General features: G+C 56.2%; 51 protein-coding genes and 1 riboswitch (1 of these 52 running past the window's edge). Of the genes, 27 read left to right on the top strand and 24 right to left on the bottom strand.

Annotated elements, in window-relative coordinates; translation table 11 throughout:
• From IIA05_08590 to IIA05_08605, 4 genes are all read left to right on the top strand, one after another.
• Nucleotides 1–706: hypothetical protein (locus IIA05_08590; GenBank protein ID MCH9027155.1), on the top strand; the 706-nt coding region annotated here is incomplete at its 5' end.
• 120 nt (nt 707–826) lie between these two features.
• Entirely contained in the window at nt 827–1,264 is a 438-nt protein-coding gene (locus IIA05_08595) for a hypothetical protein (protein ID MCH9027156.1), read from the top strand.
• 145 nt (nt 1,265–1,409) lie between these two features.
• Nucleotides 1,410–1,495, top strand: a riboswitch (cyclic di-GMP riboswitch).
• 166 nt (nt 1,496–1,661) lie between these two features.
• A complete protein-coding gene (gene cfa, locus IIA05_08600) occupies nt 1,662–2,789 on the top strand; it encodes a cyclopropane fatty acyl phospholipid synthase (GenBank protein ID MCH9027157.1) in 1,128 nt (375 codons plus the stop codon).
• A gap of 285 nt (nt 2,790–3,074) precedes the next feature.
• Nucleotides 3,075–3,917 carry a hypothetical protein gene (locus IIA05_08605; GenBank protein ID MCH9027158.1) on the top strand — a complete coding sequence of 281 codons (843 nt, stop codon included), beginning with the start codon at nt 3,075–3,077 and terminating at the stop codon, nt 3,915–3,917.
• 248 nt (nt 3,918–4,165) lie between these two features.
• Here the strand turns inward: IIA05_08605 and IIA05_08610 are convergent, their stop codons facing one another.
• From IIA05_08610 to IIA05_08620, 3 genes are read right to left on the bottom strand one after another with little or no spacing between them, the layout of a single operon-like run.
• The gene (locus IIA05_08610) at nt 4,166–4,444 is read right to left on the bottom strand and encodes an inorganic diphosphatase (protein MCH9027159.1); all 279 of its coding nucleotides are present in this window, start codon (nt 4,442–4,444) and stop codon (nt 4,166–4,168) included.
• A 44-nt stretch (nt 4,445–4,488) separates the two neighbouring features.
• Nucleotides 4,489–5,790, bottom strand: a complete 1,302-nt coding sequence (locus IIA05_08615) for an amidohydrolase family protein (GenBank protein ID MCH9027160.1) — start codon at nt 5,788–5,790, stop codon at nt 4,489–4,491.
• Nucleotides 5,787–7,181, bottom strand: coding sequence for an amidohydrolase (locus tag IIA05_08620; GenBank protein ID MCH9027161.1), 1,395 nt, complete (start codon nt 7,179–7,181; stop codon nt 5,787–5,789). Before IIA05_08620 ends, IIA05_08615 begins: the two co-directional genes overlap by 4 nt.
• Before the next feature lie 184 nt (nt 7,182–7,365).
• On the opposite strand from IIA05_08620, the gene IIA05_08625 reads away from it, so the two are divergent.
• The gene (locus tag IIA05_08625) at nt 7,366–7,626 is read left to right on the top strand and encodes an NAD-dependent epimerase/dehydratase family protein (GenBank protein MCH9027162.1); all 261 of its coding nucleotides are present in this window, start codon (nt 7,366–7,368) and stop codon (nt 7,624–7,626) included.
• A gap of 7 nt (nt 7,627–7,633) precedes the next feature.
• Here IIA05_08625 and IIA05_08630 read toward each other — a convergent pair whose 3' ends face one another.
• From IIA05_08630 to IIA05_08665, 8 genes are all read right to left on the bottom strand, one after another.
• Nucleotides 7,634–10,705 carry an efflux RND transporter permease subunit gene (locus tag IIA05_08630; GenBank protein MCH9027163.1) on the bottom strand — a complete coding sequence of 1,024 codons (3,072 nt, stop codon included), beginning with the start codon at nt 10,703–10,705 and terminating at the stop codon, nt 7,634–7,636.
• Nucleotides 10,705–11,790, bottom strand: coding sequence for an efflux RND transporter periplasmic adaptor subunit (locus IIA05_08635; protein ID MCH9027164.1), 1,086 nt, complete (start codon nt 11,788–11,790; stop codon nt 10,705–10,707). Before IIA05_08635 ends, IIA05_08630 begins: the two co-directional genes overlap by 1 nt.
• Nucleotides 11,791–11,851: 61 nt before the next feature.
• Entirely contained in the window at nt 11,852–14,227 is a 2,376-nt protein-coding gene (locus IIA05_08640) for a TolC family protein (protein ID MCH9027165.1), read from the bottom strand.
• Between the two features lie 149 nt (nt 14,228–14,376).
• Nucleotides 14,377–15,570 carry a DUF4097 family beta strand repeat protein gene (locus IIA05_08645; GenBank protein ID MCH9027166.1) on the bottom strand — a complete coding sequence of 398 codons (1,194 nt, stop codon included), beginning with the start codon at nt 15,568–15,570 and terminating at the stop codon, nt 14,377–14,379.
• Between the two features lie 112 nt (nt 15,571–15,682).
• On the bottom strand, nt 15,683–16,567 hold the full coding sequence (locus IIA05_08650) for an ABC-2 transporter permease (protein ID MCH9027167.1): 885 nt from the start codon (nt 16,565–16,567) through the stop codon (nt 15,683–15,685).
• 62 nt (nt 16,568–16,629) lie between these two features.
• Nucleotides 16,630–17,487: an ABC transporter ATP-binding protein gene (locus tag IIA05_08655; GenBank protein MCH9027168.1), complete on the bottom strand. Its 858-nt coding sequence runs from the start codon at nt 17,485–17,487 to the stop codon at nt 16,630–16,632.
• Nucleotides 17,484–17,876, bottom strand: coding sequence for a GntR family transcriptional regulator (locus IIA05_08660; GenBank protein ID MCH9027169.1), 393 nt, complete (start codon nt 17,874–17,876; stop codon nt 17,484–17,486). Before IIA05_08660 ends, IIA05_08655 begins: the two co-directional genes overlap by 4 nt.
• A gap of 101 nt (nt 17,877–17,977) precedes the next feature.
• On the bottom strand, nt 17,978–18,232 hold the full coding sequence (locus IIA05_08665) for a hypothetical protein (GenBank protein ID MCH9027170.1): 255 nt from the start codon (nt 18,230–18,232) through the stop codon (nt 17,978–17,980).
• A 443-nt stretch (nt 18,233–18,675) separates the two neighbouring features.
• On the opposite strand from IIA05_08665, the gene IIA05_08670 reads away from it, so the two are divergent.
• The 7 genes from IIA05_08670 (at nt 18,676) to IIA05_08700 (ending at nt 26,223) form a co-directional block, all read left to right on the top strand.
• A complete protein-coding gene (locus IIA05_08670; GenBank protein MCH9027171.1) occupies nt 18,676–19,656 on the top strand; it encodes a malate dehydrogenase in 981 nt (326 codons plus the stop codon).
• A gap of 103 nt (nt 19,657–19,759) precedes the next feature.
• Nucleotides 19,760–22,237 carry an acyl-CoA dehydrogenase gene (locus IIA05_08675; protein MCH9027172.1) on the top strand — a complete coding sequence of 826 codons (2,478 nt, stop codon included), beginning with the start codon at nt 19,760–19,762 and terminating at the stop codon, nt 22,235–22,237.
• A gap of 28 nt (nt 22,238–22,265) precedes the next feature.
• Nucleotides 22,266–23,840 (top strand): DUF4286 family protein, encoded by a 1,575-nt coding sequence (locus IIA05_08680; GenBank protein MCH9027173.1) that lies wholly within the window; start codon nt 22,266–22,268, stop codon nt 23,838–23,840.
• Nucleotides 23,841–23,877: 37 nt separating this feature from the next.
• A complete protein-coding gene (locus tag IIA05_08685) occupies nt 23,878–24,300 on the top strand; it encodes a DUF4399 domain-containing protein (GenBank protein MCH9027174.1) in 423 nt (140 codons plus the stop codon).
• 180 nt (nt 24,301–24,480) lie between these two features.
• Nucleotides 24,481–24,705: a helix-turn-helix transcriptional regulator gene (locus IIA05_08690; protein MCH9027175.1), complete on the top strand. Its 225-nt coding sequence runs from the start codon at nt 24,481–24,483 to the stop codon at nt 24,703–24,705.
• Nucleotides 24,706–24,708: 3 nt separating this feature from the next.
• The gene (locus tag IIA05_08695) at nt 24,709–25,947 is read left to right on the top strand and encodes a type II toxin-antitoxin system HipA family toxin (GenBank protein MCH9027176.1); all 1,239 of its coding nucleotides are present in this window, start codon (nt 24,709–24,711) and stop codon (nt 25,945–25,947) included.
• Nucleotides 25,948–26,070: 123 nt separating this feature from the next.
• Nucleotides 26,071–26,223, top strand: a complete 153-nt coding sequence (locus IIA05_08700) for a hypothetical protein (GenBank protein MCH9027177.1) — start codon at nt 26,071–26,073, stop codon at nt 26,221–26,223.
• 204 nt (nt 26,224–26,427) lie between these two features.
• Here the strand turns inward: IIA05_08700 and IIA05_08705 are convergent, their stop codons facing one another.
• Both IIA05_08705 and IIA05_08710 read right to left on the bottom strand, forming a co-directional pair.
• Nucleotides 26,428–28,704, bottom strand: coding sequence for a tetratricopeptide repeat protein (locus IIA05_08705; protein ID MCH9027178.1), 2,277 nt, complete (start codon nt 28,702–28,704; stop codon nt 26,428–26,430).
• A 414-nt stretch (nt 28,705–29,118) separates the two neighbouring features.
• Nucleotides 29,119–30,075, bottom strand: a complete 957-nt coding sequence (locus IIA05_08710) for a transposase (protein MCH9027179.1) — start codon at nt 30,073–30,075, stop codon at nt 29,119–29,121.
• Nucleotides 30,076–30,987: 912 nt separating this feature from the next.
• On the opposite strand from IIA05_08710, the gene dinB reads away from it, so the two are divergent.
• The 4 genes from dinB (at nt 30,988) to IIA05_08730 (ending at nt 36,567) form a co-directional block, all read left to right on the top strand.
• On the top strand, nt 30,988–32,211 hold the full coding sequence (gene dinB, locus IIA05_08715) for a DNA polymerase IV (GenBank protein ID MCH9027180.1): 1,224 nt from the start codon (nt 30,988–30,990) through the stop codon (nt 32,209–32,211).
• Nucleotides 32,212–32,300: 89 nt separating this feature from the next.
• Complete coding sequence (locus IIA05_08720) at nt 32,301–33,929, top strand: AAA family ATPase (GenBank protein ID MCH9027181.1); 1,629 nt, start codon at nt 32,301–32,303, stop codon at nt 33,927–33,929.
• Nucleotides 33,930–33,932: 3 nt separating this feature from the next.
• Nucleotides 33,933–34,673 (top strand): general secretion pathway protein GspB, encoded by a 741-nt coding sequence (locus tag IIA05_08725; protein MCH9027182.1) that lies wholly within the window; start codon nt 33,933–33,935, stop codon nt 34,671–34,673.
• A 4-nt stretch (nt 34,674–34,677) separates the two neighbouring features.
• Complete coding sequence (locus IIA05_08730) at nt 34,678–36,567, top strand: DegV family EDD domain-containing protein (GenBank protein ID MCH9027183.1); 1,890 nt, start codon at nt 34,678–34,680, stop codon at nt 36,565–36,567.
• Between the two features lie 51 nt (nt 36,568–36,618).
• On the opposite strand, the gene IIA05_08735 is transcribed toward IIA05_08730, so the two are convergent.
• From IIA05_08735 to IIA05_08750, 4 genes are read right to left on the bottom strand one after another with little or no spacing between them, the layout of a single operon-like run.
• A complete protein-coding gene (locus tag IIA05_08735; protein MCH9027184.1) occupies nt 36,619–37,746 on the bottom strand; it encodes an aminotransferase class V-fold PLP-dependent enzyme in 1,128 nt (375 codons plus the stop codon).
• Nucleotides 37,743–38,426, bottom strand: coding sequence for an SOS response-associated peptidase (locus IIA05_08740; GenBank protein ID MCH9027185.1), 684 nt, complete (start codon nt 38,424–38,426; stop codon nt 37,743–37,745). Before IIA05_08740 ends, IIA05_08735 begins: the two co-directional genes overlap by 4 nt.
• A gap of 4 nt (nt 38,427–38,430) precedes the next feature.
• On the bottom strand, nt 38,431–39,204 hold the full coding sequence (locus IIA05_08745; protein MCH9027186.1) for an ABC transporter permease: 774 nt from the start codon (nt 39,202–39,204) through the stop codon (nt 38,431–38,433).
• Nucleotides 39,201–40,154, bottom strand: a complete 954-nt coding sequence (locus IIA05_08750; protein ID MCH9027187.1) for an ABC transporter ATP-binding protein — start codon at nt 40,152–40,154, stop codon at nt 39,201–39,203. Before IIA05_08750 ends, IIA05_08745 begins: the two co-directional genes overlap by 4 nt.
• 67 nt (nt 40,155–40,221) lie before the next feature.
• Between IIA05_08750 and IIA05_08755 the strand changes: the two genes are divergently transcribed.
• Nucleotides 40,222–40,851 (top strand): DNA-3-methyladenine glycosylase 2 family protein, encoded by a 630-nt coding sequence (locus IIA05_08755; protein ID MCH9027188.1) that lies wholly within the window; start codon nt 40,222–40,224, stop codon nt 40,849–40,851.
• A gap of 4 nt (nt 40,852–40,855) precedes the next feature.
• Complete coding sequence (locus IIA05_08760; protein ID MCH9027189.1) at nt 40,856–41,347, top strand: DUF1648 domain-containing protein; 492 nt, start codon at nt 40,856–40,858, stop codon at nt 41,345–41,347.
• A 288-nt stretch (nt 41,348–41,635) separates the two neighbouring features.
• Here the strand turns inward: IIA05_08760 and IIA05_08765 are convergent, their stop codons facing one another.
• Nucleotides 41,636–42,238 carry a hypothetical protein gene (locus IIA05_08765; GenBank protein ID MCH9027190.1) on the bottom strand — a complete coding sequence of 201 codons (603 nt, stop codon included), beginning with the start codon at nt 42,236–42,238 and terminating at the stop codon, nt 41,636–41,638.
• Nucleotides 42,239–42,340: 102 nt separating this feature from the next.
• Between IIA05_08765 and IIA05_08770 the strand changes: the two genes are divergently transcribed.
• From IIA05_08770 to IIA05_08785, 4 genes are all read left to right on the top strand, one after another.
• Nucleotides 42,341–42,886 (top strand): hypothetical protein, encoded by a 546-nt coding sequence (locus tag IIA05_08770; protein ID MCH9027191.1) that lies wholly within the window; start codon nt 42,341–42,343, stop codon nt 42,884–42,886.
• Between the two features lie 76 nt (nt 42,887–42,962).
• Nucleotides 42,963–43,109: a hypothetical protein gene (locus IIA05_08775; GenBank protein MCH9027192.1), complete on the top strand. Its 147-nt coding sequence runs from the start codon at nt 42,963–42,965 to the stop codon at nt 43,107–43,109.
• 15 nt (nt 43,110–43,124) lie between these two features.
• Nucleotides 43,125–43,889, top strand: coding sequence for an NRDE family protein (locus IIA05_08780; protein ID MCH9027193.1), 765 nt, complete (start codon nt 43,125–43,127; stop codon nt 43,887–43,889).
• 12 nt (nt 43,890–43,901) lie between these two features.
• Entirely contained in the window at nt 43,902–45,842 is a 1,941-nt protein-coding gene (locus tag IIA05_08785) for a S9 family peptidase (GenBank protein ID MCH9027194.1), read from the top strand.
• A gap of 1 nt (nt 45,843) precedes the next feature.
• On the opposite strand, the gene IIA05_08790 is transcribed toward IIA05_08785, so the two are convergent.
• Nucleotides 45,844–46,512 (bottom strand): alpha/beta hydrolase fold domain-containing protein, encoded by a 669-nt coding sequence (locus IIA05_08790; GenBank protein MCH9027195.1) that lies wholly within the window; start codon nt 46,510–46,512, stop codon nt 45,844–45,846.
• Between the two features lie 151 nt (nt 46,513–46,663).
• Here IIA05_08790 and IIA05_08795 point away from each other — a divergent pair, with 151 nt between their 5' ends.
• Nucleotides 46,664–46,852: a lipoprotein gene (locus tag IIA05_08795; GenBank protein ID MCH9027196.1), complete on the top strand. Its 189-nt coding sequence runs from the start codon at nt 46,664–46,666 to the stop codon at nt 46,850–46,852.
• Between the two features lie 2 nt (nt 46,853–46,854).
• Nucleotides 46,855–49,551: a DNA polymerase I gene (gene polA / locus IIA05_08800; protein MCH9027197.1), complete on the top strand. Its 2,697-nt coding sequence runs from the start codon at nt 46,855–46,857 to the stop codon at nt 49,549–49,551.
• 173 nt (nt 49,552–49,724) lie between these two features.
• Here polA and IIA05_08805 read toward each other — a convergent pair whose 3' ends face one another.
• Complete coding sequence (locus tag IIA05_08805; protein ID MCH9027198.1) at nt 49,725–50,354, bottom strand: YihA family ribosome biogenesis GTP-binding protein; 630 nt, start codon at nt 50,352–50,354, stop codon at nt 49,725–49,727.
• Nucleotides 50,355–50,467: 113 nt separating this feature from the next.
• Between IIA05_08805 and IIA05_08810 the strand changes: the two genes are divergently transcribed.
• The gene (locus IIA05_08810) at nt 50,468–51,073 is read left to right on the top strand and encodes a cytochrome c4 (protein ID MCH9027199.1); all 606 of its coding nucleotides are present in this window, start codon (nt 50,468–50,470) and stop codon (nt 51,071–51,073) included.
• Between the two features lie 37 nt (nt 51,074–51,110).
• Nucleotides 51,111–51,965 carry a thiol:disulfide interchange protein DsbA/DsbL gene (locus IIA05_08815; protein ID MCH9027200.1) on the top strand — a complete coding sequence of 285 codons (855 nt, stop codon included), beginning with the start codon at nt 51,111–51,113 and terminating at the stop codon, nt 51,963–51,965.
• Between the two features lie 99 nt (nt 51,966–52,064).
• Here IIA05_08815 and IIA05_08820 read toward each other — a convergent pair whose 3' ends face one another.
• The 4 genes from IIA05_08820 to IIA05_08835 form a co-directional block, all read right to left on the bottom strand.
• Nucleotides 52,065–53,867 carry a hypothetical protein gene (locus tag IIA05_08820; protein MCH9027201.1) on the bottom strand — a complete coding sequence of 601 codons (1,803 nt, stop codon included), beginning with the start codon at nt 53,865–53,867 and terminating at the stop codon, nt 52,065–52,067.
• A 107-nt stretch (nt 53,868–53,974) separates the two neighbouring features.
• Nucleotides 53,975–54,574, bottom strand: coding sequence for a hypothetical protein (locus tag IIA05_08825; protein ID MCH9027202.1), 600 nt, complete (start codon nt 54,572–54,574; stop codon nt 53,975–53,977).
• A 9-nt stretch (nt 54,575–54,583) separates the two neighbouring features.
• On the bottom strand, nt 54,584–55,300 hold the full coding sequence (locus IIA05_08830) for a hypothetical protein (protein MCH9027203.1): 717 nt from the start codon (nt 55,298–55,300) through the stop codon (nt 54,584–54,586).
• A gap of 56 nt (nt 55,301–55,356) precedes the next feature.
• On the bottom strand, nt 55,357–55,773 hold the full coding sequence (locus IIA05_08835; GenBank protein MCH9027204.1) for an MAPEG family protein: 417 nt from the start codon (nt 55,771–55,773) through the stop codon (nt 55,357–55,359).
• 265 nt (nt 55,774–56,038) lie between these two features.
• Here IIA05_08835 and IIA05_08840 point away from each other — a divergent pair, with 265 nt between their 5' ends.
• Nucleotides 56,039–57,671, top strand: partial view of a TonB-dependent receptor gene (locus IIA05_08840; GenBank protein MCH9027205.1) — the 5' portion only. Its footprint extends 1,202 nt past the window's final position; 1,633 of the gene's 2,835 nt are visible here — the first part of the coding sequence; it begins with the start codon at nt 56,039–56,041; its stop codon lies off the right edge, out of view.

Here is a 57,671-nt window from a genome sequence, read left to right on the forward strand (position 1 = left end):
TTGCACAGGCAAACTTGAGCCCCATGAGAGGGACAAGTTTATTGATGACCAGCGCGCCGGTCTCGATGAGCGGTTTGCGGACGCCAAAGAGAAAGCCGAGAAACGCGCATCCTACAGTATCGCTAAGTGGGGCAAAATTATTGCTCAGGCCGGGGGGCAAGTGTCGCACGAGGTTGCTCTAGGCGTATTTCCCGATCCGCCCGCAAAAGAGAAAAAAATCTCGCTTAGCTACGCACTTTCGGCTGATAACGCGCAGGAAGTAGAGAATGCGAAATTCGGATTCAGTTTCAGAGAGAAATGGTGGGCATCGCCGACAACCAACTCAAAATTCTCGACCGCGCTCGCTGTTGATCTTTCCTGGAAAGAAGTAGATACGAATGCGGCTTCAACTGTTACAAGAGCCGCCGACTTCCTACCACTGTCGTTTTCAATTGCCCCGATCGAGCCTTTGAAAATTAGCGCGTCTGCTGGAATCGCCTATCTTGAAACAGAAGAGTTGGATATTGTCAGCGGCATCAAAGACTCCAGAGACGATGTTGCCCATGTCTATAAGATTGGCGTTTCCTATCAAACGTCAATGCCATGTTTGGCGCTCGGTGTCGAATACAAGATACGCACGGATAAAGTGTTTAGCGAGCGTTTGTCCTATGAGTGGCTGCCTACAATGACGTTCGATTTGTTAAAAACCTGCTCTCTAAACAAATAGGAGTAGTGCGACTGGGGCCGCGACATGCATCGCAAGAAGAAACAACGCCGATGGGATTCTCGCGGTGTAGATCGTGAATGAGCTATTATGTTCCTATCCAGCGAATAATTAGGGGTAGATATGCGACAAGCTGCGTACCTTCTAATCGGGTTTGGTCTAATCCTGGCTATCATTGGCGTATACCTTTTTTCTAGAGAGGGAACGAAGGGTAGAAATACGATTAAGGCGCTTGGATTCGAATTCCAATTTGCTGGATCTTCGCTCGTGATATTTCTGGTGGGTTGTGGATTTGTTCTTTTCCCGTTCTTGTATCCAGATGCATTCATCATTCGTTCGTGTAAAACGGACCCAGATATCGCCTTTGCTCTTACGGGCTATAGAGATTCAATTAGGGAAAGTGACTTCCTCATAGCCGAAATAGCCTTAGCGGAGTTTCGAGAAAAGATAACGATAGCATTGTCAGAAAAAGGTTATCCGCATCGTAAGCTTCAGCAAATGAGCACAGAGGCACTTATCGTTGCGGGGGAAAAAGAGTGCTTAGTTCCTTTGGAACAATAGGGATGTGTGGCATAGCGTCTGGAATTTGTGAGAAAAGGAAAAGCCTTGCTAACGACCTTAAGCGGTCACCATTGGAACTTGGATTTTGCCAGATTGAGTTAACCGTCCAGCAGAGTTTTCAACTTGTACTACACTTAAATTAAAATCACGATAAAGCCAAACCTGCCGAAAGGCGGGGACGGATAGTCATGGATCCTCACTTGCTCCGAGAAGCGAGGGAAGACTCCCCGAAGAAGCCAGAAGCCGATGAGTAACGCTGCGCGGGAGACTGAAAATGACTTCAAAACCGAAGGAGCAGTCGTGACAAAATCCCCGAAACCGACCGATACTGCTGTGGTTCTTCAGTCACGCGGCCTGCGATCGATGGTACGTATCTCGCAGCGGCCGCTTCAATATTATGTCTTCGCGTAGTCAGAAACTGCTTGAACCGATGCTCCGCGAGGTGGGCATACGGATAAACGGTCCTGAACCGTGGGATATGACCATTCATGATGCGCGCTTTTTTGACCGCTTCATAAGAGACGGCACGCTGGGTGCGGGCGAGAGTTACGTGGATGGCTGGTGGGACTGCGAGCGCCTCGATGAGCTTACTGTGCGCGTACTCAGTTCTAAACTTTCGGACCTATTTGCCAGAAACTGGAAACTCCGGCTGCATCATTTGCAAAAGGTACTCCTCGATCGGCAAAGAGGACACCGCAGCATGGCCGTCGCGGAACAGCATTACGATCTCGGCAATGAATTCTTTGCCCGAATGCTTGGTCCGACCATGGTGTACTCCTGCGCTTACTGGCACGACGCCGACAATCTCGATGAGGCTCAGCGGAACAAGATGGACCTGTGCTGCCGCAAGCTCGAGCTCAAAGAAGGTGACAGGCTGCTCGACGTCGGATGTGGCTGGGGATCGATGATGAAGTACGCGGCGGAAAACTACGGCTGTGAGGTTATCGGCATCACAATCTCGGAGCAGCAGTGCGAATATGCTGAACGTATCACCAAAGATCTACCGGTCGAAGTGCGGCTTCTGAATTATCGCGATGCTCGACCGGATGACCTTGGTACATTCGACAAAGTCGTTTCGATAGGCATGTTCGAGCATGTCGGAAAACGTAATTACCGGAGTTTCATGCAATTTATCGACCGGGTTCTGGCGCCCGGTGGTCTGTTTCTTCTGCACACCATCGGCAGAATTGCCGACGTGCAAGATCGATGGTTTGAACGGTATATCTTTCCCAACAGTTGTCTGCCCGAGCTTAAGGACCTGGCGGATGCAATCGCTAAAATTTTCGTCCTGGAAGACGTGCAGAACATCGGTCCGCATTACGATAAGACCACGCTCGCCTGGCATCGGAACTTCGAACAGTTTGCCAAGGAAGGTCTTGCTGAAGAAAACCCGAAGTTCTACCGCATGTGGCGCTATTACCTGCTGACGGGGGCCGGTAATTTTCGTATGCGCGACAGGGGCGCCGTTTGGCAGATGGTGTTATCCAAAGGTGGCGTCCCGGTGGGCTACGTTGCCCCCCGCTAATTCAGTTGCCCCCAGAACTTGAGGAAATCACGGCGGTCTTCTTCTGACCGTAAGCGGGCACTAAGACGCAGGAAGCCACTAATTCTGGCAGAAGGTCGCTTTACGACCCAAAGCGGTCTTTGACCGGCACGCAGGTCGTAGCTATCAATTCTAGGTCGCCCATTTGGCGACTCAGTAAACACCGAGGGAATATCCATGCGTCGTCCAGCGCTTATCCTATTTCTTTGCTGTCTTTTTGTGACCGTAACCGCACATAGCGAGATCTGCGCGGAGCGAGGATTGTCCATGGGATCCGGCAGCTACGTGATTGACGGTGGTGCAGGTCGAAACGACAAATGTATCGAGGTTTATTACCATGTGCCGCAAGGACTCACAAATGAGTCACCAGTTGTCATTGTGGTCCCGGGCGCAGGTCGGAACGGTTGGGACTATCGTGATTCGTGGATTGAAGCATCGGAGAAATACAACGTGCTGGTACTTTCTCCCAGTTTCTCGGAAGAACATTACCCGAGATTTTGGAATTACAACCTAGCAGGAATGATCTCTGACGTTGAAATTGGCGGAAATCCGCGGCGTATCGCTGGGTACAACATCAGCACCAATCCCAAAGAGTGGATACTCAGTGACTTGGACCGCATATTCAGCAACGCTACGAAACAACTCGACATGACTGCGTCGTTCTATGATGCTTTCGGACATTCGGCAGGTGGTCAGTTTTTGCATCGCATGGCGATGTTTCACGTTGGGCATAAAGCCCGTCGAATTCTAGCGGCCAATTCCGGTTGGTATACAGTACCGGTATTCGACGTCCGGTTTCCCTACGGACTAGACGGAAGCATCGCAACGCGCGAATTGCTTGTTCAATCATTCAAGGCTCCTCTGGTTGTTTTTCTTGGCGAGCGTGATGATAAAGACGAGACGCGAGGAGATTTAGCCAGCTCCCCCGAAATCGATATCCAAGGTCCTGGCCGTATCGAGCGGGGCCAATACTTTTATTCGAACGCCATGAAGACAGCGGTGGAAATCGACGTGGACATCGAGTGGAACATGGTTGTCGTGCCCGACGTTGGTCACGACTATCGGCGTATGAGCAGAGCCGCAGCAGAGTATCTATACGCGCCAAAATAGATACATAACAGACCGTTCCGGCCCAAGCTCGCTTCACCTGTTCGACCGCTTGTGGCCGTTTGCTGCCCGTCGCGTCCTGCACCAGATTTTTTTTGAACGACCGCTTTTGACGGAACCGGACAGTTTCTCGGTTGGTTAAACGGTTGGTTAAACCAAAAACGGGCTAGCCAAAAACCTGCTAACCCGTTGATTTAATTGGTACTCCCTAGGGGATTCGAACCCCTGTTACCGCCGTGAGAGGGCGGTTGTTACTCCCCTGCCAGCGCATCCTCGAGTAATGACTCGAGCCGGGAGAATCGCTTGCTGTAATCGTTGCACCAGGTCTGCGGGATCAAACCATACATCGTCGGGCAGACGTTGGAATAGGCCTGCGGCCGATCCACTTTCAAATGGCCGGTCGACTCGTCCAGTTCGTACTTGATGGTGTCACCGGGAACGACCTCGATATAGGCATTGACCAACTCCGGAAATTCATCGCCAATCGGTATGCCATGCCAGGGGTAAGCCTTGAAAAGATAGCCGAGCAAATTCCAAAGCGTTTCTTTTTTTCAGCCATTGCCCACTCGTACGGTCAATTTGTATAGGCCGGGGGCAGCGGTCTATCGAGATCCTTGTAGCGCTCGAACAGCAACGTCGACCGGCTTACCATCGGAATTGTTTTGCCACGAATCATTACGAAATCGGCGAAGGTACTCACTTCCAGCGGGTCACCGCTCCAGATCACGAGATCGGCCTCCGCGCCGACGGAAACCGTGCCATAGCTTGCCTGCACACCAAAAATTTTCGCTGGATTAATGGTCAAAGCCCGCAAAGCGGTCTCGTAGGACAACCCGTTCGCTACGGCTACGCCAGCCGCCTGCTTCATATTTCGCGAATTGTGCGAATTGCCGGAGGAAAAAGCCACCATCACGCCGGCCGCGTCCAGCCTGGCGGCATTCTCCAAAGTAGAGCCGAGCGCTGCAAAACTGCTCGGCAGATTCTGCAGCGGATCGAGGATCACCGGCACATTGGCATCAGCCAGTTTGTCGGCGACGATCCACGCCTCGGCGCCGCTGTTTATTACCAGGCGTATACCAAACTCGTTGGCCAGACGCAGTGCGGATTCGATGTCGCTCGCGCGATCGACCGTCGCCACGATCGGGCGCTGGCCATTGAGCACTTCCACCAGGGAGTCCAGGTCCAGCCTGTTTAGCCGGTAGGCTCGTCGCCGGCCCTGCGCATACGCATCATGATTGGCGGCATAGTCGCGGGCATCCTGCAGCGCCTCGCGGAGCAGCAACAGCGCATTGGCCCGCGACCCGCCGGCAAGTCTCGCACCGGTTTCGCCAAGCATGACAAACAGGGCGCTGTTTCGGGCGACAATAAAGTTCTCGGTCGAGCCAAGGTGAATAACACTGCCAAGACCGAGTATCGGCGAGTTATTGATTTCCTGGTAGAACCCGGCCCGCGGAGCAACCATCGCCCGGGTCACTCCCTCGATACGATTGATCGGAATCAACGTGGACCGCGGGTTGATAACATCGGCAAGCTCAAACGCAGCGGTATACCTTTCATCGGTTTGAATAACATCGACTGTCTCCTGGACGAGGTCGATCTCCACAACGCCAAAATAACTGTAAGCATCGAAAAAACCCGGCGTGACGATACGGCCGTTCGCTTCAATTTCCTCGGCGCCATCCGGGATTGCAATGCCACTGCCAACTGCAACGATATGGCCATTTTCCACCAGCACAGTCGCATCATTAAGCGTGCCTTGCTCGGTCATCGTGTAAACCGTGGCGCCCGTAATGGCAATTACCTCCGCCGCCAAAACGCCCGGTACGAACACCAGGGATACAAAAACTGCCCACAAATATTTACCCTGATGATTCATTTGATTTCTCCATCGATCTCGATAATACCGAGCATGAAATCGGACTTGGGCTGTTTTGCCGGATCATTGCGGTCATAAACCAGCGCCCCGTCGATAAAAACGTTTTCGGCGTGACTGTATACACTGAACGGGTTGCCGTCCCAGATCACCAGGTCGGCATCCTTGCCAACGGCCAGCGTCCCCGTTTGGTCGATGATGCCGAGCGCCTTGGCCGGATTCTCGGTCAGCCATCGCATGGCGTGTTCTTCAGTCACCGGAATTCCGCCCCGGTTTGCCGCCGCAATCACCTTGGCAGCCTCCTGGTTCAGCCTCTGGATTCCCTTCGATGAATCCGAATGAACGATCGCGCAGGCGCCGGCTTTATCAACCAATGCAATATTCTCGCGGACACCGTCATAAGCCTCGATCTTGAAACCCCACCAGTCGGCCCACATCGAAGCGCAAGTGCCGCTCTCGGCGAGCAAATCAGCAATTTTATATGCCTCAATCGCGTGGTGGAACGACGTGACCTTGTAGCCAAACTCCTTCGCGATATCCAGCATCACAGCCATCTCGTCGGCGCGGTAGCAATGATTGTGGACCAGTATTTCGCCGTTCAAGACTCCAGCGAGCGTCTCCAGGCCCAGATCCCTGACCGGCTTTTCGTCGGATTCACCATCCAGGTACTCCTGCCAAAGACGGTTGTATTCTTCGGCCTCAATCCACGCGGCACGATAACCGGCCACATTCCCCATCGCGGTACTCGGCGCGACACCAACGCCTTCTCCGTACACGCGTTTGGGGTTTTCGCCACAGGCCATTTTCAGCCCATAGGGAGCGCCGGGGAATTTCATACCCTGCATGGTGCGTGACGGCACGTTTTTCAGCGTTACGCTGCGACCGCCGATCAGGTTGGCCGAACCGGGCAGGATTTGCATGCTGGTCACCCCACCGGCGAGCGCTTTGGCGAAGCCCGGGTCCTTCGGATTGACCGAGTGCTCGGCCCAGACCTCGGCGGTCACCGGGGCGGTCATTTCATTGCCATCGGATTGCGGCTTGACACCGGGCGAAGCGTAAACCCCCAGGTGGGAATGGGTATCGATGATGCCGGGCGTCAGCCATTTGCCGGATGCGTCAATCTCAGACGCCCCCGCGGGTAAAGCGAGACCCTGACCGACCTCGGCGATTTTCCCGTCGCGGACCAGGAGATCGCCATTTTCTATCTTGCCGCCGTCGCCGGTATATATGGTCGCACCCGTGATCAGCAAGGTGACCGACGGTAGCGCTTGATAGGTCGAAGGGAACGGGTCCTTGCCCGGTGCGACGCGCGCATCGGAGTCACCGCCTGGCGGGCTGCAGGCTGCCAGCATCAAAATCAGCGCCAGCGCCGGAATATTTTTGCTCATTAACATTCTCCGTAAGCGTCCCTGGAATAATCCAGAGGTCCGAAAGGCTGTGAATCGTAGCACGGATTCCGCTTGCCAAGGTCCGTAAAAAGCAGGCCGGGACCAGTCACGCGCGGTCCGTGAAAACTTGGTGTGTGCGTTGCATTAACGCATTATCCGCCTGCATCGGCTCACCCGCACAGGAGGCGTAATGACGACGATAGGCACGCCATTGACCGATCGGGCTACACGCATGATGTTGCTGGGTTCGGGTGAACTGGGCAAGGAAGTCGTTATCGAAGCACAGCGATTCGGTGTCGAAGTGATTGCCGTCGACCGCTACGCGAATGCGCCGGCGATGCTGGTTGCCAATCGCAGCCATGTCATCGACATGCTGGACCCCGCCGCATTGAGAAGCGTAATTTCGCAAGAGCAGCCAGACATTTTGGTACCCGAAGATGCAAAGCCATAACAACCGGTCAGGCGTATTCGGCAAAGTCGACTTTGAACATCAGGCTGTACAAGACCGGCACGACTATCAGCGTCAGCATGGTCGCGAAAATCAGGCCGAAAATAATGGTTATCGCCAGCGGCTCCCACATCGGTCCGCCACCCAGCCACAACGGAACCATACCGGCCACGGTCGTCGTCGTCGTCAGCAGGATGGGGCGAATTCTCCGTTGAGCCGCCTTGACAATCGCATCCTGCGGAGTGATGCCCGGCTCGGCAGCTTCCCGGCCGATCCGATCGATCAGAACGATAGCGTTATTGATCACAATGCCCGCCAGCGAAATGATGCCGAGCAAGGTAATGAAGCCGAAATAGGAGCGTGCCACCAGGAGACCAATGACAACGCCAATGATTGACAAGGGAATCGTCAAAAGAATAATCGCCGGCTTGCGCAGGGAATTGAACTGACCGACCAGCAATAACAGGATAATCAACCCGGCAATCGGCAGTTTCTCATTAATAGACTTGCTGGACTCCACGGACTTTTCCATGACGCCGCCGAATTCCCAACCAAAGCCAAAACCCCAGTCGGCTGATTCCTGGTCCAACCAGGGTTTTATTGCCTGGTTGACACCGGCGGCGGTATATCCCGGTTCCAGCAGGGACGATATGGTTACTGTCCGCAGGCGATCCCGCCTGCGAATTATTCCCGGCTCCCATAGCATCTTGGCCTCGGCAACCTGACTCAAGGGAACCGACCTGCCGGTCGCCTGCGAAAAAACGTTTATAGATTGCACCACACCCAGTTCCGCGACCTGCGGGGCCCGAGAGCGCAAGACTATCGGTATGACCATGTCTTCCTCCCGGTATTCAGCCACTTCAACGCCCGACAGGAAAGTCTGCAGGGAGATTGCAATATCCTGATGGCTGACCCCCGCGAGTTTTGCCCGGGTTTCGTCAACCTCTACAGCAATTTTCTTGATTCTCGCGCCCCAGTCGTCGGAGACCTGCCTGGTACCGGGAATCTCAGCCAACTGGCGCCGGACCTTAGCCGAGATTTCAAATAACTGATCGCTGTCCCTGCCCGATATCCTGATCTCGACCGGCGGCCATGCAGGCGGTCCCAGCGGCAATGGCCGTACCGTTGGCTTTAGCCCGGGGAAATTGTTTTCGAGAAAATCCCGGATCGGCGGGATTAGTTGCGTTTCCAGAATATCCCTGCTGCTGGCATTGACAATGACGTAGGCATACTCCGGTGTGGGCGGCTCGGGACGGTAGGAAAGAATGTACCTCGGCGCTCCTTCGCCAATAAACGCCCCCCAGTTAATGATGCCGGAACCGCCGTTTTGGTCCGCCATCAGATTGTCGAACATGAATTGTTCCAGCGCGATGACTACTTCGTTGGTGGGTTCGATAGGACTACCGACCGGCAATTCGATTTCAATCGCCAGTGTCGGTCTGTCGTTCGCCGGAAAAAAGATCTTCGGTATAATCCTGAATCCCTGTAGAGCCAGAAAAAACACGCCGCCGGCTACCAGCAGAACCAACGCCGGTCTCTTCAACGCACTGACGATGATGCTCCGGTATGCCGAATAAAAGCTGCCGGCATACTGCTCCCCGGATTGCTTTACTTTCATGAACGCGACACAAAGTATCGGAATAATAGTCAGTGTAAAAATCCATGAGCACAACAAGGTGATGGTTACGACCGTAAACAAAGAGGCGGTGTACTCGCCGGCGTTTGATTCCGCCAATCGAATCGGCAAAAAGGCCGCGGCTGTCGTCAATGAAGAAACCAGCAAGGGAACTCGCAGCTCGGTCGCCGAATCGATAGCTGCGCGCCTGGCCGGTTTACCGTCCTTCATTTGCACCATGATCGATTCCGCCATCACGATCGCGTTATCGACCAGCATTCCGAGTGAGATGATCAGGCCCGCCAGCGACATCTGGTGGAGACCGACATCCAGCAAGCCCATAAAAAAGATCGCAGCGAACATCGCCGACGGGATCAACGTCGCAACGATCAGGCCGGTTCGCAGCCCAAGAAACAGCAGCATGACCACGGCGACCACAATGATCGCCTGCAAGAGGTTTTTGGCAAAGGCATCGATTTTTCTCTCGACATCGCCGGCCTGAAATTGAATAAAGTCAAATTCCACGCCAACCGGGTAAACGCTGTTTGCTCTGCGGATCACATCCTTGACCGCCTGACCAAGCTGCAAAATGTTGCCGCCTTCGCGCATCGATATTGCCAGCCCCAGGCTGCTGTCTCCGGCGCTCCGCATCATGCTTCGCGGCGGATCAACGTAACCGCGACGAATCGTTACCAGATCCTCCAGCCGAATCAGGTCCGTTGTTCCCGGTAGATTGATGATGCTACGGCCGAGTTCGGACAGTGACTCGAAGTTGCCCGATGGCTCGAGAAAAACCCTTTCATATGGGGTCGAGAAGTTACCGCCGGGCAAAATAATATTCCTGGACTCCAGGATCTGCTTGAGCTGGGTCGGCGACAAACCGAGTTCTGCCAGGCGCGAGTTGTTGAACTCGACAAAAACCTGCTCGGCCTGGTCTCCATATATCTCGACCTTGGCGACGTTGGTAATCAGCAGAAGCTCATCCCTGACATCATCGGCAATCGTTTTCAATTCACGATAGTCAAAACCGTCCCCGGTTATCGCAACGATCGTGCCAAAAACATCGCCGAATTCGTCATCAACGATCGGGCCGATCACATCTGCTGGCAACTGGGCGCGCGTATCCTCCACTTTTCGCCTGAGCTTGTCCCAGATAGGCTGGATGTCCTTGTATTCATGTCGCAGGTTGACCTTGATAACCGAAATACCTGTTTTCGACCGGCTGCTAATGAAATCAAGTTCCGGAATTTCCTGGATCGCCTTTTCCAGCTTGTCGGTTACCAGATCCTCGATTCGTTTCGGGCTGGCGCCTGGCAATATGGTCCTCACTTGCGCGGTTCGAATCGTGAACCCCGGATCCTCGGCTCGAGGCATCTGCGTATAGGTCATCACTCCCGAAATCAACACGACAAAAAGCAGGGTCAGTGCAATGCGGTTTTTCTCGATGGCGAACTGCGTAATATTCATTACTGTCGTGCTTGATCGTCATCGAGCAGGCGAACCTGCTGGCCATCTGCGAGCCGCCTTACACCGGCGGTCGCGACTCGCTCGCCGGCGAGCAAGCCACTGGTGATTTCCATACCCGAGCGGTCGAAATCGCTGGTTTGTACCGCTCGTCTTATCGCGACATAATGATCGCCGGTTTTTTCCAGTACGAAAACATAGTTGCCCAGACGATCCTGGCCTACCGCGACCAGCGGTACGACGATTCTGCTGCGGGGATCCGCAGTGGCGATTGTTATCCGCACATCCACGGCCATGCCGGCACGCACCTGGTCACAGTTTTCGATGATAGAGACGGTCACGGGAAACGCGCTGCTCGTGCCGGATGGCGCTACGCCGACTTCCTTCACAACGCCTGCGAAAGCCTGGTCACCCAATGCGGCAATGATGATTTCGGCATTCATGCCAGTGCTTATGCTGCCGATCAAGGTCTCCGAGACCGATACCGCGGCTTCGGCGCAGATACCGCAGGTCAAGCGGAGGACTGCCTGCCCGGGAGAAACATTCTCATTTTCAATCGCAAATATTTCCGCGACACTGCAGGCTTGCGGGGCAAACAATCGCGTATACGACAACTGGAGCTGGGTTGCTTCGAGTTGCTGATTGGCCGCGCGTACCTGGGCGCTGGCAGACTCCGATGCCGCGCGCGCGGCGTCGAGGTCGGCCTTTGAAGCACTGCGATTTTCGTACAGTCCCCGCGTTCTTTCATAACTGGCTTCGGCGTTCCTGAGTTCGGCATTCGCCTGCGCCAGACCGGCCAGCGCCTCCTGTCGCAGGACCTGGTAGTCCTTGGGATCGATCCGCGAAAGCAATTGCCCCGCCTCTACTTCCTGGCCCACATCGACCAGGTTCTCGGTAATGTTGCCAGCCACGCGAAAACTCAAGGTACTGTCCAGTTCGGCGCGGGTGCTGCCCGAAAAAGAGTGAACGGAATCCGCGCCGCTGGCGGTTACGACCATCGACCTGACCGGCCGAAACTCGGCCACTGGCTCAGGCTCGGAACGATCGCAGGCCCCGGCAGCCAGAGACAAAACTGCGATTCCAGCCAATGATATCTGCTTAAGTTTCATTTGCTCCCCTCGATCCAGGTACCGCGCGACGCCGTCACGATCACCTGGCGTCCAACGGCGCAACGCCTTGCTCCCGGTAGTACTTTTCCAGCGCGTCCAGCCAGTCCTGCCAGGCCAGCGGATCCATGATCAATTCAAAATTCGACTGCGCCCGCAAGAGATTCATAAAATCAATGACAAAACTGTACAGGGAAACCGCGGCATCCAAATCTGCCGACAACGCTGCGTTTTGCGCATCAATCAGATCGGTTATGGAAACGGCTCCCCGCGAATAGGAATCGGTCACCAGGGCCAGGCTGCCGCGCGCGGCGGCGGCGGCGTCCTGAGACAACTCTATTGAGGCGTAGGTATGTCTGGCCAGTTGCAGCATCGTTCGCACCCTCGCTTCAACCGCTTCAGCCACCGCCGCCTCCTGCACCTTTAATTTTCTTGCCTCGTGCCGCGACTGCGCCAGAATCGCCTTCCTCGCGCCTCCCGAAAAAAGAGGCAGGCGCGCTTCAAGAAGAACCGTCCAGTTGTCGTCGGCCCGGGCTATACCCAGTGCGCCCGCAGGCTGGCTAGCGGAGCCGATGCCACCGCGATCGAGTACGTGGCTGGAAGTCCCGCGCAGACTGACATCCGGCACGTAGAAATCCCTTTTGTCCGCCAGGACCTGTCTTTCCTGCGCAAGCACCAGGTTTCTGGCCACCTGAAGTTCCGGTGATAACTGCAATGCGCTGTCAATGACGAATTTCTGAAACACATCCCAAACCACCGGGTTGCCGACAAAAGTCTGGAATCTTTCATCCTGCACCTGGCTCATTGCCTGGTCCAGACCAGGATCGGCGGTAATAAACCCGAAATTCTGCGGCAAATGCATGACCCGGCTGACTTCGATGGCCGCAGCGCGCCTGGCCGCTTCCGCCGCGAGCAAATCCTGCATGTCGGCCGCTATCTGGCTTTCCCAGCGCAAAACGTCGGAGCGCCCTGAAAAGCCGATCGCCGCCCTCGCCTTGGCCAGTTCCAGGTTGAGCCGGGTCACTTCGAGGTTTGATTGGCGTACCTGTTCGACGGCATTGGCGCTGAGCAACTCGAGATAACTGACCGCGCTGGCCTGCAACGTGTCCAGCGACCGGCTCTTGAAAACCAGGTCGCTCGAATCCCGCAGGTATCTTGATATGGCCAGGGCGGCGCTGGCATCGTCCGAGTAGATCAACTGAGACGCGGTAAGCGCAGCGCTGATCGTGGTTTCGGATTGAAAAAACGGGTTTGCTTGTTCTTCGTTGACCCGGACTCCCGCTGCGGAGACTGAAAGTTGCGGCAACAGAGCACCCCTGGCCGCTTTTAGCTGCTCTTCTGCCACATCGATCTCAAAGCGTGCCGCCTTCAGGTCCAGGTTGTGTTGCATCGCCCCGCGCATCGCACCCAGCAATGTCAACGGACGGGCATCGTCGTATTCGTTGTCAAAAAGTTTTTCGGCGCCGGTCAGCACCGCCCAGCGCGGCAGCACGCCGATGGCACGGGCGGTTGCCATATTGATGACCAGCCTCGACGTCCCGATATCCGGGCTGCGCGGCGCCGGATCGGCCTCGTTTAGCAGCAAGGCCTGCAATGTCAGTGCAATGCGCCGCGCCAGCCGGGTATGATCGGCGGTCAGTCCGGTTGCCGACATCATCAGACCCATCTCGACCTCTAATTTTCCCAGCAATGAAAAGCTGGGAAGCTTCCTGGCTATAAGACGTTGCGCGAGGTATTTCATTTGCTGGTCGTCAAGACGAAACAGTGGCGCCACATAAACCATGTCTGTTTCTTCGGGAATCTGACTGATCAAATCGTCGACTGAGTCCTCGACGGCAATAACGCTGACCTCAAAATACGGGTTCTGCCTTAGCCTTTCTGTCATGGCCTGGATCGCTGGCACACCTTCCAGCGTCACCCGCTGCACCAGAACAGCCAGGTGACTGAACGGCACCGCATTACGAATAAGCGTCAGGTCGTCATCGACGCTATGAAAGCTGCTCAGGTAAACGAAGTTGCTGCGCAGCGCTTCGCGTCGTTCGGCAAAACCCTGCAGCTTCGCATCAATCACAATGGGCGCGATGACCGGTTTTTTGAGCTTCCCCCACTGACCGGCCAGGTGTGATGCGACAACGCCGTTTGCGATGATCACTTCGACTTCGGGGTCATTGAGCAGCTCGTTGAGCGCCGAACGAACGCCCTCGACCGTCCAGCCGCCATTCAATTGTTTGTCCACGGGCATCCGCACATTGAATTCCGGCAGCATCAGGTCGCTGAACTCTTTTTGCAGCAGTTCAACGGGAATGACAGCACGGGATTGCAATCCGTCGCCCAACACACCAACGACAACATCGCGGGCCCATCCCGTGCTCGTGATTACAAACAGGAAACAGGCAAGGACGGCAATTCTTCCAGTCATTTTGGCTCGCGTTGTTATTCTGGCTTGCGGCGGAATAGCGATTGTAACGCTTTCTTCTTGTTCCTGTTACAAGCTGCCGGCGAAAAAAAAGGCGGTTACCGGTACTTCTGGCAACCGCCGTAAGGCTTAGGGTGTAGCTTTCGTCGTCTCTATTTCATGCTCACGCTCACGCTGCCTGAGCCGGTATCGATGATCCCCTGGCCATCGCCCTGGCCAATCCGTGCCTCGAATCGATTGTCTCTCGAACGGACTCCACTCAGATTGGGCAGATCGACGTGGATGCCGCCGGAACCGGTTTCGATTCGCAGCACCATGTTTAGCGAATGATCGGTCTTGACTCGCACGCGGCCGCTACCGGTATCCAGACGCAGACTCCTCACGGCGCCGAGATCGCCCTCAACAATGATACTGCCGCTGCCGGTATCGATATCGACAATTTTGCCTGCCGTGATATTTTTCGCACTCACGCCGCCTGAGCCCGTATCCACTTTTAGCGAACCGGTGACTTTATTCAGAATTACCCGCCCGGAACCGGTATCAACGAGTATTTCTTCTGCCTGTACATTGCTCAGTTCGACAGAACCAGATCCCGTATCGGCATTCACATTGCCTTCGACATCGGTGACGGTGACAGAGCCGGAACCGGTATCGGCGTTAACATTGCCTTCGACATCGGTGATGGTGACAGACCCGGAGCCGGTGTCGGCGTGTATGTCTCCTGCATAACCGGTAACGCTAACGCGGCCAGAACCGGTGTCGGCGCGCAAAGACCCGCGGCTCTTTTCAATACTGATCGCCCCCGAACTGGTATCGAGATCCAGATCTGCATGCACGCCGTTGCCTTTGATCGGGCCAAACCGGTTTTTTACCTGCAGGCGGCTCCCGGCCGGCACGCGGATTACCAGATCCACATGAACTTTCAGTGCATCGTTCCTGGATTTGCTATTGACCGATACTCTCTTTTTCTGATACCGGGTCCTCGCCCAATTGTTGCCCCGCCTTGCACCGTCCTTGTATGTGTATTTTCGATAATCGTCCACCGGGTACAGCACCTGGAAATGATGCTTGCCGCCTTTCTTTACTGAATAGAAGCCAATCAAATCGGCGACCTCAGACGCGGCCAGGCCTGCACTTTTGTCTGCCTTCACGGTCGCCTGGATTTCGAATTTATCGCCGGTCGCCGCTAACAGCTTTATCGAGCCGGCCAGGTTGTCGACCTCCAGGACCTGGCTATCGACGGTGAATTCCTTCTTTGTCTCAACATCCGCTGCGGATAAAGGGCCTGCAAGGGCAAAGGCCACGAACGTCAGCCAGATGGGGAGTAGTGTTTTCATTTTGTTCATTGGCTTGTCTCCGGAATACCATTGGTTAAATCTGTATGGCATTTGATGCGCGAACGAGGGCCCTGGTTTAAATCGGGGTCCGTAGTGTGGTTTTTTTGCGCTATTGCTTTCCTCAGGTCTCGTCGCGGTAACGGCGAAGGAAGATCGCGCCGGTGATGAATCCCGCGGCAACGATAATTCCGCCGTACAACCCGGGCTCTGAAAGTAGCTGTGTAAAACTGACCATCTGGCTAATAGAAGCGGGCACTGATACGTCAAGGCTCCCATGCAGGCTTCTGGAAACAATGTCTACCGAGGATGCCGTATCCCGAAACATGACGAGAAAGCCTTCTACGCGACTAGTTAGCAGGTTCCGGAAATACTCACTGTCGAACAACCAACGCTCGACAAAAACAATACTAAGCGGCGGTAGCACAGCCCAAAGAAATACCGAGCGTCGCGCCCAGACTGAGACCAGCAGCAACCAGCTGGCAATCGGCAGATACCACAACAACAGGCCGGCGCCGCTTTCTATCGCAATTGCGATACCGTGAAACAAGGTGTCCGGCTGCCACAGGACCAGCCAGCCGTTCCCGCCAAGCAGGCCGATTGTGACCGCCGCGATGAGTTGCAAAACGATCCAGCACACCACAACAGAAAACAGCGCGACAACCGGCACCAAAACGGTGGCTGTTACGAGCTTTGACAGTACGGTCTCAGTATCCGAGATTGGCAACGACTTCCAAAAAAGGATGCTGCGATTCTTGCGCTCTGCATACAAACTATCGAGCATGTAAAATATTGCGACAACCGTTCCTGCTAAAAAAATGATAATGAAAAGTAAGGACATTATGATCGGGCTGCCAACTCGTAGATAATGCGGCGCAAGCATTTCCGACGATAGATTACGTTCTACCATCCACTCGGAAAATTGACCTGCGGCCCCGAATTCACCGCCGGCCGCAACCTTGAAGAGCACAAGCAGAGTTACAACGATTAATACAGCAGCCGTAATCACCGGCCCGCGAATCAGGCCTTTGTGTTCCCAGGTCTCCCGGCGAATCAGGTATGCAAATGCGTTCATGCGGCCTCCCCTCGGACCTTCGCCACAAACAAGTCGGCAACGCTAGGCGTACGAACGTCGCCGAGCTCGCTCAGCTTATCCTTTGCAATGCCGTCGTAAAGAAAAACGGAACGGCCAAAATCCTGGTGCTGATATACGGGCCGCAAGGATTCCGCCCGTTCCCGGTTATCCGGGTGGACCGCCACTTCCACGAAATTTTCGGCCACCGCCTCCATGCTGGCGTCCAGGACGATGCGTCCCTTATTGATGAACAGCAGATCGGTGAGAATGTACTCGATCTCCTCAACCTGGTGGGTGGTGATCAGGATGGTGCGTTTTTCGTCGAAATAATCCGACAGCAGCGCCCGATAAAAATCCTTTCGATAAAGGATATCCAGTCCCAGCGTGGGCTCGTCCAGAACCAGGAGTTTCGCGTCGATGGCCATGATCAGGGCCAGGTGAAGCTGCGTGACCATGCCCTTGGACAGCTGACCGACTTTCTTGTCCAGCGAAACATCGGTGCGGGAAAGGAAATCCAGCGCCCGGGAGCGATCGAACTTCGAGTGTATCGCGTCCATGAAATCCACGGCGTTGCTGACTTTCAGCCAGCGCGGCAATACGGCGACGTCGGCGACAAAACAAACATCCTGCATCAATAAATTACGCTGGCGATAAGGATCCAGGCCAAGCACTTTCAGCTCACCTTCGAAATTGGTCAGGCCCAGGATCGCCTTGAGAGCCGTGGTCTTGCCGGCGCCATTGGGCCCGATCAGCCCGACGATTCTTCCCTCTTCGATCGAAAAATCGGCTCCGTCCAGGGCACGGGTCTTGCCATAATTTTTGGTCAGCCCCCTGGCTTCGATGATGGCGCTCATGATTCCTTGTCTCCCGCCTGTGCTTTGGCTTTTTTCTTGTCGGCTTTGTTCATCAGATCTTCCAGGCTAAGTCCGAGCCTGTCTATGCTGGCCACAACCAACGGCCATTCCTGATCCAGAAATCTTTGTCTCTCATTTTTGAGTAACTTGGTTTTTGCTCCGGCGGTCACGAACATGCCAAGGCCACGCTTTTTCTCAACCAGGTCGTCGTCAACCAGTTCCTGGTAACCTTTGAGCACAGTCAGCGGGTTGAGGCGGTATTCTGCGGCGACGTTTCTCACCGATGGCAAGGCATCGCCATCCTTGAGTACATCCTCCAAAATCATCGCCACAACTTTGTCCCGCAACTGGCGATAAATGGGCTGATTGTCGTTCCAGTTTGGATCCATGTTTTCTGCCTTGTAGTCCTTGAGACGTCCTTGCGCCTCGCCTCGGCCTATCGATTGCAACCAGAGACGAGCCTCATGGTTGCTGTATTTGCCAGCCGCACTTATGGCTTATTCCCTTCACGACGCTCCGCGACAAGCGCAGCGCCAGTAATCGTCAGCTGCTTTGCCTGCAGCAAAACATGATGCAAATCGTCCAGTTCTTCCATCGATGACTGAATCTGGACCATGACCGGCTTTATCGCAGCGCTGGCGATTTCTGCCTCGTGAATCTGGCTGCCCACGAGCGCCAGGCCCATCATCGCGAACATCACCAGGCTGGCGGGACTGCCGCGGTATCTGTTTGTCCAGGCGTTCATGCCGTTCCTCCTGTGTCGGTAGTCGCTATGCGAAAAAAGCCCCTCTTGGTGCAGGGGTGTTGTACTCCACTATAACACTACATATCCAAATTACAAGCAGCTGGCTCACTTGTTGTTAGAATTGGCTATTTATCTATATTAAACAAAGGCTTAGGTTTTCATTTTTTTTCCTCTGGGAATTTCCCCGATCCTGATCCGCAGTATTTTTCCGGTCAACTGGGGCAAAATCGACCCCTGTTTGCTGAGCTCGCCAACGGGAAGGGCCGCAGCAAATCGCAAACATTTTGAGCAATTTGGTCGCAGTTGCGACCGCACAGCTTGAAAATCGCGGGGCACCTATACATTGTGGACAAACCACCTTTTCCTGGCTGGCCAGGGTATGGGTTTGCGACATCCGGTGCTACAATCTGCGCCCGTTTTCGGCCGCAAAGAATGCAAACCAGATGAAAGATCCTGTACGAATCAGTATTACCGGCGCCGCCGGGCAAATCGGTTATCAACTGGCATTTCGCATCGCGTCGGGCCAGATGCTCGGTGTCGACCAGCCGGTCATCTTGCAACTACTGGAGATACCGCCGGCGATCGACGCTCTGAAAGGCGTGGAAATGGAGCTGCGCGATTGCGCCTTCGGGACTTTGCATGACGTGGTCTCGACAACCGACGCGGCGGTCGCTTTCAAGGAAGCCGATTACGCGGTTTTGGTCGGCGCAAAACCGCGCGGCCCGGGCATGGAGCGCAAGGACCTGTTGCTGGAAAACGCGAAAATATTTTCTGCGCAGGGAAAAGCGATTAATAATCATGCCAGCCGCGATATCAGGGTGCTGGTGGTTGGCAATCCGGCCAACACGAATGCTTTGATAGCGCAAAAAAATGCGCCCGATCTGAGCCCGGCGAATTTTACCGCGATGACACGTCTCGATCACAACAGGGCGATGACCCAGCTGGCGGCAAAGACCGGCTCACACGTCAGCCAGATTCGGAAAATGACAATCTGGGGAAACCATTCGGCGACGCAATATCCAGATATTTTTCATTGTCAGATTAACGGTGAACCGGCCAGGGAAAAAGTCGACATGGCCTGGATCAGCGATGAATTTATTCCCACTGTCCAGCAACGCGGCGCCGCCATCATCAAGGCCCGGGGATTGTCCTCGGCCGCCTCGGCGGCGTCTGCCGCCATTGACCACATGCGTGACTGGATTCTTGGCTCGCCGGATGGCGACTGGGTCAGCATGGCTGTGCCCTCCAATGGCAGCTACGGGGTTGCCGAGGGCATTATTTATTCCTTCCCGGTAACGTGCGCTGACGGTATATACCGGATCGTGGGGGGTCTCGATATCAACGACTTCAGTCGCGAGAGGATGGACCAGACCGAGGCGGAACTGCGCGAGGAGCGCGACGGCGTCAAAGACCTGTTGAGCTAGGAGTCTGACCGCAAGCGCAGCCGGATTGACCCAAAGTAAACGCCATTCCTCCCGTTTGCGGTATATTGCTTGTTAACCGTTTGTCGGATCGAGGACCACACGCATGATGGCATTCATCTGGTTTCTGCTTTTTTTCGGTATCGCCGGCCTGTTGAGTTACCGGCGAGTATCGCTGCTGCTGTCTACCGCCATTTTCGGCCTGCTGCTGACCGCATATACCTATTTGGGTAATGGGGTGCTCCTGTGGAACCTGTTGCTGTGGGCTCTGTATTCGGCATTGTTATTTCTGAACATCAAGGCGTTGCGCCGGCCGTACCTGACCCGGCCGATGCTCAAGTTCTACCGCAAACTGGTTCCCAGTATGTCGGACACCGAACGGGAGGCGCTCGAAGCCGGTACGGTCTGGTGGGAAGGCGAGCTTTTCACCGGCATGCCCGACTGGGACAAGCTGGAGAATTTGCCCGCGGCTAAACTGAGCAGGGAAGAACAGGCTTTTGTCGACGGCCCGACCGAGGAGCTCTGCCGGATGCTGGACGACTGGCACATTACCCATGAACGTGGGGACTTGCCGCCGGAGGTCTGGGAGTTCATCAAGAAAAACGGGTTTTTCGGGATGATAATCCCGAAAAAGTACGGGGGTCTCGAGTTTTCAGCTTATGGGCACTCCCAGGTCCTGATCAAGATAGGCAGCGTTTCGGCCACCGCCGTATCCACGGTGGCGGTACCGAATTCTCTGGGCCCTGCGGAGTTGCTGCTTCATTACGGTACGGATGAACAAAAAGAACGCTATCTGCCCGGCCTGGCGGCCGGCGATGAAGTTCCCTGTTTCGCCCTGACCAGCCCGCGCGCAGGATCGGATGCTGCGTCGATTCCCGATACCGGGATCATTGGCAAGGGCCAGTGGGAGGGCAAGGAAATCACCGGCATACTACTCAACTGGGACAAACGCTATATCACGCTGGCGCCGGTCGCCACCGTGCTTGGCCTCGCTTTCAAGCTTTATGATCCCGACCATATGATCGGTGAAAAAGAGGACCTCGGCATCACCGCGGCCCTGATTCCGACCGCCACCGAAGGGGTGGTTATCGGGCGCCGGCACCTGCCGCTGAATAACCCGTTTCAGAACGGGCCTACCAGCGGGAAGGACGTATTCGTGCCGCTGGACTTCATCATCGGCGGACCCGAAATGGCTGGCCAGGGCTGGCGCATGCTGATGGAACAACTGGCGGTCGGCCGCTGTATATCCTTGCCATCGAACACCACCGGCGGCGCAAAAGCCGCAGCCTATGCGACCGGAGCCTATGCCCGGATTCGCCAGCAGTTCAACCTCCCCATCGGGCGCTTTGAAGGCGTCGGCGAGGCTATCGCCAGGCTGACCGGCCTGACCTATATCATGGATGCGGGGCGCAGCGTCACGGCCGCGGCAGTGGGCGAAGGGGCAAAACCATCGGTAGCCTCCGCTATCTTGAAATATCACTGCACCGAAATGGGGCGGGTTGTTGCCAACGATGCGATGGATGTTCATGGCGGCAAGGGCGTTTGCCTCGGCCCTTCGAACTACCTGGCCAGGGGCTGGCAGTCGGTCCCTATCGCCATCACCGTGGAAGGCGCGAACATCCTGACTCGCAGCCTGATTATTTTCGGCCAGGGCGCGATTCGCTGCCACCCGTATGTACTCAAGGAACTGGAGGCGGCGCGCAATGAAGACCTGGCCGAAGGGCTGAAGCAGTTCGACGAGGCTCTGTTCAGCCATATCGGTTTCGCCCTCAGTAATGCGGTTCGCAGCATCAGCCTGGCATTGACCAATGCCCGCTACACCGCGGTACCCGCCGAGGGAGCGACCCGGCGTTATTACCAGCACATAAACCGTTACAGCTCCGCGTTCGCGCTCGCCGCCGATTGGGCCATGCTGACACTGGGCGGCGACCTCAAGAAACGCGAGCTGCTGTCCGCACGGCTCGGTGATGTACTCAGCGCGACATTTCTCGCCTCGATGGTACTCAAGCATTACGAGAACCAGGGACGCCCGGCCGACGACCTTCCTATCGTGACCTGGGCTTGTCGCCACTTGCTGTACACAGCTCAGGAACAGCTGCACAGCTTCCTGCGCAATTTCCCCAACCGTGGTGTTGCCACCATGCTGCGCTTCCTGATTTTCCCGCGCGGCCTGACATACAACGCACCCAGCGACAAGCTCGGCAACGAAGTGGCCGAACTGATGATCAGTCCCAGCATGGCCAGGGAAAGAGTTACCCATGGCATATACAAAACCGTTGAACCTGGAAATCCGCTGGGGATGCTGCAAAAGACCATGGAGATGGCGGTCGCAGCGGCGCCGGTGGAAAAGATGCTCAAGAAAGCGGTCAGGGAGGGGAAAATCAGCGCGCCGCATCCACTGGAACAAATTGAGCAAGCCGTCAGTCTTGGCGTGTTGAGCAAGGATCAGGCAAAGACACTTCGTCAACTGGATGAGGCGGTCATGGAAGTGGTGCGCGTGGATGATTTCGAGTCACACGAACTCGGCACACTCACCAGCGAACTGCAATCCGCTATGGATCGGCCAAAGGACGCTGTCGCCTGATCACCTTGGCACACCTTGGCCGACTGAATTGCAAGCTGCCGACAAACAACTGATTTACGAAGTCAGCCTGGACCTGGATCCGGACATCCAATCCGAGTACGACGCGTGGCTCGAAGATCACGTTGCCGAGATGCTGGCCATCCCCGGCTTTTTGTCGGCCGAGATATCCCGTATCGATCCGCAAGAGGATCGACCTGACGACTGGCCACGGCGCTGTGTCCGCTACCGGGTCGCCAGCCAGGAAGTTTTCGACGACTATTTGCAAAGCCACGCGCCGCGAATGCGGGCGCTCGGCGTCGAAAAATTTGGCGATCGATTCCGTGCGCACCGGAGAATCCTCCGGGACCAGGCAACCTACCAGTCAGAGGCATCAGCGGCCGAAACGCCGGATTGCCCCAACTGCGGTACGCCGTTGCATGGTCAGTACTGCTGGCAATGCGGGCAACGCTCCCGGGTCCGCCTGATCACCTTGTGGGAGCTGTTGCGGGACGCAGTGGGCGACTTGTTCGAGCTGGATTCGCGATTGTGGCGCAGCCTGAAACCCTTGCTGTTCAGACCGGGCCTCCTGACCAGCGATTATCTTGCCGGCCGGCGGGCGCGTTACATGCCGCCGTTTCGAATGTACCTGGTCCTGAGCATTATTTTCTTTCTGGTCTGGGGCCTGGACTCCGCTGGGTTCCGGGTTACCCCGGGTAACGAAGCTGCCAGTCAGGCCATCAGTGAGCGACTGAGCGTGCTCGAAGAATTGCAACAGCAGGATCCGGACCCGGCGCGACAAAAGCAAATAGCCCAGCTTAAAGCGGCGATGGCAATGTTGGACCGGGTCGATGGGGCAGATCAGCCCGTCGAGCAAGGGATGCGCATGGTACTCGATGGCGGCAGCATTGAGACCGAAACAGGAACTGCCGGCATGGATGCCGTGTCCGGTGCATCACCCTACGAGGATGCTGTGCCCGCTGCATCGCCTTCCGAGGGCGCGGTCGATGAAGCACAGACGGAATCTATCGATGCAGGCGGACCGTTCGAATCCGCAAAGCCGGCGGCGGAAGTCGCCGAGACGGATAACGAGAAAAGCAATAAGGGCTGGAAATGCGACAAGCTTGAATTCGACCTGGGCTGGGGCTGGTTGAACCAGCAGATCGGCGAACAAAAAATCCAGGCTGCCTGCAGGAAAATGGAGCAAGACGAGGGCGAGTCGTTTGGCAAGGCGATGCTCGACAACCTGCCGGCCATGATGTTTCTCTTCCTGCCCCTGCTGGCGCTTGCGTTAAAGGTGCTCTACGTCGGCAGCGGCCGTTACTACGTCGAACACCTGTTGTTCACCGTGCATTACCATGCTTTCTTTTTCCTGATCGTCACGCTGACGATTTTCGTCCACGCCAGCGAGGAACTGCTGCACCTGCCCGATTGGCTGCTCGGAATATTCACGGCCGTCGTCGTTTTGTATATCCAGCCGGTTTATCTGTACAAGGCCTTGCGCAGGGTATATCAACAAGGTCATATTGCGACTTTTATCCGCTGGGCACTGCTCAGCGTCGCCTATATCGCAGCATTTTTTACGACCATGGCGGTTACGCTAATTTATACGGCCCTGAACCTGTGAAACAATTCCGCCACCTGATCCTCGCCGGGAGATACTCGTGATTGGCAGACCACATATTCTTTTTTTCGCCCTGTTACCGTTGATTGCGATCGCAGCCGATACCCCCCTGACCCCATCGAAGGAAGGCGCGACCGTGCGCATCATCTCGCCGGCTGACGGCGAGGATCTGGCCAGCCCGGTGACGATCGTATTCGGCCTGGCCGGGATGGGTGTTGCGCCCGCCGGTGTGGACAAAGCCGGTACCGGCCATCACCATTTGCTTGTCGATGCCCCCTTGCCACCGCTGGGGCAAGCGATACCATCGAACGAGAACTACCGGCATTTCGGCGGCGGACAGACCCAGGTCACGCTGGAACTCGACCCGGGGGAACACACCTTGCAGCTATTGCTGGCCGACTATAAGCACATGCCTCATGAACCACCGGTCTACTCCGAAGTCATCAAGATCCACGTCCGCTAGCGGCGCACAGGTCGATTGACCCCGAACTGAACTGAAACACCGGTTTATTCCCGATCGGGAATAAACCTAGATGCCCAACCAATACACCGGAAAATATTACCGAACGGGAATTTCTGGTTGCCAAATGACCGGATCCGGGATAATCTTACCGAGCGGTAACATTATTGGGAAAGCCAAAGCATGTCAGTAACACCGGAGCAACTGGGCCAGATTGTCAGAAAGACGCGCAAGGAAATGGGCGTCATACAGTCCGACCTTGCCCTCACATCGGGCACGGGCTTGCGTTTTATCAGCGATCTGGAAAACGGCAAACCAACCTGCCAGATCGGCAAAGTCTTGCAGGTCTTGCAGACCCTCGGAATCCGGATTGCGCTACAAACGCCATCGGGGAAAGGAGGGCGTTAGTCGATGGCCCGGACGCTAAACGTCTATCTTGACCGTGACCTGGTCGGGCACCTGATCCAGGACGATGGCGGTCAGATGCTGTTTGAATACGCCGAATCCTGGCGCGATGACCCCGACACTATTGCCTTGTCCCGCTCCCTGCCAAAGCGGGAAGAGTCATTCAGGCAAAAGGAATGCCGGGGCTTTTTCGGCGGCATATTGCCCGAAGAAGGCAATCGAAGGACCATCGCGAAAATTCTCGGCATAAGCGCCAAAAACGATTTTGCGATGCTGGAACAAATCGGCGGAGAATGCGCGGGCGCGGTGACCTTCCTCCCCGAGGGCACTGCACCACCCGGGGACGACGATCGCTATCGCGAACTGGATGAGACAGAGCTTGCCAAAATACTGCGCGAACTGCCGCGCCGCCCGCTGATGGCCGGCGAGGATGGCATCCGGCTCTCACTGGCCGGCGCACAGGACAAAATCGCCGTTCGCCTCGATAAAGGCAAGATTTCGATTCCGCGGGGCAGCGCGCCCAGCTCCCATATCCTGAAACCGGCTATCGCGACTTTTGCGGGCGTGGTCTTCAATGAAGCCTTCTGCCTGGCGCTGGCCAGAGAAATCGGGCTCGACGCGGCCCCTGCAACTATCGCCCGCACGGAAGACATCGACTATCTTCTGGTTGAACGCTTTGACCGGCATCCAGGTGAGGAAGACAGGATTGCGCGCTTGCATCAGGAGGATTTTTGTCAGGCGCTCGGGATTCCCTCGGAAATCAAATATCAGGGCGAAGGCGGTCCCTCGCTGGCTGACTGCTTCACTTTGCTGCGCGAGACGTCGAACGCGCCGGTAGTTGATCTTCGGGCCTTGCTGGATGCCGTGCTCTTCAACCTCATCATCGGCAACCATGACGCCCATGCGAAGAATTTCTCCCTGCTTTATCTGCCGGACCGTAGCATGCGGCTTGCTCCGCTCTATGACCTGGTCTGCACAGTGTTCTATCCGGAACTCACGAAAAAGATGGCGATGAAAATCGGCGGGGAAGGAAAATCCAACCTGGTATTGCCGAAGCACGTTGCAAGATTCGCAAAAGATGCCGGGCTGGCAGTGCCGCTGACTCTTGCCCGGGTTGCCGCACTGGCAAAAGCAATCTCGGCAGCGATTCCAAATATCGAGAAACCGCACGAGATTTCTGAACAAGTCGCTGCGCTCATCGTCGAACGCGCCGAAAGCTTTGTCCACCGTTTCAAGAAAGCGTAAACCGGAACCGGACAATCTATTTGCCGGCCAAACGCTACCGCGTTGTCAGCTACCGATATGGGTATCTGCCACAGGCAGCCGTACGTTCGCCATTGCCGGCACCAAGCATGCGACCAGGTGATAGTGATTGCGCATCACTGCATAGGCACAGACATCGATCGCGAATACCTTGGCCAGGAACAGAATGCGTTGTTCGAGCTAGCCATGGCGATGTTCGACGCTCTTGCCGGTGTAGTTGTCCTTGCCGCACAGAAAGTCCCGCCGGACACAGCGTGAGACGCAGTGGTAATAGGGAGTACATTCCAGGCTGATCTGGTGCTTGCGGGCTATGGTCATCGTGCAAGTACAGCACTACCGGCATTCGGCAGACAGCGGAATATTCGTATCATTTACTCAGATAGGCTGTGGATGTCCTTTTTTCCTTTTGCCGGCCATCAACGGAATTAAATGTCTGGCCCAGGTATATAGCTCTGCTGGTTTCTAGTCGCCGAGGGTGCTTCGAATCGCTGCAAGTTCGGCACGAAAATCGTGTTCGGCATCGGCCTGTTCGACCAGGACTCGTTGTCTTTCCAATTCGACCTTGACGTCATCGAGCATGCGGGCGATACGCGGGTCAGCAATCGTTTTTGCCCACGTCGGGTCATTCACAACCCAGAGGTATTGTAACCAACCGGCCTTGATGGCAGATTGAAAAGCGTCTGCGGCAGCGTCAAAGTCACCGCGCAGGCCGAAGTTCTGTGCAAGCAGGTGGTGAAGCGGCCCATAGTCCATCTTACGCTCAACGACTAATACGTTGAGTTGTTCATGGACTCGAGTCAAAAGCACATTTGCTTCATCGTCTCGTCCAGCTTGTTGATAGGCATAGGCGAGTACGTGTGAAAACTCTAATCCCTGCCGGAAGGCTGCAGGATGCTGGAGAGTGGATAGTGACTCGAAATCAAACGTTTTCTCAAACACGTCAATGCCCACATCAAAATTTCCCACCAAAATATTGGCGGACGCATACTCGGCTGCGTAAATACCGTGCAACGCATCTATATCAGGGCCGAGTGCTATACGAAGCTTGTCGGTCTCTGCTCGTATTCCTGCCAGGTCGCCACGTATTTGAAACTGCATGGCCTTGTACCAAAACCTTTGCTCTGGCTGCGGCGTATGCGCCAATCCAACGGCCGCCCAGTAGTCCGCATCTTCGGTCAGGCCGAGGTTTTCATAACGCCACGCCAACATGATGGGTAAACCGGGTAACTCGTGGTAAGCCAGTACGACTTCCTTGGCCCAGTGCACTGCTTTGTCGAATTCGCCTGTAAGGTGGTACAGACTCATCAACCCTACGTAGGCCATCCCGGGAGTGCCGGGCAGATGGGTCAGTCGCATGAGGATTTGCTCTGCACGTTCGCGTTCACCGAGCCTTCTTAACCGGAAAGCACTATTCACAGACAATACGGGGTTCAGCGGATCGACGAGCAGGCCCTGCTCCTGCACGGCCTCCGATTCTTCGTAACGACCCTGTTGCTGCAGAGTAATAGACAGCAAGTTGTAGGCAATCGAGAGCGACGGATCGAGCTCCAGAGCCCGCCGCAACGATCGTTCGGCGCGTTCAAGTTCGTTTTGGGTATCGCCAAGCCGACTTGTATCGTTAAGCGAAATCAAGCCGAGCGCAGCGTGCCCTTCGGCCAGTTCGGGGTCCAATTCGATAGCTGTTTTGGCCGCTCGGACGGCGGACTCACGAGCAGCAACCCAGTCGTCATTACTGTGATGAAGCTCTAGCGCCACGGCCAGTCCGGCATACGGAGGAGCGTAGTTCTCATCCAGACTAATAGCTTCTTCAAAAGCCGCAACAGCTTTGCCTTGATAACCGGCCGTTCTTGCATTAAGGAAAGAGCGTCCCACCAGGTAGGCATCATAAGCCTCCATGTTCGTGGTTGTGCGGCCGGCAGGAAGTTCAGCAGGAGGAATAATCTGGCGCTCGATGCGACTGGCAACCGTACTCGCGATTTCAGATTGAATCGCAAAAATGCCTTCGAGTTTGCGATCGAAGGTTTCACTCCAGACCTGGTAGCCCGTGTCGTCGATCAGGCGCGCGGTGACGCGTACAAAGTTGTTGTCACGACGAACGCTGCCATGCAGCAAATACCTGACACCCAGTATTTCGCTAATACGCGCCGGGCCCTCGTTGCTATTACGAAGTGCAAAAGACGAGGTTCGACTCAGTATGTGCAGCGCTTTTATCGAGGACAAGCGGTGAAGAATTTCTTCAGTGACGCCATCGGAGAAATAGCCGGTGTCCGGATTGGAGTCCAGGTTGACGAACGGCAGAACAGCGACCGAGTTATCGATTTTTTCAGCCGCAGCCACCGCATCGTCCACTTCCTCGACAATTTTTTGCAGACTGCCGAACACAATGGCAGCACCGATTGCGAGTAAGGCGGCCAGGACGACGTAATCGGTGCGCTTGAGTGAGTTATCAAAAATGCCGCCAGGGTCACCTGGTTCCGTTTTGACAATGCCCGATGTGCTTATGTCGAAGGTCCAGGAAAAAATCAGCGCAATCGGGAAGCACAATATCGTGGCGATGATAAGAAAGCGCAGGGCGGTTTCCGGCAGACCCCAGGCAGGGAAAAACACATCGGCAACCTGAATGATAAGCCAGGCGCCAACAACGTAGAAGCCGACCGTCCGGTAAACGCGCCGTCTTCGCAGTTCTTGCCAGAATCCCATGCCCTGATTATGGCCTAAAGGTCTGGAGTAGAGAAGCAACAGATAACCCCGCCCCTGGCTGAACCAACGCGTCTAATGAAGCCGTCGGAGTTTTGCCGACGCGAGGTGCAATGGTTGCCCCCGGGTCAAACCTTACAACCTGAATTTAACACCGATGAAATAACGTCGCCCGAATATATCGAAAAGCTGGGGTGCGGTATTGGACTGGCGAAAAAACGAGGATGGCGAAAAAACGAGGACATCCACAGTCTTCACGAAGTGGCGAAAAAACGAGCACCGAAAAAACGAGGACATCCACAGTCTTCACGAAGGACCGTTGGTCGCCAACACTGTCATCGACAGGCATTTGAGTCGCGTGATGAAGCCGGTTAATTGTCAGCTGACGATATAGGTTTCGGTAACAAGCAGCAGCGCTCCTCCGGTAACCGGATCAGCACGATCGCAGGCAAGTTCTTACGATCCGGTGGCGACAGGCTTGGCCAGGCTCAAATGATGTTGCAGCCCCAACATCCAGCGCTGCCCAAGATGCTCACAATAAGCCTGCAATGCTTCGATTGAGCCCAAGGCACGGCCACGCCAGGAATTCATTCGTTTAAGATCCTTAAGCCAGGTCTCCTGATCCGTTTCCAAGCGCACCAGGATAAAGGGTAAATCCGAGTCGATTCGCCCGCGTTTGCCCTGGCTCCACTCCCGGCCGGTCCACTCCACCAGCGTGAGATAATCTTTCCAACAACAAGGTAAGGCAGGATGGGGGTTTTGGTCTTCGAATCCCAGCAACGATTCGCCCTTGCCATTGATGCGCGCATGCACCGAGGTATGAACCGAGGTTTCCGGCGTGGTTGCCAGTTGGGCCCGGATCGGGTTGAGATCCACATAAGCCATGCAACGTAACAAGGCGGCCTCATCCAGCAAGGCCTGGACTTTGAACCGCCCCTCCCAAAAGCGCCCGCTGCAATCGTCTTCTTTGTTAGACCGACGCGCCAAGGGCTCGTTGATGCAACGCATGAACCAGCTCAGGCTGGCAAGACGTTCTCGGTACACGCTGATCCATTCAGCCACGCCGTCAGGGGACGGGAGATGACCGTTGGACTTGGCAACGGCGGGTGGGATTTCAAACACCTGGCCCCAGCGTCGCAGCACTTCCGCTTCGTCCCAGTCCTCAGCCGTTGCCGGCGCCAGGTGTACGACCAGGTGATAGTGATTGCTCATCACCGCATAGGCACAGACATCGATCGCGAATATCTTGGCCAGAAACAGAATGCGCTGTTCGATCCAGCGACGGCGATGTTCGAAGCTCTTGCCGGTGTAGCGGTCTTTGCCACACAGAAAGGCCCGCCGGACACAGCGTGAGACGCAGTGGTAATAGCGAGTACATTCCAAACTGATCTGGTGCTTGCGGGCGATGGTCATGCTTCAAGTACAGCACTGTGGGCCTCAGGCAGACAGCTCGATATTCGGGGGGTTTACTCAGATAGGCTGTGGATGTCCTGCTATGCTTTTGCTGCTATGCTTTTGCCGAATCATCGTAGCCGTTTTCTTGTGCGTACTCAGTTCAGCGGCGGCTCCGCAATCAGTTAGCTTTTGGAAGGTTTCGAACGGCGTAGCCCACACATCAATACTGCTGCCAGAAGCGAAGAAGCCAAATACTCAAGCGACACTGACAATTGAATACTCAATTGTCGGTGGCATGTGCCGCGTAATGGTTGGAGTCGCCGTACTATCGGGCCGCGAGTATGGCACACGGCAAGGCAATCGAATAATCGATGACATTATGACGGTGACTATTTTGGGTATGCACCAATGGACCGCAAAGCCGCTTGTCGCGCTCTACTCAAATGGCTTCGAGGCAGCAATTCCCGCCTCAGACCAATTCATTAACGAGTTGAAGGCAGGATCAACGGTGCACGTGCGCTCTTTGCCAAACACACCGACTTTCGAATTCTCACTAAGAGGATCGAGCGCCGCAATTAACAAAGCGTCCTCCACGTGCAAGTAAGAGACCATTAGTTTCCGTTGGACTACGTGAGGACTCGTGCCCTTACCCCATCAGCCGCCATCCCTAACAAGCTCATCGACGCAATTACCGCTATCAAACGAAACTACTTGGCCAACGAAATAAACCAATAAACCAGGGACATCCACACCTTTTAGTGAAAATCATAGCACTGCTGATTGGCCCAACAATCAGCCACCGGGATATTCGTAGCGATTACTCAGAAAGTTTGCGGGTACCTTTGTTGTTGTCCTTGTTGTTGACGCGGAACATGGAATCCGGAGAACATACACTGTAGCTATTGCTCGCCGACTATATGCACATCCCTCATGAACCACCGATCTATTCCGAAGTCGTCAGGATCCGCGTCAGCCAGCGACGTAACGGGGCAGCGCCCCCGGTATGTGCTGCATGTCGACATGGATGCGTTCTATGCGTCGGTGGAAAAACGCGACAACCCGGAACTGGAGAACGAGCCCGTACTGGTGGGTGGCGCGGGCCCGCGCGGCGTGGTCGCGGCGGCCAGTTATGAAGCGAGAAAATACGGCGTCCACTCGGCGATGCCGATGCGCCGTGCGTTGCAGCTTTGCCCGAACGCCACGGTCGTCCGGCCGAGAATTTCCCGTTACCAGGAAGTTTCCGCGGTAATTTTCTCGATCTTCAGGGAGGTCACGCCGATCGTCGAAGGCCTCTCCCTGGACGAGGCGTTCCTGGACATCAGTGAGCGGGTTCCCGCACACGGACAACCCGTCCAGATTGCCCGGCGCATCAAGCAAAGAATCCTGACGGACACCGGGCTGACCGCGTCGGTTGGCATTGGGCCAAACAAACTGGTCGCCAAAATTGCGTCGGACCTGGAAAAGCCGGATGGCCTGTGTGAAGTCAGGCCCGGTAATGTGCGCACAGTGCTGGATCCGCTGCCGATCGAAGCCTTGTTCGGGATCGGCCCCAAGACCGCGGCGCGCTTGCACCAACTTGGGGTCAAAAGTTTTCACGATTTGCGAACCGCCGATGATGCAGTCCTGGCGCCTGTGTTCGGCCGTTATGCGCAGCGCATGCGCGATCGCGCGGCAGGCATCGATCACCGGCCGGTCGGCGAAAATTCCCAGGACAAGTCGGTGAGCGCCGAAGAAACCTTCGACCGGGATATCGGCGATCGCCAGACGCTGCACCACTGTCTGATGGACATGACGGACCGTATCTCGAAAAAAATCCGGCGTAAGGACTGGGTAGCCAGCCGGTTAAATATCAAGGTGCGCCTGGCGGATTTCACGACCTTGAGCCGGCAGAAAAGCGTCAATCCGCCGACCAACGGCTGCCGTGAACTCCAGCTGATCGCGGGTGGACTGCTCGGCGACTGGCTGGATGCCCATCCGGGTGCGGAACTCCGCCTGCTGGGGGTCGGCGTTTCAGGGTTGGGCGAGGACCGGCAACAAGACCTGTTTCCGGAGGAAAGCGGCGCAAAAAACCGCAAAGTCGACAAGCTCCTTGGCCAGGTGGCAGACCGTTTCGGCGATGCTGCGTTGCGGCGAGGACAACATAAAATGTCCTGATTCACGTCTGCACTTGTGAGCAGGCACGGCAAACGGGCATCATCGGTGGTTCCCTCGCCCGACAGATGACGCCGCAACGCGCACGAGCAATGTATAGCAGTTTTTTTGGACTCAGCGAGAAACCCTTCTCGATCACACCGGACCCGAGGTATTTGTACCTCAGCGAACGGCATGCCGATGCGTTGGCCCACCTGCTGTACGGCATTACCGAGAGCGGGGGGTTCATACAACTCACCGGCGAAGTCGGCACCGGCAAGACCACGCTGCTCAGGAGCCTGCTCGAACAATTGCCCGAGAACGTGGATATTGCCCTGATCGTCAATCCGCGCCTGGGCACAGCGGATTTTCTGGAAACCATCTGCCAGGAACTGCACGTTCCCCTGGCCAGAAAACGCAGCGAAAAGGATCTGGTCGATGCGCTCAACAAGCATCTGCTGAAAGCATATGCGGACGGGAGGCGGGTCGTGCTGATGGTGGACGAGGCACAAAACCTTTCGGCAGACGTCCTCGAACAAGTACGCCTGCTGACCAACCTGGAAACCAGCAAGCAGAAACTGCTGCAGATCATCCTCGTCGGCCAGCCCGAACTGAGAAAATTGCTGTCGAGGAACGATCTGCGGCAACTCGCGCAGCGTATTACCAGCCGCTTTCACCTTCGGCCGCTGGACCGGAAAGAGTCGGCCGCCTACCTGCAACACCGGCTGAAGATTGCCGGCGCCACCGGCGAGATCTTTTTGCCATCCGCCAGCCGGGTGATATTCAAATTGTCCGGCGGCGTGCCGCGCCTGATCAACGTAATCGCGGATCGCGCCCTGCTGGGCGCCTATACGCGTGAACTCACCACAATCAATGGTGCCCTGGTTCGCGAGGCGGCTGCCGAAGTCCAGGGCCGCCAGTACCGCCCTGCCTGGCTGAGCTGGATCGCCGGCGTACTGATGCTGGGCGCGACGGCTGCGCTGGCGATGGGAGTCGGCCACTTGATCGGGCAACGCAATGCGCCAACAACCGATATTCAGTCGGCGAGCGCGCTGCCTGCCCGGCTGCCGGACAACCCGGCCAGCGCCATGATCGATGACCCACCCGCCATGAAGACGGTGGCAAGCCTCCAGTCAATTTTGCAGGCATACGCTGCGGAAACCGGTACCGACAACGCGTTCGAAACGCTGCTTGGCCTGTGGCGCGGTGCGTACCAGCCAGGAGGAACGCCGGCTTGCCAGCAGGCAGCGGAGCAAGGCTTGCGATGCGTGTTCCAGCAGGGCAGCTGGGCGCAGCTCAGACAGCACAATCGACCGGTAATTCTCACCCTTCTCGATGAACTGGGACTGGAACACCACCTGGTTCTGCGCTCGCTGGACGCAGGAATGGCGGAGCTGCTGATCGGCGGAAATTCCTTCGATGTCACCATGGAGGCAATTGCAAGATATTGGTTTGGCGACTATCTCCTCGTGTGGCAGCCGGTTTCCGATGACAATCGTGCACTTTCCCTGGGCATGGCAGGCGCCGATGTGCGCTGGTTGCGGGAAAACCTGGATCGAGTCAATGGCTACGCCACAGCCATGCATGATTCGGACCTGTTCGACCAGGAACTCCAGCAAAAAGTGCGTGACTTCCAGCGCCGGAACCGCCTGCGTATCGACGGGATAGCCGGGGCCCAGACCTTGATCACCCTCGCCAGCGCCAACAGCCAGCCGGACACACCGGTGCTAATCAGGCCTTAGCCCATGTCCTTCATACTCGATGCACTGCAGAAATCGGAAAATCAGCGCCAGCGGCAACTCGGCCCCGGCCTTGCCACCGTGCGCCGGGGAAAAGTCCGTCAGGCTGTTCCGGTCTGGGTTCCCCTGCTGGCATTCCTGCTGGTCGTCAACATCGTAATACTGGCTTTTGTCATGTGGCCTGGTGAAGTGACAGAACAAGCTGCCGCAGCACAAAGGCAAACCGAAGCCGGCTCGGTTATCGATGATCCAGTGGTCCGGGAAACCGCGGCGCCGGAAAAGCGTGGTGAAATTCGATCCCTTTCCCGGGAAGCTATAGTGGCCGCGCCCAAAGAAAGCGGATTGGCTGTAGTAGCGAACAAGACGCGAGACCGGGGGAGCGCTGGCAGCGTGACCGTCATGACAGAACAGGAAATGGATGAATTCCTGGCCACAGACGAAGCCGCGGCAAAGGCCGATGCAGCCCCTGCCGGGTCGGTAAACGAGTTGCTGTTTGACGAAAATACGCCAGTGGAACTACTGCCGGCAATGCAGGAATTGCAGTTAAGGGGTCTGATCGTATTACCGGATTTACACCTGGATGTGCATGTTTACAGCGACACGGACGATAAGCGTTTTGTTTTTGTCAATATGAAGAAGTACCGTGAGGGAGAGCGCCTTCGCGAAGGTCCGTTGCTCGAATCCATTACTCCGCAAGGAATAATCCTGCGGCACAACGGCCAGCGTTTCATTGTGAACCAGGATTGAGCGCTTGAAGCTGTCCGCCACTGCCAACCGGCGACCGATTGTCGCTATACGCTACCTTGACGGGCACAGATTGTCCCGCGCATTACGCGCCGGCATGCTGAATGTCATCGCCGACCAGGATCGCCTGAACCGCATCAATGTTTTCCCCGTGCCCGACGGTGACACCGGGACCAACCTGACCCTGACGATGCGCACCATGATCGGCGCGCTGAAGCGCAAAAGCAGTGGCCACATTGGCAAGACCCTGATTACCGCAGCCGATGCCGCGCTTGACGGCGCGCGCGGCAATTCAGGCGCGATACTTGCGCAGTTTTTCCAGGGTCTTTGTGATTCGGCGGCCGAATACCCGATTCTGAATACCAGGCAATTCTCCACGGCCGTCGCCAGCGGTGCACAATACGCCGCACAAGCACTGCAGGAACCGGTAGAAGGCACAATCCTGACCGTGCTCAGGGATTACTCCAACGCGGTTGCAAACTGGACCGAAAAACGAGCCGGCTCTGATTTTATCGCCTTGCTTCATCATGGACTGGAACAGGCCAAACGATCACTGGCGAACACGCCGAAACAGCTCGCAGCACTACGCAAGGCAGGGGTAGTGGACGCCGGCGGCCAGGGCTTTGTCGATCTGTTGCAGGGGATACATGATTTTGTCGCTTCGGGTTCGCTGAGACCGGGCTCGGATCTGCCTGAGATCGAAGAATACGAACCCGGGCCTGGCGCCGGTGAGGTCGAAGACCTCGAGTATCGATACTGTACCGAATGCATGGTTAGCGGAACGGAAATCGACCGGCGCAAACTTCGCGAACAGATTTCCGAACTTGGCAACAGCATGGTAATCGCAGGCACCCATCGCAAAGTCAAAATTCATATCCATGTCAATCATCCGCAGGAAGTGTTCGAGCGCGCCGGGAAATTTGGCCGGGTCAGTGCAAGCAAGGCCGATGACATGCATAAACAACAGCTTTCCGCTCACGCACGCGGCAAGGTTGCGGTGATTGCCGACTCGGCGGCCGATATTCCCGACGACCAGTTCGAGAAACTCAACATACACATGGTGCCGGTGCAGCTGCATTTCGGCAATCGCACCTACCTGGACAAGGTCAGCATCACTGCAGACGAATTTCTTGCTTTGCTCGAAAGCCACCCCGAGCATCCACAGACTTCGCAGCCGGCGCCGGGAGACTTTCGGCGACAGTTCGAATTTCTGTGCAGCCACTATGCCGAAGTTATTTCGATCAGCGTGACCGGCGCGGGGAGCGGCACTTACCAGGCTGCGTTGGCAGCGGCCCGCAGGTTGCCGGGCAAGTCGATTACCTGCATCGACAGCCGCAACATATCGATCGGCGAGGGATTGGTTGCCATGTATGCGGCAGAATGTGCGCAGGCAGGCCTCGATGGCGATCGGCTGGTTCGCGCGATAGAGGAAATTATTCCAAAAACGCGCGCATACGCTTTGCTTGGCGATATCGAATACACCGTCAGGGGCGGCCGGGTATCGCGCTGGGTCAAGCAAGTGGCCGGCCTGCTGAGAATTTCACCCATTATCACTGCGGACCGCGACGGCAAAGTCACGCTGGCGGGCTTTTTACCGGGCCGCACCAGCCTGGTCCGGAAGTTTCATCGCTTCGCCTGTAGAAAAATGAAACCCGGGAAAATTTACCGCATCGTGGTCGGCCATGCCGGCTGCCCCGAGCGGGCAAACCGATTGCTGAAATCCCTGCACGAATCCCTACCTGATTTACACTCCGTTCATCTCGCGGAAGTCGGTAGTGGAATTGCCTGTCATGGCGGGCCAGGCACGCTGGCTCTTGGCATTCAGGAATACGATCACCTGCCCGGAGCAGGCAGTGCAGGCCGGCGATCGCCTGCCGATGAACCGAACTGTCTCTAAGCTGTGGTCATAATTCGCACATCGATGGGAAAACCACTGCCACCAGCTTCGTCAGACCAGGGCCTGCTCCAGATCGCCGAGCAAATCGTCTATGTTTTCAATGCCGACCGACATCCTCAGCATGTTTTCCGGCGCCAGGGTGCGCGGCCCTTCGATGGAGGCACGATGCTCGATCAGGGTTTCCACGCCGCCGAGGCTGGTTGCGCGAACCAGCAATTTCAGCCTCGCGAGGAACGCCATTGCCTGCGCGGCGTTGTCGCCGGTACAGAAACTCAGCATGGCGCCGTATCCACTCATTTGCCTGCTTGCCAGTTTGTGGCCCGGATGGCTCGCCAGACCCGGGTAATAAACCCGGGAGACCTGGTCATTGGCCAGCAGGAACTCTGCCAGGCGGGCAGCGTTGTCTGACTGGGCGCGCACTCGCAGGGGCAGGGTCGATAAGCTACGCATCAGCAACCAGCAATCAAATGCCGACGGCACCGCGCCACCTTTGACCTGAAAATCCCGTACCCAGGAAATATTTTCGTCCTCGGCCGCCGCAATCACGACCCCGCCGGTCAGATCGCTGTGACCGCCCAGGTACTTGGTTGCGCTATGAATCACCAGGTCGGCGCCCAACGCCAGCGGGTTTTGCAGTATCGGGGTGGCAAAAGTATTATCGCACGCGAGCAGCAAATTGTGGTCGCGTGCAAGTGCCGCCAGACCGGCGATATCGCACAGCCGCAACAGTGGATTGGTTGGTGTTTCGACCCACAGCAGCCGGCTGTTCGGGCCGATCGAATCTCTTACCTCCGCCAGATCCGTCGTATCGACATGGCGTACGACCACCCCCCAACGGCCGACGATATCGTCGAGCTGTTGCAAAGTGCCATGATATGAATCACGGCAGGCGAGAATCTCGTCGCCGCTTTTCAACAACGAAAACACGGCCAGGGTAGCGGCAGTACCCGAAGAGAAAGCTACCGCCGCCGTTCCCCCTTCCAGGCTTGCAAGCTTTTCTTCGAGGCGCTCGCGACTGGGATTGGCGGCGCGGGCGTAACTATAGCCGCTGGGGTAACTGCCATCCGTCTCCCGCAGGAAAGTGGTGGAAAAAGTAATCCCCGGAGCGATCGCGCCGCTGCCCGGGTCGGGCCGGTGTCCCGCATGCACTGCGCGGGTCTCGAGATGATACTTTTTCATTGTTGTTCCCCTCGCTGTCCCGGCGCTGCCTCAATCAATTCCGAACCCTGGTTCCCCGGGCTGTTCACTTTGCGATCGACCGGCCAGGCAACCATCTCGCCGGCCGGTGACGGCAACAGCATCAACCTGAGCCGATCGGCATCCAGCAACGCGCCCGACAACCAGTCCGTTTGCCGATCCGCGCTCAGGATCACCGGCATCCGATGATGTATGGGCGCAACCAGTTCATTTGCCGTCGTAGTGATAATCGTACAGGACTCCAGGATCTCGCCTCCTTTGTCCCAACTCTCCCACAGCCCGGCAAATGCCATGGGTCGTTGATCCTGCATGCAAATATAATGAGGCTGTTTTACGGCGCCGGTTTTTTGCCACTCGTAAAAGCCGTTGGCCAGCACCAGGCAACGCCTGCTCTTGAGCGCGTTTCTGAAGGATGGTTTTTCAGCGATAGTCTCCGCCCGCGCGTTGATCATGCGGTTGCCGATCGATTTCTCCTGCGCCCAGAACGGCACCAGCCCCCAATGCAGCAGCACCAGTTCCTTGCTGCCATCGCGCCGCCTGATTACGGGGACATCCTGGGTCGGCGCAATGTTGTAGCGCGGCTGCAGATCGAGCTCGCTATCGACGGCAAAATATTGTCGTATTGCTTCGGCCGGTGAATAGAAAGCATACCGCCCGCACATTTTCTTATTCCCGAATTCCCCGGCCGGTTTTCATCAGGTAAAGACTCAAAGAAAAGAGCAGCACGATAAAACCGCTGATAATCATGTATGCCCAGGCAATCGGTATATCGGATACGCCAAGGATTCCGTAGCGAAAGGCGTTGACCATATAGAGAATCGGGTTGGCCTTTGACACCTGCTGCCAGAAATCCGGCAACAGGCTGATGCTGTAAAAGACGCCACCAAGGTAGGTTAACGGCGCAAGAACAAAAGTGGGAATAATCGCAATGTCGTCGAAATCCCTGGCAAAAACGGCGTTGATAAACCCGGCCAGCGAAAAAACGATCGAAGTCAGAAAAACAATGCTAATCGTTATCCAGACATGCTGAACATCTAGTTTGGTAAAAAATAATGCGATTATCGTTACCGCGACGCCGACCATTAGTCCACGCATCAATCCGCCCGCCACATGGCCAATAATAATGAAAGCGTTGGGTAGCGGAGAGACCAGCATCTCTTCGATATGCTTACCGAATTTCGCCCCGAAAAAGGATGAGACCACGTTGCCGTAGGAATTCGTAATGACCGACATCATAATCAGGCCCGGGGCGATGAACTGCATGTAGTCAAAGCCATCCATTTGCCCGATGCGCTTGCCGATCAGGTTGCCGAAAATAATGAAATACAAAGTCATGGTGATCGATGGCGGCAGCAGCGTCTGCATCCAGATCCGCATGATCCGCTTGTATTCCCGATAGACTATGGTCTGCAAACCAATCAGGTCGGCCTTGAGTCTCATGGATCGGTTCCCGGTTCAGCGTCGGCGCCCTGGTGGTTGCCCTTGCTCTCGACCAACCTCATAAACAACTCCTCAAGCCGGTTGGACTTGTTTCTCATACTGCAGGCCGTCAGCCCCAGGGCCGAAAATTTCTCGAAAACCTGGTTCAGGTTTTGGTCCGGCCCGATTTCGATTTCGAGCGAATTTTCGTCCACCTGCCGCACCACGAAACCATCGATCGTCGGTGTCTCGTCGATCTCTTCGCAAAGGTTGAAAACAAAGGTTTCGACCTGCAGCTTGCGCAAAACCCGGCTCATGCGGTCATTAACGACGATCTTCCCCTGGTCGATGATCGCAACATTCCGGCACAGGCTTTCCGCTTCCTCCAGGTAGTGGGTGGTCAGGATGATCGTCGTGCCTTGTTCGTTGATGCGGCGGATGAAATCCCACATGGACCGGCGAATCTCAATGTCGACCCCCGCCGTAGGTTCATCCAGTATAAGCAGGCGGGGCTCATGCACCAGCGCCCGCGCAATCATCAGGCGACGCTTCATGCCACCGGACAAGGTTCGTGATAATTCCTGCCTTTTGTCCCAAAGTTGCAATTGGCGCAGGTATTTTTCCGCCCGCTTCCGCGCCAGGGACCGAGGAATCCCGTAATACCCGGCCTGATTCAGAACGACATTGCTGACTTTTTCGAACTGGTTGAAATTGATTTCCTGTGGCACGACTCCGATGCAGGCTTTTGCGCTATCCAGATCCTCGTCGATATCGTAATCGAAGACGCTGACCATCCCGGCGGTCTTGTTGACCAGCGACGTCACGATACCGATTATTGTGGTCTTGCCGGCGCCATTTGGCCCGAGCAACGCAAAAAAATCACCTTCCTCGACCTCCAGGTCGATACCTTTCAGGGCCTGCACACCGTTGGCATAGGTTTTTTGCAGACCGGATATGGAAAGTGCTTTCATAACAGTTACCAGCTTTGCCCGGGTCGGGTCGGGGTTCAAAATCAGGAAGGGGGAATTCTAGCAAAGCATGAGCAAAGGATACGACACCCGGATGAATCGGCAAGCGTACGAGACGTCGATCGAGTGGTTATGCGGGCGGGACGAGGATTTCAAAAAAGTCGTCAATCGCCACGGTCTGCCGCCGATGTGGCAACGAAAGCCGGGCTTTGTCACGTTGATCCACACCATACTGGAACAACAGGTGTCGCTGGCCAGCGCCAAAGCGGTCTTGAACAAGCTCAGGAAAATCTGTACTCCGCTCGACCCAGAGACTCTGCTTGGGCTGTCGAGCGCGCAACTGGCTTCGGCCGGGTTCAGCCGGCAAAAGATGCGTTATTGCCGCGCGCTCGCGGAGGCCATAGCCAGCGGAGACTTGTATCTCAGGAGACTTCACAAGCTGGATGATGATGCATTCCGCAAGGAAATTACGGCTTACCCCGGTATCGGACCGTGGACCGCGAATGTTTACTTGCTGATGGCGCTGGGCAGACCCGATATCTGGCCGAGCGGAGATCTCGCGCTACAGGCCGCCGCGCAATCGCTGAAAAACCTGAAAACGAGGCCATCGCCGGAAAAACTGGACCGGATCGGCGAGAAATGGCGGCCCTATCGTTCCTCGGCGGCGCGCATACTGTGGCATCACTACCAAAAAAACTGAGCTTATGATTCTGAAACGCATATGGCCTTTCCTTGTAATTCTGGCTCTTGGCATGGTGCAGTTGGCCGTGTACTACCCGCAATTGCCGGAGACGATGTCCGTTCACTTCAACAAAGACGGGCTGGCCAACGGGTGGTCGAGCCGCAAAGTTTATTTCTCCATACAGATCGGCCTGCTGGTCATGCTGACTGGGATCGCGGTGTTTGCGCCGCTGTGGAGCCTCCGACCCGGAATGAAGTTTCACCTGCCAAACCGCGAGTATTGGCTGGCCAAGGAAAGAAAAGAGGAAACGATGGCCTGGGTAGAAAACAGTTATCGCAAATTGTTTCTGCTATCGATGATCCTGATGTTACTGGTCAGCGAGCAGGTGTTGAGGGCGAATCTCAGTCAGCCTGTGCGCCTGGACTCTACCCTGTTTCTGGTGGCGCTAGGCATATATTTTCTGATCATCGCCGCGTGGCTGATCCGGCTGTTCAGAAGATTTCGCAGACCGTGACCAGCAACAACCGGTATCAAAGCCGATGAGTCCCATGCAAATAGCAAGGATCAGCGTCTGATGCTGCTGTTCTTACATGCATTGCATGCCTCGCCGCATGGTGAAATGGAACTGAATCAAACTCTGCACCCACGCCGAGCAATGCTTCTCCAATCAAACCCTCGCCGGCCGGAGCGATACAACCGATCAGCGCCTGTCCGTATAACAATGCCGTACCGATAACAAATACCCTGATCACGATTTCCCCTCTTGCCTCCTGTCATATGATGCGTCGGCCGGGAAGGAGTTCTAGCGCCCTGTCGTATGCAGGCCTCCCGCTGCCGCAGCAAGCAACTGCATACCCTGCAGGCGGGTCGATTTCAGGACAAATTCTCCCGGGTCCCTGGCCGCCCTGACCAGGCCTTGCCAAAAAAGAGGCGCCCACAGGAAATTCGCACGCAGACGCAGCTTCCCCTGGCACTCCTGGGCTCTGAGCATGTTGATCGAGCACCTCAGCAGCTTCTGGCGCTCGGCTTCACCGACACCCAGAACCAGCGAACTCGTCTCGCTACCGGCGCCCGCAAGCGAACGGCAAAAAGTCGCCGCCAGCAAAACCAGGGCGGAGTCGTCGCGCATGGCACCTTCCCGGTATACCGAGGACGGTTCCGCGCTCAGCAAATGGTCTGAAAAATCGACCCGAAAAAGGGCGAAGGGACCGCCCGCCAGTCGGTTTATCGCCCTTGCATCAAGTTTTCGCAGGCCACACGGCGGCGGCCGGCGTATTTCATGCCGCACCGGCGATGAGATACAGCGGTCGATAAAGGACAGGTTCAAATCCATCAAGTCCATGCATTGTTCCGCCTTGAGAATCATGTGGTGCTGGCTTGTTTGGCCATATTCGTTGGTGTCCATAGTGCAATCTCCCCTGTTTGCACAAAAATAGTGGTTGAAAAAGCCCATATAAAGAGTAGTATCTCCCTAAAATGGTCAAAAAGGAACAGTTAAGGCGAAAATATGAAAGTTACCGAAGAACGATATCTCAGGGAGCGACAATGCTTCGACCTTGCAATCAGGATGATCGGGCATGAGGCAAGAACCCAGACCATACAAAGCTGTACCCACCTGTCCGAAGACCGAATCCGCAAGCTTTACCGCAATTTCTTCAAATTCTCGGCCTCGAGCAATGTCCGCCGGCACCGTGGCAAGGCGCCCAGACGGTGTGAATATTTTGTCGAAACGCTGGCAACACAAGTTGAAGCGGCCACCCTCGCCGCGCTTTTTATCACCGGCGGCATGCTGATCCGGAAAACGAGTCCGCTCATGCGGGAAAAAAACCTCGGCTTTGGCCACGCCTTTTGCCGGGTCTACGATCGCTTCCTCGACTTTCATCCGTCTCCACGCATCAGCTTCGACCACGGTTGGTTCCTGCTCGAGGCGTTACTTGAAGGGGACGAGCTGGCTTTGCGCGCTTGCGCGATCTGCAACAATTGGTACCCGCATGACATCCTTGGCCTGCGCCCATTGAAATGCCCCGGGTGCCGCGTCCTCAAGCTGGGCTAAGCCGGCAAAACCGGAATCGCCAGCGCTCACGGCGAGGATGGTTCCTGCCGGTATAATCCCAGCCGGGGGAGCAACGATGCCAAGCAAACCACATTTTTTCGCCAGTCACTCTTTCGAGCGCATGGCCCATCGGCGCGGTCAGGACGTCTGGCTGGAACCAATCCGCCGCAGCGGCAAAAGCCAGCCACCATGGCCGGAAACCGCAGACTGGCTGCGAAAGTAAGCACAGGCGTAGATTATGTGCCTGGTACTCATGGCCTATGAGCATCACCCGCGCTATCGCCTGGTGCTGGCAGCCAACCGGGATGAGTTTCATGAGCGGCCGAGCCAGTCCGCGCATTGGTGGCAAGAGCACCCGGGGCTCCTGGCGGGGCGGGATCTGGAAGCCGGCGGCACGTGGCTCGGTGTGAACCGGAGCGGACGGCTGGCGCTGGTGACGAATTTCCGCGAGCCTGGCGCCCGCGCCCCTGGAAAGCGCAGCCGAGGCGAGCTGGTCAGGGACTTCCTCACAACCGACCTGCCGGTTGCAGAGTTTGCCGCAGACTTGTCGGCCAATGTTTCTGATTACAGTGGTTTTAACCTGGTCGTTTTCGATGGCAAAGACTGCCTGTATTTGTGCAATCGCGGTGAATTTCAGCAAGCCCTGCAACCGGGAGTCCACGGACTAAGCAACCATCGCCTGGATACGGCCTGGCCAAAAGTCGAGAAAACACGCCATCGGTTTGCCGATACCCTGTCGTCTGCTGATATCGATAAAGCAGAATTATTTTCCATAATTGGTGATAATCGCCCATCTGATGATAAGATATTGGCCGATACCGGGACCGGCCGTGATCTGGAAAGATTGCTGTCGGCACCGTTTGTCATTAGCCCCGGATATGGCACCCGCTGCTCTACGCTGGTGTTGTGGGACAACTCCGGTGAGATTCATTTTAGCGAACGCAGTTTTACGCCAGCCGGCAAAATGGACCAGGAAAAGACCTACAAAATCCGGCTCGACTGAAAAGGACCAGTAATGAAGGATGGCGCTAGCGACGAAGTAAAAGTTTCACCGTATGGATCGTGGTCCTCATCGCTGAGCCTGGACCAGATGGTCGAGGACGTGGTGCGTCTCGCTGAACCCACCGTCGATGGCGGCACGCTGTACTGGATAGAAACCCGGCCATCGGAGCAAGGCCGCAATGTCCTGGTTACCTGCGCCCCGGGCCAGGAACAGACCTACCTGACCCCGGTTGATTACAGCGTGCGCAGCCGGGCACACGAATATGGCGGCGGCAGTTACCTGGCCAGGGGCGGCAGAGTCTGGTTCGTAAACGACAACGATCAATGCATCTACACCCAGGTCCTGCCGGCTGGATCGCCGGAACGTCTGACTGCAGCGGGTACGATGCGCTTTGCCGACATGGAACTGGACCAGGCGCGTAACCGGCTGCTAGCCGTCTGCGAAGATCACGGCAAAGACGGCGATCCGGAAAATCTGATCGTCGGTGTCGATCTGGATACCGGCGAAATCAGCGTCCTGGTTAGTGGCGCCGATTTCTACAGCAACCCGCGGCTGTCGCCGGACGGTTCGAGACTGAGCTGGTTGTGCTGGAATCATCCGAATCTCCCGTGGGATACGACGGAGCTCTGGCTGGCCAAGGTTGGCGCGGACGGCGAAATTCGCGAGCAAAAATGCGTAAGCCTGGCCAAGGATGAGTCTGTATTCCAACCGCAATGGTCGCCTGATGGTGAACTCTATTTTGTTTCAGATCGCAGCGGCTGGTGGAACCTGTTTCGTTTCCGAAACGATGTTGCGGAAGTCGTCATCCCGGAGCAGGCGGAATGCGGTTTGCCACAGTGGGTATTCGGCATGTCCACTTACGCCTTTCCTTCTCCTGGTCAGGTCGTGGTTGCAACCACCCGCAACGGATCGTGGCAACTCAGCAGATTCGATCTTGAAACAGGTCAGCGGGAAGCGCTGGCGGGTGGCTGGACTTCGATAGACGGTGTTGCAGCCGCCGCTGGGAACATTCTGATGCTGGCGGGCGGCGGTTCCCGCGCGCTCAGCGTCGTTTCAATAAACGCCTCAGGCAAGGAAACCGTACTTAAATGTGCAATCGACGGCACCCTGGATCAGTCTGCGATCAGTAAGCCCCAGGCCATCACTTTCGCGACTTCGGACGGAGACCAGGCTCATGGCTTTTTTTATCCACCCGCCAATCCTGTGTTTCGCGGCCCCAACAACGAAAAGCCGCCGCTGCTTTTAATTTGCCATGGCGGCCCGACTTCGGCGACCGCAACCACTCTCAAACTGGACATACAATTCTGGACCAGCCGCGGTTTTGCTGTATTTGATGTGAACTACCGCGGCAGCACCGGCTATGGCAGGAGCTACCGGCAGAAGCTCTATGGCACATGGGGTCTGGCCGATGTCGATGACTGTATACACGGCGCCAGGTATCTTGTTCAGCAAGGCCTGGTAGACCCCAAGCGCATGGCGATCCGCGGCGGCAGCGCCGGCGGCTATACGGTATTGAGCGCGCTGACTGGTCACGATGAATTCAGCGCCGGCTCCAGTTTCTTCGGCATCGGCGACCTGGAAAGCATGTTCGAGACGACCCACAAATTCGAAGCCAGCTACGACCATTGGCTGATCGGCCCAAGAGAAACTCGCAAGGCGATCGTCGAGCAGCGCTCACCGATAAACTTTGCCGACCGGATCAAATGCCCGGTCATATTCTTCCAGGGTCTGGATGATAAAGTCGTGTCGCCGGATCAATCCGTATCGATGGTGCAGGCGTTGAAAGACAACAAGGTTCCGGTAGCCTACATCGAGTATGCAGGCGAAGGGCACGGCTTTCGCCAGTCGCAGAATATTCGGCGCAGCTACGAAGCCGAGTTATATTTCTTCGGCAAAGTCATGGGTTTTGAACCAGCCGACAAACTGAACGCCGTCGAGATCACCCACCTTTAATTCAGCGCTTTTCCAGAACGCGGCTCAGCCAGCGGCCGATGTCCTGGATCTCCGCCTGGCACACGCCATGGGCCACCAGATAACTGCGCCACTCAACCGAGTAGCCTTGCTGGATCAGAAAATCGCGCGCATTCTCGCCCAGGGCCTGCGGCAAAACCGGATCCATGCTGCCGTGGGCGAGCAATACCGGTGTGGCCAGATTCTCCTGGCTGCACGATTTCTCGAAACCCTTTTGCAACGGCAGGTAACAAGATAATCCCATGATCCCGGCCAGGCGGCGTGGATAAGCCAGGCCTGCCTGCAAGGCAATCGCGCCACCTTGTGAAAAACCGGCCAGCACGGTGCGCTGAGGAGAAATACCTCGTTGCTGCTCCCGTTTGAGCAGGGCCTCGACACTCTGCTGACTATCCCGCATACCGGCTTCGTCAACCGGCCCGCCGCGCTCGAAGGAGTAGATGTCATACCAGGCACGCATGGCCATGCCATTGTTTATCGTGACGTTCCTGACCGGCGCGTGCGGGAATACGTAGCGCACCGGGAACGGCAAATCGAGTTCGGGAACGATGGACTCGAAATCGTGCCCGTCTGCGCCAAGACCGTGCAACCACAAGACAGAAGCTTCGGGTTCCTCCCCTGTTTCGATTTCCACGGTTTGCAAATATTCGTCCAAGTGATCCTCCAATCTTCGCTGAACAGGCAAAACAGCAGCGATATTAGCCCAGATTATTGACCAATGCGCTCGCGCCGTTGCTCCGGTTGCAGCGGACCAACCGCCAGCGTGGCTGGGCTATACTCTGGGCAAACAAATCATCGAGGCCGAAATGAAAAAACACTCGCCGTTCCCAGCCGCTTTTTTTGCCGCGTTGCCGCTCCTGTCCGGTTGCGGGCAGAGCGGTGACTTGTACCTGCCGACAGACCCTGAACCTGAAACGACAATCAGCAGCGCCGATGAACGACCGCCCGAAACGGCAAAAGACAGCCAGGATGACGACGCGCAGGATCAACCCTGAGCATGCCTGAAAAGAGAAAAGTCCTGGTCCTGGTTGACGGATCCAGTTACCTCTATCGCGCGTTTCACGCCCTGCCGCCGCTAACCACATCGAAAGGCGAACCGACCGGCGCAATCCACGGCGTGCTCAATATGCTGCAAAAACTGATCCGTGATTATCAGCCCGAGCATATCGCGGTGGTTTTCGATGCGGGTGGCAAGACTTTCAGGGACGAGATGTACGAGGATTACAAGGCGAACCGCCCGCCCATGCCCGACGAACTTCGCTCACAGATCGATCCGATACTCGAGGCGGTCAGGGCCATGGGCTTACCGCTGCTGCAAACCCCGGGTGTCGAGGCCGATGACGTGATCGGCACGCTGGCGCGCTGGGCGGACCAGGAAAACATGGTCACGGTCATATCAACCGGCGACAAGGACATGGCGCAACTGGTCAACGACAACATTTCGCTGGTCAACACGATGACCGGCAAAACCATGGATCGAGATGGCGTCAAGGACAAGTTCGATGTTTACCCGGAGCAGATCGTGGATTTTCTGGCCCTGACCGGCGACAGCTCCGATAATATCCCCGGCGTCCCGAAAGTCGGACCGAAGACCGCGGCCAAATGGCTGAACCAGTATGCAACGCTGGACAAAATCGTGGCCAACGCCGATCAGATCAAGGGCAAGGTCGGCGAAAGTCTGCGTGAAAATCTCGAACAGTTAGAATTGTCGCGCAAGCTCGCGACGATACGCTGCGATCTCGATCTGGACCAGGGCGCGCAGGATCTTGCGCCGGGCAAGCCGGATATCGATAGACTCAGAAAGCTGTATCAGCGCCTGGAGATGAACTCGTTGTTGCGCAAGCTGCCGGAACCGGAAGTAGAGGCAACCGCTGCCAAACCGGTCAGCGGCAAATACCAGACCATTTTTACGCACAAGGATTTTTCCGTCTGGCTCAAAAAGCTGGAGCAGGCGCAGCTGATCGCTATCGATACCGAAACCGACAGTCTCGACTACATGAACGCCCAGATCGTCGGGCTGTCTTTTGCGGTCGAGGAAGGTGAGGCGGCCTACCTGCCGGTGGCTCACGATTACCCGGGTGCGCCGGACCAGTTGTCACGTGACGAAGTGCTCGCGACCCTGCAGCCGCTACTTGAAAACCCGAAATTGCAAAAAGTCGGTCATCATCTGAAATACGACGCGCACATACTGGCCAATTACGGAATCCGCATGAGGGGCATGAAATATGACTCGATGCTCGAATCCTACGTGTTGAACAGCACGGCGACCCGCCACGACATGGATTCGGTTGCCAGGCGATACCTCGGCGCCAAGACTATTTCTTTTGAGGATGTCGCCGGCAAGGGCGCGAAGCAACTGACCTTCAACCAAGTCTCTTTGGAGCAGGCCGGACCGTACGCGGCAGAGGATGCGGACATTAGCTTGCGCTTGCACCACGAGTTGTGGCGCCAACTGAAAGCTGTGCCAAAACTCTGCGCCTTGTACGAGGAAATCGAGCAGCCGCTGGTCCCGGTCCTGCTGCGGATGGAGCGCACCGGCGTATTGCTGGATGCCGATCTGCTGCGAGAGCAGAGCGCGGAAATCGCCGTGCGTCTGCAGGAACTGGAAAAACAATCCCATGAAGCCGCCGGCCAGCCGTTCAACCTGGGATCGCCAAAACAACTGCAGGAAATACTGTTCGAGAAACAACAGCTGCCAATTATTCGGAAAACGCCCAAAGGGCAACCGTCGACTGCAGAGGACGTACTCCAGGAACTCGCCGCGGACTATGAGCTGCCCCGGTTGATTCTCGACTACCGGATGCTGTCCAAGCTCAAATCCACCTATACCGACCGCCTGCCCGAGCAAATCAACCCGCGCACCGGCCGCGTACACACTTCGTACCACCAGGCAGTCACGGCGACCGGCCGCTTGTCATCGAGCGACCCGAATCTGCAGAATATCCCGATCCGGACCGCAGAAGGCCGGCGCATTCGCCAGGCTTTTGTCGCCCCGGATGGGCGTCGGCTTCTCGCCGCCGACTATTCCCAGATCGAGTTGAGAATCATGGCTCACCTGTCAGGCGACGAGGGCCTTTTGCAAGCCTTTGCCGATGACCAGGATATCCACCGCGCGACCGCGGCCGAAGTGTTCTCGGTTGCCCTCGATGAGGTCAGCGATGATCAGCGTCGTTCAGCCAAGGCGATTAATTTTGGCTTGATATACGGGATGTCGGCATTTGGCCTGGCGCGCCAACTGAACATCAGGCGCGGTGAAGCGCAAGATTACGTAGACCTCTACTTCGACCGCTACCCGGGCGTCAGGGCATATATGGACAACACCCGCCAACTGGCCAGGGAGCAAGGCTATGTCGAGACTGTTTTCGGCCGCCGCCTGTACCTGCCTGAGATCAACGCACGCAATTCGCAACGACGACAGTACGCCGAGCGCAGCGCGATCAACGCACCGATGCAGGGCACCGCGGCCGATATCATCAAAATGGCGATGATCCAGGTCGATGACTGGATCCAGCGTGAAGCCACGGACATCAGCCTGCTGATGCAGGTTCACGACGAACTGGTTCTGGAAGTCCCCGAGTCCCGGGTCGAGGAGGCCGGCGAGCGTATTCGGGAACTGATGACCAGCGCTGCAACGCTAAATGTTCCCCTGAAAGTCGATCTGGGCTTCGGTGAGAACTGGGACGAAGCTCATTAGTCTGCCGGTCCGGCTGCCGTCGCGTCGGTGATCTAGAAACTGGTCCAAGCCCGGAACTTTCTTGCATCGCGGCACTCTTACTGAATGAGCGCAGAAATGCAGCTCGCTTGCTTACCTCCCTGAGCAAGCTAGCACCCGGCATCCCCATTCCGGGTTCATTTCCCCGGTGCAATTTAGCCCCGGGGATTTTTTTGCCGGTAATTTGCGCTGGCGACCGGCTGCCGATTCAGCAAGGCCATCAGCGCTTCCCGCGCCTGATCGATGCCAGATTTCTTGGTAGCCGAAAACAACTGGACCGATGTTTCCGCGTCAACCGCGGACCTGACCTCGTGTAGCATCGCCGAGGCCTTTCCGCGGCTAAGTTTGTCGGCCTTGGTCAGCAAAATATGGGTCAGGCAACCAACACCCTCGGACCAGGCCAGCATCTGGCGGTCGAACTCGGTCAGCGGCCTGCGTGCATCCATCACCAGGATCAGGCCCGCCAATGATCTTCTTTGCCTAAAGTAGGCCTCCATCAAGTGCCGCCAGTGTCGCCTCACTGCTGCGGGAACTCGCGCATAACCATAACCGGGCAAATCGACCAGGCGATCGCCATCCGGCAAGGCAAAGAAATTGACCAACTGGGTGCGCCCCGGCGTCTTGCTGGTTCGTGCCAGGCTCTTCCTGCCGGCAATCGCGTTCAGGGCGCTGGACTTGCCGACATTGGAGCGGCCCGCAAAAGCCACTTCGCTGCCCTTATCCGGCGGAAACTGCGCCGGCCGGTTGGCGCTGATCACGAATTCGGCCTGGTTGAATGGAGACATTATGTCGTTCTATGGTGGACTGAAATAAAGGCTTTTAGTGTACAATGCTGCGCTTGCGACAACCCGTCTATTTTCCAGCGCGGGGGCCAAAAAGACGGGGGAGGCTGAGCACAATGTATCGCATGTTTATTATTGCCGTATTGTCGATGTTCAGCCAGAACATCGCTCTAGCCGAGGGATCGGTTGAAGCAGGCAAACAAAAATCCGCAGCCTGTGCCGCCTGCCACGGCGCGGACGGCAACAGCGTAAACCCGGCCTGGCCGCGGCTGGCCGGTCAGAATCAGAGATACCTGATCGAGCAACTGGAAGGCTTCAAGAATGGCGATCGCCAGGACCCGTTGATGACGCCGCTTGCGATGATACTGTCCGATCAGGACATGGCAGACCTGGCGGCCTTTTACGAGGCACAGGAATCCGGGCATGGCGAGGCCGACCTCGCACTGGTCCCTCTTGGTCAGAAAATCTACCGGGCAGGCGTCGTGGGGGAGGCCATTATTCCGGCCTGCTATGCGTGTCATGGACCGAATGGTCACGGCGTGGCGCCGGCCGGATATCCGGCGCTGGGCGGTCAGCATGCAGCCTATACCGAAGCCCAGCTCAGGGCCTTTCGTTCCGGCGCGCGCCGGACCGATCCAGACCAGCAAATGCGCAACGTAGCGGCCCGCCTGAGCGATGAGGAAATCATCGCCGTGGCTTCCTATTTGCAGGGATTGCATTGACCATCATTGCTATACACCAGACCACGGAACATAAATCATGAATCTGAAAACGCTACTGATTCTTTTTCTTTTCGCCCTCGGCAGCGCTTGTTCGGATAGCGCGGATCAGGCCTTGAGTACTGCCGTAGAAATCCCGGCGGAGCAAATTGCCGAAACCGATGCCACGGAAGCGGCGGACGCCACAGCGGAGATGGCGATCGAAGAAGAAGAGCAGGTAATCGCCGCGGGCGAATCCGATGACGCCGCCGAAGAAGAGCCCAAAGCCAGCGAGAAAATCGTCCTTGCCCAGGCGGACCCGGACCCATCGCAAGCGGCTCGCGAGTCCCGATTTATCGATGGCAAGCATTACACGTCGCTGATACCGGCGCAGCCGACTTCAAGCCCGCCCGAGAAGATCGAAGTCGCGGAAGTGTTTATGTTCAGCTGTCCGCATTGCTACAACTTCCAGCCGCATATTCAACAGTGGCTAAAAAACAAAGCCTCATACGTCGAATTCGTACGCATCCCGGCGACTTTCAACCCGCTGGCGCGCGAACACTCACGCGCTTATTACGCGGCGGTACAACTGGGTATAGCGGAACAAATCTCGATACCGTTTTTCCGCGAATTTCACAGCAACAGAAATCCGCTGAATACCCCGGATCGGCTCACCAAGTTCTTCTCCGGCTTCGGTATCAGCGAGCAAGATTTTCTCAAGGCGTTCAACTCCTTCGAAGTGGATTCGAAGGTACGCCAGGCAGACAAGCTGACCCGGCGTTACCAGATCAGCGGCGTGCCTGCGGTGGTCATCAACGGGAAGTATGTATCGGCCGCCGACAAGGTCGGCGGCTATGAAAACCTGATCGCGCTGATGGATGACCTGGCCGCGCAGGAAAATCGCGAGCGCAACTAATCGGCCGTTCTTGAGCAAGGAAACGCCCGCTGCCTTCAGCGGGCGTTTTTTGTTGCCTCTTTCAGCCTGACAAATATCCCGCACCAGCAGATAGCGCAGCTAGGTTTCGCCGGGGCCGTCCTCTTCGATGGGATAACCATCGCAAATGAAATCATCCTCACCCAGCGGCCGGCAGGCATCGGCCCAGCCAAATTGCCGCCAGTATTCGACCAGACCTGCCTCTTCCACCAGGTCTTTAAATTCCTGCAGTCGATGGACGCGCCCACAATCGCGAATCCATACATTAGGCCAGTACCAGTACGCCTCCGTTTCGTAAGCATCGAAAAAAATCGGCGTCAGATGCTCATTCCAGCAAGCTGAAGCATTAAACCGGTTTATCATCCACGGCTGTTCCTTGAGTAATTCACGCGCGGCGCCCAGTGACGCGTCAAGCTGCTCCGCATTCTCCGGCACCGTGAATACAAGCCGCATTTGCTCTTTGTAGGGCTGTAAATGCGGCGGTAGATTCTCGACGAAACATTCGACGTCTTTCTGGCAGGCGTACATCTTTTTCATCTGCGCCGCAAAATTCGGCCCTTCCCGGCCCAGTTCCGCGGCCCGTTCAAACATCCTGACCGCCTCGTCGATTGTCTCGGGCTCCATCAGCGCCAACGCGTAGCTTCTGACAGCGCGCACCGACAGCGGATTCATCAGATAGGTATTGCGTACCGCTTCGCGCGAATCTGATTTCCGCCCGGCATCCACCAGATGCCGATTGAGATGGTCATGGAGCATGAGCTTGTTGGGCTGCATCTCTACCGCCGCCGCAAGATTCTGGTAAGCATTGATCCAGCGATTCGGATGGTCGTACTGGTTGGGCAAAATAACCATCGCCTCACCCAGGTGTTCGCACAGGGCAAACGCCTGCCTGGCCTGTTCCTTCGACTTCCGGTCATTCTCCTGTTTTTCACTGCCATCCAGTGTTTCGTCATAGAAATTGATAAATAGATATGCCCAGGCCAAACCCGATCTCGCCTCGGCAAAATCCGGATCAGCTTCGATCAATTCCTGGTACAAGCTAACGGCGGTGTATAGCGTGTCCACATCCATCCCCCGCTTCTCGACGTGGTAACGAGCCGTGTAATATTTCTCCAGCACCGCCGGATCCGCCGGCATCTCGCAACGCTGCGCGATGGTCTCTTGCACCTTTTGTTGACCTGCAGAACCACCCAGTTCACGGGCGACAGCGCTGGCGATCAATTCCTGCGTCGCAAACAAACGATCCACGTCATCGCTGATCTGGCTGCTCCAGATCAGCTCGCCATTCTCATCCGCCAGCCGGGTATCGATACTCATCAAATCGCCATCCATGCGAATGCTGCCGGTCAGGATGTGCTTGACCTTGAGTCTTCGTGCAACCTGCGGCAGGTTCAGCCCATCGAGCAGCGCAGAAGTCGCGGACTCGAAGCCGATGACATCGAAGCGCCGGGAACGCATTAACAAGCTGTTGATCTCATAGGTCAATGCGCGAGAAATGGTGCGTGTCAATGCGCTGTCGCCTTCACCGGAAAACGGCAACACCACGATACTGGTACGGCTCAGCGTGCCCTCGGGCAGATTCCGCCAAGCATAAAGGCCTGCGCCCAATACGATCACAGCAAGCACGAGCAGGTCAACCGTCATCCGCCCGCGACCATGGCTGTGCCACGGATGCTCCAACAGCCACGCACCCCCGACGGTAACCGGGAACAAGGCTACTCCGGCAATAATCGTCCACCGGATCGGGTTATCGACGATACCGACATAGGGCAGGACCACATCGGCAAACTGCACCAGCAGCCAGAAAAAAACCACGTGGGCGACGGCCGCGCGGATGACATGACGGCGTTGCAACCGGTCCCACAGCGTTTTGATATTAGACATTCCTGCTCCTTATTTGTTTTTTCGGCCACGAGGCTGGTACCGATTCCAATATAGTTCAGGCTTTGCCAGTTTGCTCGACGCACAATACCAAATACAAAAGTGGCAGCCTATGGTTGGCAGTTTTTTCTTCTTCCGGCGTTATCGGAGACCATGGTAAGTTGCTCCTGCCATTCGGCATTTTCACTGGTCTGTGCCAGTTGCTGGTAAGAGCAGTACAGGTCGGCGGCAAACGGGTCCAACTCGAACGCCTGCCGTGCGAGATCGATCGCTGTCTCGATATCGCCGTTGTCGATGGCGATCCGGGCCAGCGATTTTCTGATCGAGGCTGCGTTCGGATACTGATCGAGCAATTCGGCATAGTCTGTATCCGGTCTTTCCAGTGTCCGTGTGAACTGCAGGCGGTACAGTTGAGTACCGGGATGGGACGAACATAAATAGGATGCGTCCTCCAGGTCTTTCATGACCAGTCGCTGCAGAACCGTCTTTTTGTTTGCCGGCGACAAGTTCAGTATGTGCCAACGCGATCTGGCTCTGAGCAGGTGCAGGAAACCATTTTCCTCTGTGCCGCCGATCAGCGCATCCAGTTCCGACACCATTAGCTCATATTCCTGCAAACCGTAGGTTTCCCGCCCGCCCAATCGTCCCCCTAGCGTTGCGATGGCTCTGACGGCATTTTCGTCGACCGGGTATGCGCAACCTCGAATCATTTCGCGAATTTACAGCAAGCGGGATTCATCGAGCCCAAGTGCCGGCCAGACCGCCGCCATGATCGAGTATTGCAAGGATTGCTGGTTTATCAATCGATCGCTAAATCTTTCACTCCAAAGGAGTTTCCCGTTTGCATCGAACAATTGGATGCTCGCTCGAAGATTCTTCCTCGACTGGTTGACCGTGCCGGCCAGCAGGTAATCCGCTTGTAAGAGTTTCGCCTTTTCTTTGACCGGCAACGCGGTCAGCGATGGATGCTGACTGCTCGAGAGTTCCAGCACCTGGATTTCCGGCAAGGTTGCCAGCAGCATGCGCAAACGCGACGCCAGGTGGTTCGCCAGATCGCCGGTGCCCGGCCGTGTATCCGTCGGTTCCAGGTTCAATACGGCTACCATCGGTCGCGTGAAAGATTTGGACCACTGCTGATGAGCCAGAAGCCCGGCCGCAAGTGTGACCATAAATAACATCGCGATATCACCGGCCACCGCAAGCCATGGCCGCCCATGCCATGGGTGTTCGAAGAACCAGGTCAGCGCCAGAGTAACCGGGAAAAAAATCAGGGCAAGCAGGATCATCCAGCGCACAAAGTCATTACTGACCATATCCGCCTGTGCCAGCAAGTCGGCAGCCTGCAGAATCAACCACACACCGGCCGCGTATAAAACGCCGGCGCGGATAACGCGGCGCTGGCTGAGTTGCTGTAAAAAATCAGTCAGACGAGACATAGCTGGTCGCGGTCTCTGGCAGCTCGGGTCAAAAAAAGGAACCCGGATGATATTGCCTAGCCAGCTGTCATCACCCTGACAATCAGCGTCAGCCACAGCGCGATCAGTACAAGACAGCCAAGCACGAATACGCGAAAGCGGTGAATCAACTTGTTGCTGGTCAGGTGTATATAGCTGTGGACATAACGTAGCCCCACATAGGCCCACGCCAGCGAGAGCGTCAAGACACCAGTCTGGCCAGTCTGCAGTATCAGCATTCCGGCTACGTAAAAAAGCACCGGCATTTCGTAAAGATTAATCGAATGGCGCGAGATCACCCGCAAATGCTCGGGTTCATCGTATCCGTCGTAAGTCTTGAAAAACCGTGGATTGATTTGCCCGCTTTTTGCAGCAGCAAAGCGTAAATAGGCCATACGAAAGACCACAAATATAGTTAGCGCAAACATCGCAAACATCGGGTAAATGATTTCCATACGCTGATCCCTTTTCTTCAAGCTGGATTGAATTGCTAACCGATTATTTCATCAGGATATCGAGCGGTCCACCCGACACCGGGCACGATGCCACGGCAACGTTGTTTTTGAAAGGCGCAAAGAACCCCGACACAAATTGAATCGATAATTGTGCATCGCAGTATCCGCCAAAAAAACAGCAAAACTGAACCCAACAAAAGCCAAAACAGCGTTTTCTGCTATGGTTATCGACAAATAACCAGAAAAAGAAGCTGGGAGAGAGCAAATGAAGCTGCTGAACCTAAGCAAATCCATTCGTGCGGCCTTGGCGATGTCGGCGGCTGCCACGTCGTTACTGGCGCAGAACACGGCGCTCGCCCAGGACGATGATGAAGACATCGCCGAGCAGGGTATGGTCGTCGTTACCGGCTCACGCATCCGCCGCGTGGATATCGAGGCGCCGCAACCGGTCACGGTGATCACCCGCGCCGACATCGAAGCAACCGGCGACATTTCGATCTCCGAAGTTCTTCGTGGCTCCAGCATAAACCAGATCGGCTCATTCAAGGAACGCTCGGGCAATTCCGCCCAGTCCCAGTCTACGGTCAATCTTCGCGGTCTCGGCCCGGGCAAAACGCTGGTGCTGCTGGACGGACGGCGGATGGCCGGGTCGCCAACTTTCGGCCAGGGCTCAGTCCAGAACCTCAACATTATCCCGATGGAAGCGGTCGAGCGCATTGAAGTCCTCAGGGACGGCGCATCTGCGGTTTATGGCTCGGACGCAGTCGGGGGCGTGGTTAACATTATTTTGCGCGACGACTTCGATGGCGTGCAGATCCGTGCCCGCGGCAGCCGCCCGAGCCAGGCCGGCGGCGATGAAGTCGCTTACTCGGTCACCGGTGGAGTCGGTTCCGGCAAGGGCCATATCCTGTTCAGCATGGAACATACCGAAAAAACGATCGTATTTGATCGCGACCGCGAGTTCACAAACCTGGGGCTCAGCTCGTTTGGCTTCCCCGGCTCGTTCCTGGTCAGCGACCCGGGTGGCTTTGGCTTCCTCGGCACCTTTGCCGACGCTCGCTGCCCGTCTGCGCTCGACACCAATGCGGAGTTTCCAAATTCGCGGATTGACGCACAAGAGTTTGTCTTCCCGTTCGGCACCTTTGTCCAGTCCAGATGCCGCTTCAATTACGCAGCGACCTCGGCAACCGAGGCATCGATCAAACGTGACAGTCTGTTTATCAACGCCAACTACCACGTTAACGAGGACATCGATTTTTTTGCCCGTGGCACTTATTCGAAAAACAACAGCTTCGGTGTGTACGCGCCCGCGCCAATCGTCGGTGGTTCGCCGTTCGCACCGACCATGAGCGCCGCCAACCCCAACAACCCGACGGCGCCCGGCGCAGTCGCCTTCAATCCCGCCCACCTGCCGGCGATTCCCTGCGAATTCCAGACCGACGGAATCACGCCCTGCAACGACTATTCGCAGTTTGATGCAAATGGCGATCGGATCGCCGATGCGGTCGGTCCATTCGACTTAACGATTTTTTATCGCAATATCCCGGGTGGCTTGCGCACCAGTAATGTCACCGATAATTTCTATGATTACCTGGTGGGCTTCACAGGCGCGTCCGATTGGTTCGGCGGTTCCGAGTGGACCGTCGGTCTGCAATACAGCAAGCAGACCAGCGATGACACCTCGGATGGCCAGTTGTTCCAGGATTCTCTGCAAAGCGCGATCGACGACGGCAGTTTCGACATTTTTGGCGTGAACGGCCCAACCAGCGCAGATGCCGCCGCTTCTTTCACGCACAATGCTTTCACCAACAGCGAGCATCGCTACGTTGGCTTCGACGCCTCACTAAGCTGGGACCTGTTTCAGACCAGGAATGGGCCCGCGCCAATCGTGGTCGGCG

The sequence above is a fragment of the Pseudomonadota bacterium genome (assembly GCA_022572885.1).
GTDB lineage: Bacteria > Pseudomonadota > Gammaproteobacteria > Steroidobacterales > MnTg04 > MnTg04.

Coding starts and splice junctions, on each gene's coding strand:
- IIA05_08615 (MCH9027160.1), bottom strand. CDS start 5,790: ATGAATCATCAGGGTAAATATTTGTGGGCAGTTTTTGTATCCCTGGTG.
- IIA05_08695 (MCH9027176.1), top strand. CDS start 24,709: ATGGCCCGGACGCTAAACGTCTATCTTGACCGTGACCTGGTCGGGCAC.
- IIA05_08750 (MCH9027187.1), bottom strand. CDS start 40,154: ATGAAAGCACTTTCCATATCCGGTCTGCAAAAAACCTATGCCAACGGT.
- IIA05_08745 (MCH9027186.1), bottom strand. CDS start 39,204: ATGAGACTCAAGGCCGACCTGATTGGTTTGCAGACCATAGTCTATCGG.
- IIA05_08735 (MCH9027184.1), bottom strand. CDS start 37,746: ATGAAAAAGTATCATCTCGAGACCCGCGCAGTGCATGCGGGACACCGG.
- IIA05_08815 (MCH9027200.1), top strand. CDS start 51,111: ATGAATCTGAAAACGCTACTGATTCTTTTTCTTTTCGCCCTCGGCAGC.
- IIA05_08820 (MCH9027201.1), bottom strand. CDS start 53,867: ATGTCTAATATCAAAACGCTGTGGGACCGGTTGCAACGCCGTCATGTC.
- IIA05_08710 (MCH9027179.1), bottom strand. CDS start 30,075: ATGACCATCGCCCGCAAGCACCAGATCAGTTTGGAATGTACTCGCTAT.
- IIA05_08755 (MCH9027188.1), top strand. CDS start 40,222: ATGAGCAAAGGATACGACACCCGGATGAATCGGCAAGCGTACGAGACG.
- IIA05_08725 (MCH9027182.1), top strand. CDS start 33,933: ATGTCCTTCATACTCGATGCACTGCAGAAATCGGAAAATCAGCGCCAG.
- IIA05_08720 (MCH9027181.1), top strand. CDS start 32,301: ATGTATAGCAGTTTTTTTGGACTCAGCGAGAAACCCTTCTCGATCACA.
- IIA05_08775 (MCH9027192.1), top strand. CDS start 42,963: ATGCCAAGCAAACCACATTTTTTCGCCAGTCACTCTTTCGAGCGCATG.
- IIA05_08795 (MCH9027196.1), top strand. CDS start 46,664: ATGAAAAAACACTCGCCGTTCCCAGCCGCTTTTTTTGCCGCGTTGCCG.
- IIA05_08825 (MCH9027202.1), bottom strand. CDS start 54,574: ATGATTCGAGGTTGCGCATACCCGGTCGACGAAAATGCCGTCAGAGCC.
- IIA05_08660 (MCH9027169.1), bottom strand. CDS start 17,876: ATGGATCCAAACTGGAACGACAATCAGCCCATTTATCGCCAGTTGCGG.
- IIA05_08740 (MCH9027185.1), bottom strand. CDS start 38,426: ATGTGCGGGCGGTATGCTTTCTATTCACCGGCCGAAGCAATACGACAA.
- IIA05_08645 (MCH9027166.1), bottom strand. CDS start 15,570: ATGAACAAAATGAAAACACTACTCCCCATCTGGCTGACGTTCGTGGCC.
- polA (MCH9027197.1), top strand. CDS start 46,855: ATGCCTGAAAAGAGAAAAGTCCTGGTCCTGGTTGACGGATCCAGTTAC.
- IIA05_08620 (MCH9027161.1), bottom strand. CDS start 7,181: ATGTTAATGAGCAAAAATATTCCGGCGCTGGCGCTGATTTTGATGCTG.
- IIA05_08605 (MCH9027158.1), top strand. CDS start 3,075: ATGGGATCCGGCAGCTACGTGATTGACGGTGGTGCAGGTCGAAACGAC.
- IIA05_08780 (MCH9027193.1), top strand. CDS start 43,125: ATGTGCCTGGTACTCATGGCCTATGAGCATCACCCGCGCTATCGCCTG.
- IIA05_08770 (MCH9027191.1), top strand. CDS start 42,341: ATGAAAGTTACCGAAGAACGATATCTCAGGGAGCGACAATGCTTCGAC.
- IIA05_08595 (MCH9027156.1), top strand. CDS start 827: ATGCGACAAGCTGCGTACCTTCTAATCGGGTTTGGTCTAATCCTGGCT.
- cfa (MCH9027157.1), top strand. CDS start 1,662: ATGTCTTCGCGTAGTCAGAAACTGCTTGAACCGATGCTCCGCGAGGTG.
- IIA05_08625 (MCH9027162.1), top strand. CDS start 7,366: ATGACGACGATAGGCACGCCATTGACCGATCGGGCTACACGCATGATG.
- IIA05_08835 (MCH9027204.1), bottom strand. CDS start 55,773: ATGGAAATCATTTACCCGATGTTTGCGATGTTTGCGCTAACTATATTT.
- IIA05_08830 (MCH9027203.1), bottom strand. CDS start 55,300: ATGTCTCGTCTGACTGATTTTTTACAGCAACTCAGCCAGCGCCGCGTT.
- IIA05_08675 (MCH9027172.1), top strand. CDS start 19,760: ATGATGGCATTCATCTGGTTTCTGCTTTTTTTCGGTATCGCCGGCCTG.
- IIA05_08690 (MCH9027175.1), top strand. CDS start 24,481: ATGTCAGTAACACCGGAGCAACTGGGCCAGATTGTCAGAAAGACGCGC.
- IIA05_08630 (MCH9027163.1), bottom strand. CDS start 10,705: ATGAATATTACGCAGTTCGCCATCGAGAAAAACCGCATTGCACTGACC.
- IIA05_08670 (MCH9027171.1), top strand. CDS start 18,676: ATGAAAGATCCTGTACGAATCAGTATTACCGGCGCCGCCGGGCAAATC.
- IIA05_08665 (MCH9027170.1), bottom strand. CDS start 18,232: ATGAACGCCTGGACAAACAGATACCGCGGCAGTCCCGCCAGCCTGGTG.
- IIA05_08760 (MCH9027189.1), top strand. CDS start 40,856: ATGATTCTGAAACGCATATGGCCTTTCCTTGTAATTCTGGCTCTTGGC.
- IIA05_08805 (MCH9027198.1), bottom strand. CDS start 50,354: ATGTCTCCATTCAACCAGGCCGAATTCGTGATCAGCGCCAACCGGCCG.
- dinB (MCH9027180.1), top strand. CDS start 30,988: ATGAACCACCGATCTATTCCGAAGTCGTCAGGATCCGCGTCAGCCAGC.
- IIA05_08785 (MCH9027194.1), top strand. CDS start 43,902: ATGAAGGATGGCGCTAGCGACGAAGTAAAAGTTTCACCGTATGGATCG.
- IIA05_08655 (MCH9027168.1), bottom strand. CDS start 17,487: ATGAGCGCCATCATCGAAGCCAGGGGGCTGACCAAAAATTATGGCAAG.
- IIA05_08810 (MCH9027199.1), top strand. CDS start 50,468: ATGTATCGCATGTTTATTATTGCCGTATTGTCGATGTTCAGCCAGAAC.
- IIA05_08765 (MCH9027190.1), bottom strand. CDS start 42,238: ATGGACACCAACGAATATGGCCAAACAAGCCAGCACCACATGATTCTC.
- IIA05_08640 (MCH9027165.1), bottom strand. CDS start 14,227: ATGACTGGAAGAATTGCCGTCCTTGCCTGTTTCCTGTTTGTAATCACG.